We start from the raw sequence: 55,841 nt of genomic DNA on the forward strand, positions 1-55,841 counted from the left end.
GTGTTCAGCGCCTCCGCCAACACGGTGAAGATCCCGTCCAAGACCGGTGTCGTCTACTACGTCAACGGCGTCCGCAAGGGCACCGGCACCCAGACCTACACCGGTGCAGTCACGATCACAACCACGGCCTCCAGCGGCTCCTACAAACTCGCCGGAACACTACGTTGGACCGCCCGCTTGTGACCACTGACGTGCATTAGCCCGCTCTCGGTAATCCCGGCGCCTAACGAACGTCCGGGAACGTCCCGGTGGGAGGTTCAACGTAGGGCAGCGCGTCGCCTCCCCGGTTTTCGTCCTCAGACGGTGCGAAGGGTCCGTCGGGGTCCATGAGGACGCGCATCTGCGGGTCCGCGTGCTGCAGCCACCAAACGGACATTCCGATGGTTCCCTCAAGGCGCAGGTGTTCCCACGACCGCCAGAGGGATTCGAGCCGGGAGATGGCCTCGGCGCTGCGCCACCATTCGGCGGCCCACCGGTGTTGGCCCTGCGGCCCAACCTTGCGCCGGTACACGTGGACCAGATGCTCGCGGACGAACTCGTTGACGGAACCGAAGAAGAGTTTAGGTTCCGCGGATTCGCCTTCTTGGGGGCCGGGCTCCTGTTGGGGATCCTGACCAAAGTCCCAGTCATCGGCCACGGTCCGCCCCGCCCGTCGTGTCGGTGCTGGCGAGTTGGGTCAGGGTGTTTTCGGCCATGGGGTCGTGGTTCTTGATGGATGTCTTCACGGCGTCGGCTTGTTTGCCGGCCATCCACGGGAGGTCTTGACCAGTGCAGGCGGTGCGCCGGAGGCGATGACGAGGGCGCGGCCGCGGGGCATGGCCCCGCGTTGGGAGACGTCCACGATCCTGTCGCGCTGGAGTTGCCGGGACACCGATCGGTGGCCCTTGCCGTGGTTGGTGGAGGAGCTGAGCCGGTCGTAGTCGCCGATGAGTTGTTCGAGCTCCTTCAGGAAGTCGGCCTCCTTGACGCCTCCCCCGTAGACGGCGACGTTGGACGCGGACCAGAGCTTGCGCATCCCGTCGCGTCCCTAGGCCTCCACGCCCTGGGACCAGGACTGCAGGTTCGTCATCCGGACGATTCCGCGGGAGCCGTAGTGCGAGTAGAGGTTGGGTAGTTCCCGCCACCGGCAGACGTTCGCGGACTCGTCCAGCACCCCCACCAGCGGGACGGGCAGGCGCCCTCCGGCGGAGCGGGCCGCGAGTTCCTCACCGGCCTCGACCACGGCCACCGTCAAGGCGGTCACGAGCGGGCCGGCGGTTCCCTTGCCCTCGCGGGAGAGGGAGTAGAGGGTTCCGCCGCGGGCGACGAAACGGGCCGGGTCGAACCGCGGGCGGGATTCGATGCCGCCGCCTGGGTTGACCCACGCGGCGATGGAGCGGTTGGTGAGGCAAGAGGCCATCTGCTGCGCGGTGCCGTAGATGCCGCCGCGCTGCTTGTCGGAGGCGTTGAGGATCCCGGTGACCTGGTCGGCGGTAAGCCGGTATCCGTGTTCGTAGAGGATCTCGGCGGGCTCCGGGTTGGTGGGCCGGGTCAGCCAGGTGTAGACATCGGTGATGGGACGTCCGTCCAAGGCGGCCGCCAGGAGGAAGCCGGCCAGCAGGTCCTGCCCGGAGGAGTCGAAATAGGCGTCACCCTTGGATCCGGCCTCGCGGCTTCCCGAGGCGAAGTGTTCGGCCAGCCTCGCGGCCCTGACTTCGTCCGTAACGTAGTCGAGCGGGTTCCACCACCAGGTGGGTTCCTCGCGGGCCACGAATTGGGGGTCGAACACCCACACCGGCCCGTTGCCGGCGCGCACGTCGCGTCCACGATGTCGCGCTTGTTGGAGGTCACCAGCACCGCCCCTGGGGCGGCGAGCATCACCGGGATCGCGCGGGAGGTCGTCTTGCCGGTTCGGGGTCCCCAAATGTCGATGTGCATGTCCTCCCAGGAGCCGTAAAGCATCCGCCCGTCGCCCACGGCGCGGCCGATGGGCACGCCGGGTGAACCGGCGACGCCCAGGCGGGCCGCCGTCTTGGCTGCTCCCTTTCCGCTCAGGTGCGCCAGGTCGCGGCCGCGGGCCATGTGCCGGGCGGAGCCGTCCACGCGGGAGCGCGTGGCGCGGAACCTATGCCGCACCACGAGCGCAGCGACGAACAGGGCGAGGACCAGGACGCCGGACCTACTGGCCCATGAGGATGAACCGTCGCTCGCCGAATTCGCGCACATCCGTCTGACGCGGCGGGCCAAAGGTGCGCTTCCTTGCGCGCTCCGCTGAGAGGCATATCCTTGCCGTATCGCCCGGGCACGAGCGCTTGGGCCTGGACTGGAGGCTGAGCACCATGACCACCACCGTGCGAACCTGCGCCACCACCGCCTGCTCCTTCAACAACGACCACGACTGCAGCGCCCTGGCCATCACGATCGCCGGCACCGAGTCCCACGCCTCCTGCGGCACGTTCGTGCAGCTCGACGCCCGCCGGCCCGTCAACGCCGACGCCGGCAGTGTGGGCGCGTGCCATCGCCTGGAATGCTCCTACAACGCCGATCTGTTGTGCACCGCGGAGGGCATCGAGGTCACCGACACCGCCACCTGCGCCACCTACACCGTCACCTGATCCGGCCCAGGCGCGCTGGCGCCTCGGGATTGACCCGGCACGGAGGCCCGTCCGGAAATCGGCCCGTGGCGGACACGTCGCGCCACCGGCGCGGCGGCACCCGCCACTAACCCGCGCTCAGTGCGTCGGCGCGGTTATGCGCACTGCGGGCAGGGACGCGAGGAGATGGCGCCAGGCGGCGGTCCCGTCCTGTTCCGGCGAGGCATGGTGCGGCGACGGCAACGGCACCTGCACGACCCAGCCCTGATCTGCGCCGAAGCGGGCCAGGGTCACGTGGCGGTGGTCCACGTCCACGCAGTGCGCCGGCCCGGCGGTGAAATCCGCGGGATTGGGCACATCGAGGCGCTCCGCCCACCCGGGAAGCCCGCCGTCCAGCACGGCGTCGGCGACGGCGGCCAAAGTCTCCCCGGCGGTGGACAGGACGGCGTCGTTCAGCGCGTCCGTCGAGGAGTTCGCGGTGGCCGCCTCGGCCACAATCGCGGGGCCGTGGGCGGTGACGCCGGAGCTGTCGTGCAAGAGGATCCGGTCGGTGGAGACCACGCCCACGCGCACGCGCTGTCCCAGGTCGTGGACGAGGTCCGCGAGGGGCCCCTGCAGGCCCAGCGCGTCGACCTCTTCCGTGTGCCGGCACCAGCGCAGCGTGCCCAACAGGTGCAGGGACGCCAGGCGCAGGCCGAGGGCGTGGTCGGCGGAGTCCTTGAGGATGTCCGCGCGCACCTCGATGTCCCCGGCGGTGTGGAACGCGCCGAGCGAGTGGAAGAGGTTGGGGATGTCCGCGACCACCAGCTGCCCGGAGCGGGAGACGCCGTGGACCGCGGACGAGAGTGTCTCCCCGGCCCGGTACGCGGTGAGTTCGACCGCACCCTCGCCGGCCAACATGCGGCGCGTGAGCGACCGGGCGTGGTCGGCGCGCGGTTCGGTGGCGGACGACGGGCTTGCCGGCGCGGTGCGGGGGGTCGAACTCATGGGTGTCCTTCCAGTAGGTCGACTTCCAGTAAGGCACGCCTAAGCCTAATAGGCAAAACTTTTGGTCCGTTGATGACGGATCTCGCGCCGGGCGGTGAGGCTGGTCTCGGTGCCGGCGCGACGGATTTCGGGGGGCGACGGCGCGCGGCACGGCTACCCGGTCCGCGTTGACAAGATGTGGAGGGTGTCGCGGGAGAGTGTCTTGCCCAGCGCAGTTGTCCCATGCAGCCGCAACACCCGGTTTGGTGGGCGGACATCAGGCTCCGTGGGAACGGCGGGATCGCCCGGTGCCCGCGGGCCGGACCTGATGGCCCCGGATGGAAAATATCCAACACATTGTAGGGTTTAAGCCTGAGATCCATTCCCGACATGGAACGCCGCCAGATGGACGGGCCCCGCAACGCCGCCCGTTCGGGCGCCTCCAACGAGATCCCGGAAAAGGACCCACCCATGCCGATACGCTCCCGTTTCCGCCTTCCCGCCGCCGCGGCGGGCCTGCTGCTGGTGGCCGGATGCTCGGCCCCGGCCGGTCCGGCGCAGCCACCCTCGTCCGCGCCCGCCGCAACGGCGGAACCCACTCCCTCTGCGACGGCGGAACCCACTCCCTCCGCGTCCGCGACGTCGGAGGCCCCCGCGGATTCGTTGCTCAAGGACCACGCAGTGTCCGCGGCGCATCCCGCCGCCGTCGAGGCCGGCATGGGGATCCTGGACGCGGGGGGCAACGCCGCGGACGCGGCGGTGGCCACCGCCTTCGCCGTCGCCGTCGTGGAGCCGTTCGCCTCGGGCATCGGCGGCGGCGGGTCCGCGGTGCTCGCCGCGGCCGGCGGCGAGCCGGTGGCCTACGACTACCGCGAGGTCGTGGCCCAGGACGGCGTGATCCCGGAGTCGGGGACGGGCATTCCGGGCTTCGTCGCCGGGCTCGCGCGGATCCACGAGGAGCAAGGCGAGCTCGAGTGGGCCGAACTGCTGCAGCCGGCCATCGGCCTGGCCGAGAACGGCTTCGAGATCACCGCGTTCCTGGCCCACCGCATGGACAGCGATGCCGGACCCGCAGCGCTGGGGGACCTGCCGCAGTTCAACTCCTGGGGCGGGGTCTTCCCACTGGGCGAGGGCGACGAACTGGTCCAGCAGGACCTGGCCGACACGATGCGGGTCCTCGCCGACGAGGGCCCCGAGGCCTTCTACACCGGCAGCCTCGTGAAGGACCTGTCCCGCGTGGACGGGATCGATGCCCGGTCCCTCGCCGCCTACCGGCCCGAGAGGCTCGAGCCGGCGCGCGGCGCGTTCGGCGAGTACGACGTCGTCTCGGCCGCCCCCGCGCTCCCCGGGGCGGCACTGGTACAGATGCTGCAGATCGCCGAGGAACTGGGCGCCGGGTCCGCGGAGCCCGGGTCCGCGGACTACGTCGACCGGATCTCCCGGGCCTGGACGGTCGCCGACGCCAGCGTCACCGAGGAGTTCGGGGATCCGCGCTTCGTCGACGTGCCAGTGGACCGGCTCACGGACGCCGAGGCCAATGCCCGGCTGGCGCGGGAGTCGGCGACCGCCGCGGGCGCGGCGGCCGACCGGCCCTTGGCCTCCGCTGCCCGGGCCATCGTGCCGGGGAACACCACGCATCTGACCGTCGTGGATTCCGACGGCCTGACCGTGTCGATGACCAACACCATCACGAACTTCTGGGGCGGGGGCGCGGCGGAGAGCGTCGGGGGGTTCTTCCTGAACAACCAGCTCTCGCGGTTCGCCTCCCTGGACACCCCGAACAACCAGCCCGCACCCGGGCGCAAGTCCGTCAGCTGGGCCGCGCCAAGCCTGGTGCTGGACGGCGAGGGCCGCGCCGTCCTGGGCCTGGGATCCCCCGGGGGGCACCAGATCCCGAACATCCTGACCGGGGTCCTCGTCCCGTGGGCCCTGCAGGGAGCCTCGCTGCAGGAGGCGGTGGACGCGCCGAGGCACCACCTCCAGGACGGCGTCATCGCCCTGGAGCGGGAACCGGGGGAGTCCCTGGGCGGGTTCATCCGGTCACGGGGATGGGAACAGCAGGTGACCACCCGGCAGGACGCCGTCTTCGGTTCCGTGCAGGCCCTGGAGATCGACTACGACTCCGGAACGATCACCGGGGCCACCGACTCGCGCCGCGAGGCCGCCTTCAAGGTCGCCCAGCCCTAGCGCGCGAAGCTTCAGGACGGGCACCGGGAAAGGAACCATCCCGAAGGAGTTCACATGTGCGCATTCATGCACATAGTATGGGGTGTCCCGGTTCCCCACGAACGGCCGCCACCATGCCTTCTGTCCTGCGCCACACCGCGTACCGGAACCTGTTCACCGCCCAGGTCGTCGCCCTGCTCGGAACGGGCCTGTTGACGGTGGCCTTGGGCCTGCTGGCCTTCGACCTCGCCGGAGGACGGGCCGGCGCAGTGCTGGGAACCGCGCTGACGATCAAGATGGTCGCCTACGTGTTCGTCGCTCCCGTGATGGCCGCGCTCGTCGAGCGCCTGCCGCGCAAGGGCGTCCTCGTCGGCGCTGACCTGATGCGCGCGGGCATCGCGCTGAGCCTGCCGTTCATCGACCAGGTGTGGCAGATCTACGTCCTGGTCTTCGTGTTGCAGTCCGCGTCCGCGACTTTCACGCCGGCGTTCCAGGCCCTGATCCCCGTGGTGTTGCCCGAGGAAAGGGACTACACGAAGGCCCTGTCCCTCTCGCGCCTGGCCTACGACTTGGAATCCCTCGTCAGCCCGCTGCTTGCCGCGGCGCTGCTGGCCGTGATGTCGTACTCGAACCTGTTCGTCGGCACCATGGCCGGGTTCCTGGTCTCCGCGCTCATGGTCCTCTCCACGCGGCTGCCGGCGATTCCGTCCGGCGTGAACCCGGGCTCGCTGCTGCACCGCACCACGCTCGGGACCCGGATCTTCCTGCGCGAGCCGGCCCTGCGCGGACTCATGTCCCTGAACCTGGTGGTGGCGGCCGCGACGGCCCTGGTCCTGGTCAACACCATCGTCTACGTCCGCGACCTCTTCGGTGGGACGAACACCGACGTCGCGATCGCGCTGGCCTTCTACGGGGCCGGATCCATGCTCGTGGCATTCATCGCCCCGAAGGTCCTCGAGCGGGCGCCGGACCGGTCGTTCATGCTGGTTGGCGCGACCATCCTGCCCCTCGGCATCGCCGGGGCGGCACTGGTCGCCCAAGGAGGAAGCCCGTGGTGGTCCTTCCTGGGCCTGTGGGTGGTCCTGGGCATCGGCACCTCCATGATCAGCACCCCCTCATCGAGGCTGCTGCGCCGCGCCGCGACCGACAGCACCAGGACCTACCTCTTCACCGCCCAGTTCTCGCTCTCCCACGCCTGCTTCATGCTCACCTACCCGATCGCCGGATGGGTCGGAGCCGCGGCGGGGCAGCCCGCGGCGGCCCTGGTCCTGGGTGCCATCGCCTTGGCCGGGACCATCGCGGCGCTCACCTTCTGGCCCGCTGGCCGCAGGACGCCGGCCGGCAGCAGGGCCTGAGCGTCCACAGGCCGGTAGCGTGGGGGAACACGACGACAGGGACGGGGGAAACGGCATCAGCGAACACAGCACCGCGGGGCATGGCGCCCCGCGCGACGGCCACGACGGAGCGCCGAGCCTCTTCCATCCCCGCGAGCCGGACGCCCCGCGGCTGGAGGCCGGTTCCGCGACCTTCCGGATGCTCGCGGACCCCACGCGCCTGCACATCCTGTGGCTCCTCACGCAGGGCCCGGCCGACGTGGGCACCCTCGTGGCGCGGACGGGCGCGAGCCGCACCGCGGTGAGCCAGCATCTGGCCAAACTCCGGCACTCCGGTCTCGTGTCGACCCGCAGGGAGGCCCGTCGCGTCGTCTACAGCATCATCGACGGGCACCTCGCCCGATTGATCCTTGAGGGCATGAGCCACGCGGACCACCGCGTCACCGGCGAACCCGTCCACGAGTAGGACCGACAGGCGCCCCGGTGCGGGCAACGGCCGCCGTCGCCGCAACCGTGGCTACCGCCGCGGTCGCCCGGATCAGGTGGCTGAAGGACGACGATTCAGCGCATCGCGCAGGAGTGGCAGAAGCTCGTCCCCGTCAACGCCGCGCAGGATCGGCACTCCGTCGGTTGCGCCGGATCCCTCCTCCCGGCCTGTCCTGGCCGGTGCGGTCGGCCGGACGTGGCGCAACGCGATGGCCGCCACGCGGTCCGGGTGGGCCTCCGCCAGGTCGCCGTAGAGGTGGGGGTCGTGTTCGCCGTCGTCCCCGACGAGCACCCAGGTGACCTGGGGCAGGTCCTCCATCAGGCGGGCGAGGGAGGACGACTTGTGTTTCCGGCCGTCGCGGAACCAGCGGTGCGGGGTGATGCCCCAGTCGGTCATCAGGACCGCCCCGGCCGGGAAACCGTGCCGTTCGAGGAACCGCGTGACCGGGCCCACGAAGTTCCACGGCCCGTTGCTCAGGTACACCACCCCGGGATGGTCCTGACCCTCGACGGCGGTCCGCAACAGGCGCGCCATGCCCGGCACCGACCGCCTGGTCGAGCTGGAGCCGCGCAGGGTGCGCCAGGCCGCCCGGAGCGGATGGGCGATGCCGGTGACCCAGACGGTGTCGTCGATGTCGCAGACGACGCCGCGCGCCGGGTCCGGGCTGATCGCGTGCACGTTCGCGGGAACGGGGTCACGGCCGTCTGTCCGCAGCAGAGCGGTGGCGGTGCCCGGCTCCAGTGGGCTGTCCAGCGGCAGCCGTGCGTCGATGATGCCGGCGGAGTCGCTCGTGGCCGTGGTCGTGGTGCCGCCGAGTTCGATTTCCACGTCGGTTCCGGGGCTCTCGAGGGTGAGCAGGCGCCGCCATCCGGAGATGCCGCGGCGGGCGGCGGGATCGACCGAGGCCGGGGCGAGGACAACGCGCCCGAGCACGCGGGCGTGGTCCGCGCCGGCGTAGCCGGAGTAGGGAATGACCGCCGGTGTCCACCCGCGTTCGGCTGCGCGTCGGGCCAGCCGGTCCCGGATGCCCGTTTCCATGCGGTAGGCGGCGGTGACCGCTGCTTGGCGGAATCGGCTCAGTTCGGTTTCGGGGAGGCGCATCAGTCCACGCTACCCGTAAGGGGCGGGCCGGCCGGGCCGGTACCGGTTGAGGCGGATCCCGGCCCGGGGGGCACGCCGCGGAGCCGGGATCCCACCCGGAATCCCGTGCCCGCGGTGGCTCACCGCGTCAGGCGCTCGTGGCGTCCTGCACCTCGCCGACGAGTTCCTCGATGATGTCCTCCAGGAACAGCACGCCCGTCGTGGTGCCGTCGGCGTCGAAGACGCGCGCGACGTGCGCGCCGCTGCGCCGCATTCTGGCCAGCGCGTCCTCGAGTTCGCTGCCGCGGAACGCCGAGGCCAGGCGCCGGATGCGCTTGGCGGGCACGGGCAGCGCGAAGGTCTCGCGCGCGGTCAGGTCCATGACGTCCTTGAGGTGCAGGTAGCCCGTGGGGTCCCCGTCGTCGTTGGTCAGGATGTACCGCGAGTAGCCGTGCTCGGAGACGGCGCGCTGGATGTCCGCGGGTGTGGCGGAGACCGGCAGGAGCACCATCTCGGCGATCGGGACCTCGACGTCGGCCACGGTCTTGGTCGTGAACTCGAACGCGGCCGTCAGCGTCCCGCTCGCGTCCGTCAGGGTGCCGGTGCGCGTGGACTGCTCCACGATGGTGGCGACCTCGTCCAGGGTGTAGGCGCTGGTCGCCTCGTCCTTGGGCTCCACCTTGAACAGGCGCAGGACGCCGTTGGCGATGGAGTTCAGCGTCCAGATGACCGGGTTGAAGATCCGGGCGACCACGACGAGGGGCGGGGCGAGGATGAGCGCGGCACGGGTGGGCACGGAGAAGGAGATGTTCTTGGGGACCATCTCGCCGATGACCACGTGCAGGAACGTGACCAGCAGGAGGGCGGTGATGAACGCGATGACCCCGATGGCCTCGGCCGACAGCGAGGTCAGGCCCAGCGGGATCTCGAGCAGGTGGTGGATCGCCGGCTCGGAGACGTTGAGGATGACCAGCGAGCAGACGGTGATGCCGAGCTGGCTGGTCGCCAGCATCAGTGTCGCGTGCTCCATGGCCCAGAGCGTGGTCTTCGCGGCCTTGCTCCCGGCCTCCGCCTTCGGCTCGATCTGCGAGCGTCGGGCGGAGATCACGGCGAACTCGGCACCGACGAAGAAGGCGTTGACGATCAGGAGCACCACGAGCCAGATGATGCCAGGGAGGTATTCACTCATGGGTCAGTTCCTTGGTCAGGTTGTCGACGATCCGGTCATGGGCGCTCATCGGCGCCCCATCGGTGTCCGCGGGCATGAAGCGCAGGCGCTCCACGTGTGTTCCGGCCACGCGCTCCACGCGGAGCACGCCGCCATCCAGGGCCACCTCGTCGCCGAGTTCGGGGATGCGGTCCAGCCGGTCGGTGACGAATCCCGCGATGGTGTCGTACTCCTCGCCGTCCGGCACGGCGACGCCGGTCCGGTCCAGCAGCTCGTCGGGCCGCAGCGCGGCGTCGAAGGTGAGCGAGCGCCCGGTCCGCACGACGCCGACACGCGCGCGGTCGTGCTCGTCCTCCAGTTCCCCGACGATCTCCTCCACGAGATCCTCGAGCGTCACGATGCCCGCGGTCCCGCCGTGTTCGTCGGCGACGATGGCCACCTGCAGGCCCTGCCGGCGCAGTACGCCCAGCAGCGAATCCACGCCCATGGATTCGGGCACCCGCAGGGGCTCCACCATGAGATCGAAGGCCCGGACGCGGGCGCGGTCGTCCAGCGGGAGGGCGAAGGCCTGCTTGACGTGCAGGACGCCGTGGACGTCGTCCCGATCCCGGCCGATCACGGGGAAGCGCGAGTAGCCGGTCGCGGTCGCCGTCGCGATGACGTGCTCGGCGGTGTCGTCCAGGGCCACGGCCGTCATCCGCACGCGCGGGGTCATGACGTCGGCGGCACAGTGGTCCGAGAAGCGCAGCGTCCGGTGCAGGAGGGCGGCGTGGTCGAGGTCCAGGACGCCCTCGAGCGCGGACCGGCGCACCAGGGAGCTGAGCTCTTCGGCGCTCCGCGCGCCCGAGAGCTCCTCCTTCGGCTCGATGCCGAAGGAGCGGATGATCGCGTTGGCCGTGTTGTTGAAGAGCAGGATCACGGGCTTGAACACCGCCGTGAAGGCGGCCTGGAACGGCACGACGACCTTGGCCGTGGCCAGCGGCAGCGCCAGGGCGAAGTTCTTCGGGACGAGTTCGCCGATGACCATCGAGAAGACGGTCGCGATGAAGATGCCGACGACGGCGCCGACACCGGGCACCACGGACTCGGGGACGCCCAGACCGATCAGCGGGTCGCGCAGCAGCGAGCTGATCGCGGGCTCGAACGTGTAGCCGGTCAGCAGCGTGGTGAGCGTGATGCCCAACTGGGCGCTGGAAAGGTGCGTCGAGGTGATCTTCAGCGCCTTGATGGTCGGCATCAGGCGCTTCTCGCCGCGGGCCTGGCGCGCCTCGACGTCGTTCCGGTCCAGGTTGACGAGGGCGAATTCGGAGGCCACGAAGAGGCCGGTGCCGACGGTCAGGATCAGGCCGATCCCGATCATGATCCACTCATTCATGGGGGCGCCCCTTTCCCGTGGTGGCCGGACTTCCGGTCAGGACTTCGAGGGGCGAGGGCAAGTGCGAGGGAGGGTCGTCCATAGTGCGTCCCACGCTACGGGCGCCACATGAGGGGAACATGAGAACGCGGTCAGGGGGCGGGGCGTCCGTCCCGCCGCGCGGCGGTCACCGCCGTTCGGCAGCGTCCGGCGCCGCCTTGGGCGGCGGCCACCGCAGCAGGGCCTCCAGCGGGCCGTACCGGAAGCGGCGGGTCCACAGGGCGGCGAAGAGGACGGCGGCGAGCGAGATGGCCGCCGAGATGAGGATGCCCTGGGGCAGGGTGTGCGGCTCGGGGCGGACCAGCATCGCCAGGAGCAGCAGGTGGCCCACGTAGATCGTGAGCGAGAGCCGGCCCACCGAGACCAGGGGGCCGAGGCGGCGGGACATGGCGTCGCCGCCCAAGAGGAAGAGCGCCAGCACCAGCGCGGCGCTGCCGGTTCCCGACAGGAGCCAGAGCGGCATCTGCGAGTGGTTGACTCCCGAGACGAGCCGGTCGAAGCCGATGCTTTCCCCCGGCTCGCCGACGAGGGCGACGAGCAGGCGGTAGAGCAGGTAGCCGCCGACCATGGCGGCTCCGCCCCAGACCGCGAGCCGCTTCTGCACGGACCGTTCCCCCAGGTCGGCGCGGCCCAGGGCCATGCCGACCAGGAACGGCACCGCCCACACGAGGGCGGGGTACGGTCCCGACAGGACGATGCCGTGCAGGATCTCCGCCGGGCCGTCGGCCAGCGTCGGCGGAACGAACCGGTACGTCTCGCCGCCCGCCACCTGCGCCGCGATCCAGAGGACGGGTCCGACGGCGAACAGCACCGCCGCGGCGGAGGCGAGGACCGCCGCGGGGGCCTTCAGCAGGGGGAGGCAGAGGAGGAACAGGAGGCCGTACGTCGGCAGGATCACGCTGACGTCGTGGCCCATGAGCTGCAGGGCCAGCCCGCCGACGGTCAGCAGCGCCGCGCGCCACACGATGGTCCGCCACGGGACGGCCCCGCCGGGCCGCCGGGCGGAACGGGTGAGCAGGGACATGCCCACGCCCGCGAGCAGCATAAAGAGCAGGGAGGATCGGCCCAGCGGGATCTGGTAGAGGTGCCCGGCCCAGCCCCCGCCGTTCCGCGGGCCCACGTTGACGGCGATCATGCCGATGATGGCGACGGCGCGCGCGGCGTCCAGCGCCATCAGGCGCCCCGACGGGGCCGGCGGCATCGTGCCGTCGGGGGAGCTGGTCGGGGCGGCGGCGTGCGTCATGGCCGGCATCGTGTCCTGTAGGCCGCGGGAAAGACTCTGACAAGGCCATGGTACGGCGCTTCCGGGAGGCCTCCCAGAGGTGGCCGGGCCCGGCGGCGGCTCGTCCTACCAGCGGATGTCGTCCAGGTCCGCCAACGGCTGCCTTTCCCCGGGCGCCCGGCTGATGGCGGCCGCCGGGACATCCGCGGCGTGGAGGGCTTCGGAGAACCGGAGCCCGGTGCGCTCCTCGAGCTCGGGAACCGTGATCTGGTAGACCCGGAACTCGTCCAGGTCCGGCAGGGCCTGCAGCTGGACGAGGTCCTGGGCCAGGAGGAAGGCCCGCGCGCGCAGCGCCCCGTCCTCCACGAAAACCACGAGCTTCCAGTATTCGCGGGGGAGCTGGACGCCGCGGTAGACGCGGTCGTCGTCCTGGAAGACGGGGCCGCCGAACACGCTGGCGCGCAGGTCCTCGACGTCGACGCCCTCGAACAAGGCGTCCTCGAGACGCCCCCACAGCCCGTTCCGGCTGCTCTGGTTGAAGTCGTCGATCTGCGGGGCGATGTTCGTGTAGTGGAACGAGTCCCGGTTGGCCCGCTGGGCCTCCTCGGGGCCACCCCAGAGCAGGTCCGCGCGGCGCGCCAGGTGGCCGCGGTCCAGCCGGTTCCCGGAGTAGAGCTCGTTGCCGGTCTGGACGTCCTCGGGTAGCCGCGGATCCGTGGCGAAGGCGATGTCGGAGCGGCTGAGCTTCAGGAGGCCGGCCCCGTCGATGTTCCAGCCGACCCACCGCGCGAGCCGGCGCGACCGGCTGAGCGCCAGCGAGAAGTGGGTGTAGGGGATGGCGTCGCCGCCCTCCCAGGTCACGGCGTCGTCCCGGAGCGGCCCGTCCAGGACGGGAAGGTCGACACGGACGCCGAGGAAGTCGACGCCGAACCCGCCGCGCACCGCGGGCAGATCGGCACCGGGCCGGTTGTCTTCGTCCACGCGCACCCCGTCCTCGAGTTGAGCGCCATCCTACCCCCGCCCCCCGCCCAGCGCCCCGACGTCCGCGCCCAGTTCCTCCGCGCGAGCACGCCTCGGCACCCCAGAGCAGCCCCGGCGCCCGCGACATTTCTGTTGACACGGGCAACCATCTGGAGGTTGACTGAACGAGTCACTCGAACGACTTTTCCAGAGGAGCACCACATGCGTCAGTCACGCACCCATCTGACCCGCCGAACCGTCTCCCTGGCCGCCGTCGTCGCCCTGACCTGCGGGCTCGCGGCGGCGCCTCCCGCGTTGGCCGTCGGCGAGGGGCCGGGCTACGGGGGGAACGAGACCGTCAACACCTCGATCCTGCGCACCTACGACGAGCTCGTGGCCGAGCTGAAGACGCAGGACGCCAAACAGCAGGCCATGGAGCTCGAGGTCATCGGCCAGTCGGTGAAGGGCCGCGACCTCTACCTGGCGAAGTACATCTCCGACCCGGACAACCCCACGATCCTGTTCCTGACCCAGCAGCACGGCAACGAGCAGCTCACCACCGAGGGCGCCGTGGAGTTCATCAAGCACCTCGGGACCGGCAAGACGAAGGGCGTCCTGGACGGCGTCAACGTCCTGGTTGTCCCGATGCTGAACCCCGACGGCGCCATGGGCGACGTGGACTTCCCGCTGGACGATTACATCGCCGACGGCGGGCGTCACCTGACCCGCTACAACGCGAACGAGATCGACCTCAACCGCGACCACGTGACCAAGATCCAGCCGGAGACCCGGGCGCTGCACGAGAACGTGATGTCCGCCTACGACATCGACTACATGATCGACCTCCACCACCAGGGCGCGCGCAGCGAGCGCGACGGCGAGCTGGTGTCCGGATCGATCCTCTACCCGACCACGCCGAACGTCGACCCGGACGTGTTGGAGGGCTCGAAGCGCCTCGGCGCCGTGGTCTTCGACGCCGTCGACCCGACCGGCTGGGGCCACCTGGGCAAATACGTCGGCGGCACCGCCGAGACGATCAGCCGCAACGGCATCGCCGTCGAATACGGCATCTCCACGCTCCTGTTCGAGATGCGCGGGATGAGCGACCACTTCAACGAGGACTACGTGCTGGGGCAGAAGAGCAACGGGTACCTCATCAAGCAGACCGTCACCACGCTGGACGCCACCACCCGCGCGATCTCCGACGGGTCGATCTCCGGCGCCGACACGTCCTTCTGGGACACGCTCGCCGAGCAAAACGTCCGCGGGGAGTAGTCCGGACCCGCGTCCCGCCGCGCGCCCCCGGCCCGTCCCGGTCGGCGGCGCGCGGCGCGCGGGGAACGCTGTGCATAGACTGGCCTCCGGCGATACCCAACGACGAGGAGCGCGCAGTGGCAGAGAAGACCCCGCACCAGAACACGACGTTCGATTCCCACGGCACCGAGGCGCACGGCTACCTCGCCCTCCCGCCCGCCGGGCGTGGACCCGGCGTCATCGTGATCCAGGAGTGGTGGGGCCTGACCGACCACATCCGCGACGTCGCCGACCGCCTGGCGGCCGAGGGATTCGTCGCGCTGGCCCCCGATCTCTACGGAGGATGGATCACCCACGACGGCGACGAGGCAGGCCAGATGATGTCCCGGCTGCCGGCCGAGGAGGGCGCCCGCCTGCTGGGCGGCGCCGTCGACCACCTGCTGTCCCTCGACGAGACCACCGGGGACGCCGTGGGCGCGATCGGCTTCTGCATGGGCGGGGGCTTCGTGCTGGCCCTGGCGGCGCAGCAGGGGGACAAGGTCGCCGCCGCGGTGCCGTTCTACGGCGTCGGGCAGGCCGTCCCGGACTCGTACACGGGCGTCACGGCCGCGATCCAGGGCCACTACGGGGAACTGGACGACTTCTACCCGGCCGACAGGGCCCGCGAGCAGGAGGAGCAGATCCGCCGCGAGTCCGGGGCCGACGTCGTCTTCCACTACTACGACGCGCCGCACGCCTTCCACAACGACGACAACCCGCAGGGCAACTACCGCCCGGAGGCCGCGAAGCTGGCCTGGGAGCGGTCCGTGGCGTTCCTGCGCGAGCGCCTGGGCTAGAGCGGCACCCCCACCCACCGCGGACGCCGCCGGCGGACGCACTCCAGAGGAGGAACCACCATGTCAGGAACAGTCATCGTCGGGGTCGACGGCAGCGACACGTCGTTCAAGGCGGCGGCCCGCGCCGCGACCATCGCCGCGGGCCTGGGGGCGTCGCTGTCCGTCGTGACCGCCCACGCCAAGGACAACACCGAGGTCGTGCGCATCGGCAGCGACACCTGGATTCTGGACGATGCCGAGCAGGCCAAGAAGCTCGCGGAGAAGACCGCCGTGAAGCTGCGCGAGCTGGTCCCCGGCGCGGCCATCGATTCCGTCGCCGTCAAGGGCAAGCCCCAGGACGCGCTGGTCGGGGAGGCGTCGCGCACGGGCGCGCAGCTGATCGTCGTCGGCAACGTCGGCATGAGCGGCCTCGGCCGGGTGCTCGGCAGCGTGGCCAGCAGCGTGGCCCACTCCGCGCCCTGCGACGTGTACATCGTCAAGACCGCCTGAGTCCGCGCGCGAACAGGCCCGCCCGTCCCGCGGTCTGCGGGGCGGACGGGCCCGGGTGGCTGCGGCGCGGTCCTAGCCCTCGCGGGCGGCCTTCGCCGCCTTGTCGGCCTTGGCGGCCTTCTCCTCGGCGGCCTCGCGGACGCGCTTCTCCTCGGCGCGGACGGCGGCCATGTTGGACCGCTCCTCCTGGAGCCACGTCGGACGGTCGGCCAGGAGGGTCTCGATCTCGGCCGTGGTCAGGGCGTCGGTGATGCCTCCCCGGGAAAGCCCGGAGATCGAGACGTTCAGCTTCTGCGCGACGACGGGGCGCGGGTGGGGGCCGTTCTGGCGGAGGTCGACGAGCCACTGCGGCGGCTCGTTCATGAGCTCGTTGAGGGCGTCCCGGGTCACCGGGTTCTCCTGGAACTCCGCAGGCGCCGCCGGAAGGTAGATGCCGAGTTTCTTCGCGGCGGTCGCCGGCTTCATGGTCTGCGGGGTCTTGTGGCTCATCCCCCCAGAGTACCGGTAACGACTAGGCTGGGGCGGTGGCTGGATTGAAGATCGCGTACGTGCCCGGGGTGACCCCCGGCAAGTGGCTGGACCGCTGGCAGGACCGGTATCCCGACGCGCCCGTCGACGCGTTCCTGTACGACGCCGGCGACCCGCTCGCGCTGCTGGCCCAGGGGCGCGCGGACATGGTGTTCGTGCGCTTCCCGGACGGGGCCTCCCCCGCGGGTCCCGCGACGCACGTCATCCCGCTCTACGACGAGCTGCCCGTGGTTTGCGCGCCCCGCGACCACGACGTCGAACTCTACGACGACGAGGTCCCGCTCGCCGACGTCGCGGACGCCCGCTTCCTGGATCTCGCGGACTACCCGCCCGAGGCCGGCGGGGCCGCGATGGCCGTGGAGGTCGTCGGCACCGGGGCGGGATTGCTGGTGCTTCCGATGTCGGTGGCCAAGCTCTACCGCCGGAAGGACGTGGTCCACCGCGTGCTCTCCGGGGCGCCGGTGACCCGGATCGGCCTCGCCTGGAACCGGCCCGCGGGCGACGACCCGGAGAACCCCCTCATCGTGGAGTTCGTGGGCATCGTGCGCGGGCGGGCGGCCAACTCGTCCCGGCAGCCCTCGGTTCAGGAGCGCCAGCAGGAGGAGGCCGCGAAGGCGCTCAAGAAGCGGCAGTCCGGCGCTGCCAAGGCGGCGGGCGCCGCGGCCAAGTCCGGCGGCAAGTCCGGCGCCAAGGGCGGTCCGCGCGGCACGGCCCGCTCCGGGCGGACCGGAGGTCCGCGCAAGTCCGGCGGCGGCGGGCGCGGACGCCGCTAGCCGAGGTTTTCGCGGTCCGCCCGCCACGGATAAGGTGCCCGCTACGGACAAGGTGCCCGCCCCCGAGGGGGCGGGCACCTTGTCCGCGGAGCGTTCCGGCCGGGGGGGCGGAGTTAGCCGATCGAGGCCAGCGCGAAGATCGCGGCGGCCAGGCCGAAGCCGACGAAGCCGATGAGCGTCTCCAGCACGGTCCAGGTCTTCAGCGTGGTCTTGACGTCCATGTTGAAGAAGCGGCCGACGAGCCAGAAGCCGGAGTCGTTGACGTGCGAGGCGATGACGGAGCCGGCGGCGACGGCGATGACCATGGTGGCCAGCTGCACCTCGCTGAGCCCGGCGGCGGCGACGGCGGGGGCGAGCAGCCCCGCGGCGGTGGTCAGGGCCACGGTCGCCGAGCCCTGGGCGATGCGCAGCACGCCGGCGATGATGAACCCGGCCAGGATCAGCGGGACGCCGAGGTCGCCGAGCACGTCGGCCAGGGCGTCGCCGATGCCGGAGGCGCGCAGCACGCCGCCGAACATGCCGCCGGCGCCGGTGATCAGGATGACCGAGCAGACGGGCCCGAGGGCCTGTTCCATGACCTGCTCGATCGCCGACTTGTCCATGCCGCGGCGCATGCCGAGGGCGACGGCGGCGACGAGCAGCGAGATGAGCAGGGCGACGGGGGTCTCGCCGATGGTGCGCAGGATCTGGTACCAGGCGGCGTCCTCGGAGCCCTCCGGGAGTGCGCCGGCCGCGTTGAGCGTGTTCAGCCCGGTGTTGAGGAAGATCAGGACCAGCGGCAGGAGCAGGACGCCCACGACGGTGCCGAAGCGGGGCGGGTTGGCCTCGTGCGCGGCGTCGGCCTGGCCCAGGATGTTCGGGATCGGGAGGTTCCACTTCTTGCCGGCCCACTTACCGAAGAGGTAGCTGGTGACGTACCAGGTGGGCAGCGCCACGACGAGGCCGATCAGCAGCACGTAGCCGACGTTCGCCTCGAAGAATTCGCTCGCGGCCACGGGGCCCGGGTGCGGCGGCACGAAGATGTGCATCACGGAGAAGGCGCCCGCGGCCGGCAGGCCGTAGAGCAGGACCGATCCGCCCAGGCGGCGGCCGACGGCGAAGACCACGGGCAGCATGACGATGAGCCCGGCGTCGAAGAAGATCGGGAAGCCGAAGATCAGCGAGGCGACGCCGAGGGCGAAGGGCGCGCGCTTCTCGCCGAAGGCCCGGATCAGGTGGTCGGCGAGGACCTTGGCGCCGCCCGAGACCTCGACGATGCGTCCCAGCATCGCGCCGAGGCCGACCAGCAGTGCGACGGCGGCGAGGGTCGACCCGAAGCCCTGGGTCAGGACGGACACGACCGAGTCGGCGGGGATGCCCGTGGCGAAGGCGGTGAGCAGGGAGACCAGGATCAGCGCGACGAACGCGTGCATCCGCAGCTTGATGATGAGGAACAGGAGCGCGAGGATCGCGACGGCGGCGATGCCGAGCAGCGGTCCGGCGCCCAGGGTTTGGGTCCAGCCTTCGATGGTCATGTGTTCTCCGTAGGGCGGTCGGGGTCGGTCAGCGCAGGCCGAGCGCCGCGAGGGCCCGGTCCGCGAGGTCTTCGGGGGTGGAGTCGTTGGCCAGCGTCAGCCCGTCCTCGCCGGCGCCGAGCGGCTCGAGCGCCTGGAGCTGGCTGGGCAGGAGGGTCTCGGGCATGAAGTGCCCGGACCGGTGCCGCATGCGCTCGGCGACGAGCGCCGGGTCGCCCGTGACGTGCACGAAGCGCACGACGCCGGAGGCCTCGCGCAGGAGGTCGCGGTAGCTGCGCTTGAGTGCCGAGCAGGTGACGATGCTGCCGCGGCCGGACGCGGCGTTGTCCGTCATCCAGTCGCGGATCGCGCCCAGCCAGGGCCAGCGGTCCTCGTCGGTCAGGGGCGTGCCGGAGGCCATCTTGGCGATGTTGGCGGCGGGGTGGAACTCGTCGGCCTCGGCCACGGGGCAGTCCAGGCGCTGTCCCAGCAGCGCGGCCAGCGTGGTCTTGCCGGATCCGGAGACGCCCATCACCACCAGATGGACGGGGGCGGGCGCCGGGTTCGATGGTGCCATGGCAGATCTCCTGAAAGGACGTCGTTGGCCTGGAGGCGGGGTGGCGCATCCGGTACGGAAAAGATAACACCTTTAACGGCGCAAAGGTAGTACCTTTTTGGTCCGCAGCGCGGGCGCGCTGGCTAGGATGAAGGCATGCAAATGCCCGCCGGCGCCGAGGTGCTCCAGGAACCCATCGTCGAGGCGCTCGGCCGGGAAATCGTCGACGGGGTGCTCGCCCCCGGGGACCGGCTCACGCTGGAGAGCCTGCAGGCCCGCTTCGGCGTTTCCCGCACGGTCATGCGCGACTGCATGCGGGTGTTGGAGTCCCTGCGGCTGGTCTACCCCAAGCGCCGCCTGGGCCTGGTGGTGCAGGAGCCCCGGTTCTGGGCGCCGTACGATCCGCGGGTCATCCGCTGGAAGCTCGCCGGGCCGGGCCGCGAGCGCCAGTACGCCGAGCTGACCGAGCTGCGCATCGCCGTCGAGCCGCTCGCCGCGGCCGGCGCCGCGCGCCGGGCGGACGCCGCGGCGCGGGAGCACGTCCTGCGGCTCGCCGCGGACCTGCGCCGCTGGGGCGAGGCGGGGGACCTGGAGGCGTTCCTGAAGGTGGACATCGAGTTCCACCGCCTCCTGCTGACCTCCAGCGGCAACTCGATGTTCGCGGCGCTCGGCGGGGTCGTGGAGGAGGTCCTCACGGGCCGGACGCGGCAGGGGCTGATGCCGTTCAACCCCCGCCGCGAGGCCCTCGAGGAGCACGAGGCCGTGGCGCGGTCCGTCGCCGCGGGCGACTCCGCCGGCGCCGAGCGGCACATGCAGCACCTCGTCGACGAGGTGCGCGCTGCGCTCGAGGCCGATCTGGGCGACGCCTAACCCGCTACTGGAACAGCTGGGCGACGCGCGCGAGCGTCTGGGTCACCCCGTAGGCCAGCGGGACGCCGACCAGCAGCCAGCCGAGCGCCAGCCGGCCGGCCGCCGTGTTGGTGGGGACGTCGTGGCGGTCGGGGCCGGCGTGGGCCGCGGATCCCGGGGATGCGGCCATGTCAGGCCTCCTTTGCGAACTCGGGGACGGGGGTCTTCTCCGGCTCGTGGAACTTCCGGTCCACGGGCTTGATGAGCAGGTTGGCGGCGAATCCGACGACGAGCAGCGCCACCATGGTCAGCAGCACCGGCTGGTAGTTCTCGGCGCTGAGGGTGCCGGGCTTGCCCTGGGCGTCCAGCATGCCGTTGACGATCATCGGCCCGGCGATGCCCGCGGCGGACCAGGCCGTGAGCAGGCGCCCGTGGATCGCGCCGACCTGGAACGTGCCGAAGAGGTCCTTCAGGTAGGCCGGAGCGGTGGCGAAGCCGCCGCCGTAGAAGCTGATGATGACGAACGCCAGCAGGATGAACAGGAACCGGTTGGTCCCCCCGATCAGGGCCAGGCCCACGTAGAGCAGGGCGCCGACGCCGAGGTAGACCATGTAGATGTTCTTCCGGCCGATGAGGTCGGAGGTGCTGGACCAGGCGAAGCGGCCCGCCATGTTGCCGATCGACAGCAGGCCCACGAAGCCGCCGGCGACCGCCGCGCTGACCGCGGAGACGCCGTCGTCCGCGCGGAAGAAGTCCTGGATCATCGGGGAGGCCTGCTCGAGGATGCCGATGCCCGCCGTGACGTTCAGGAAGAGCACGGTCCACAGCAGCCAGAACTGCCGGGTCTTGATGGCGTTCGACGCCGAGACGTTGTTCCGCGTGACCAGTCCGGAACGCTTGGCCATCGACGGGTCCCAGCCGTTGGGGCGCCACCCCTCGGCGGGGACGCGGATGCTGAAGACCCCGTACATCATGACCACGAAGTAGACGATGCCCAGCGTGAGGAAGAGTTTCGCGACGGAATCGCCGCTGGCCACCCAGCCCTGCGCGCCGGACTCCGGGTCGAAGCCGCGCAGCAGCTGCGTGGACATCGGGGACGCGATCATGGCGCCGCCGCCGAAGCCCATGATGGCCATGCCGGTGGCCATGCCCGGCCGGTCGGGGAACCACTTGATGAGCGTGGAGACCGGGGAGATGTAGCCGATGCCAAGGCCGATGCCGCCGAGGAAGCCGTAGCCGACGTAGACCAGCCACAACTGCCCGGTGGAGATCCCCAGCGAGCCGACCAGGAAGCCGGCCGCCCAGAAGCACGCCGCCGCGAACATGGCCTTGCGCGGTCCGCTGCGCTCCACCCAGGTGCCCATGATGGCGGCCGACAGGCCCAGCATCACGATCGCGATGGAGAAGATGACCCCGATGGCCGTCTGGCTGGTCTGGAAGTGCTCCACGAGCGACGTCTTGTAGACGCTGGTGGCGTAGGCCTGCCCGATGCACAGGTGCACGGCCAGCGCGGCCGGCGGGATGAGCCAGCGGTTGAAGCCCGGAGGGGCGACGGAATGTGAACGGTCAAGCCAGCCCAAGGGGGCCTCCTCGTGGTCGGGGTGGTCGGTCGCGGCGCCGGCCCCGCCCGCGGGGCCTGGGATCGTTGCCTCCAGCAAGTGTGGTGCCTCTCACAGTACATGCGGACGCGGATGGCGCGCTCGGGTCCGCCCGCCGAGGCGTCGCGGCCGCGGTGCCGATAGGTTAGATGCCATGCGCATTCCCGACTCCCAGCCCTTCGTCCCCGTCATCCTGGGCGGCGACATCGGCACGTACTCGCTGGCCCGCGAGTTCCACGAGGCCTACGGCGCCGTCTGCGCCGCCGTGCCCGCCGGGTCCAACGGCGTGCTCGAGCACTCGGTGGCGATCGACGTCCGGCCCGCCGGGACCATGGTGGACGAGGACGCCGTCGTCGCGCACCTGCTGGAGCTGGCGCGCGAGCTGACCGCGGACGGCGCGAACCCCCGCCCGCTGCTGCTCTGCGGCTCGCTCGACCTGCAGGTCATGCTGATCACGCGCCACCGGGCGGCGCTGGAGCCGTGGTACACCATCCCGTACGTGCCGTTGGCGACCATGGAGCGGGCCGCCCTGAAGCAGAACTTCTACGCGCTGTGCGACGAGCTCGGCGTCCCGCACCCGCGCACCCTCGCCTACCGGACGGACGCCCACCCGCAGCCGCTCCCGGACGACCTGCCCTTCCCGCTGATCGGCAAGCCCGCGGACAGCTCCGCGTGGGTCCGCGCGAAGTTCGCCGGCAAGCAGAAGATCCACACCATCGCCGACCGCACGGAGCTTGGGGACCTGCTGGACCGGATCGCCGCCTCCGGCTACGGCGAGCCGTTCATCCTGCAGGAGCTCGTTCCCGGCGGGGACACCAACATGCGCCTGTGCACCTACTTCTCCGACCGCTCCGGCACGGTGCGGTTCGCCGGCTACGGCGAGGTCGTCGTCGAGGAGCACGCCCCGATCGTGCTGGGGAACTCCGCGGGCATCGTCACGGCCGTGAACGAGGAGGTCATCGAGCAGGGGCGGCGCGTCCTCGAGCACCTCGGCTGGACGGGCTTCGCGATGTTCGACGCCAAGCTGGACCCGCGCGACGGCGTCGTCAAGTTCTTCGAGCTCAACCCGCGGCTGGGCCGCAACCACTTCTACCTGACCGCCGCGGGGCACAACGCGGCCCGCTTCTACGTCCGCGAGTACCTGGGCGAGGGGTACGACGCCGGCGCGCGCCCGGGGAAGGCCGCCGCCGGTGCCGCCGCCGTCCCCCCGGCGGGCGCCGGCGCGGGAACCAACGCGGGCACGATCGCCGGCACCACGGTGGCGGGCGCGGGCACCGGCCCGGAGATCCTGCGCGAGGAGGTCCTCTACACCGTGCTGCCGCTGGCGCTGCTGCGCCGGCACCTGCGCGGCCCGGTGGGGGAGAAGGCCGCCCGGCTGATGCGGGCCGGACGGGTCGCGAACCCGTTGCGCTACCGCGCCGAGCGGCACCCGCGGCGGCTGCTGTACATCGCGCTGAGCTCGCTGAACCAGTTCCGGAAGTTCCGCCAGTACCCGCCGCGCGAGGCGTAGCCCCGGCGGGTCCGCCGCCGCTCTGGCATGCTGGAGCCCACACGACGTCGAAGGAGCACACCATGGACTGGGGAACGTACACAACGCTGGCGGTCGAGGCCGACGGGCCCGCCCTGGTGGTGACGGTCGACCGGCCGCAGGCGATGAACGCGCTCGCCGGCCAGGTCGTCGACGACCTGCTCGCGCTCACCGGCGTCCTGGCGGGGATCGGCAGGGACGGCGACTGGCCCGTCCGCGGGATGATCCTGACGGGCGCCGGCGCCAAGGCGTTCGTCGCGGGGGCCGACATCCGCGAGATGTCCGCCATGGGTGCCGATGAGGCCGAGGCGTACGCGCGGCGCATGCACCAGGTCACCCTCCGGCTCGAGGCCCTGCCCGTGCCCGTGGTCGCCGCGGTGAACGGCTTCGCGCTGGGCGGCGGCTGCGAGCTGGCGATGGCCTGCGACTTCATCTACGCCTCGGCCAACGCGAGCTTCGGCCAGCCGGAGGTGAACCTCGGGCTGGTGCCGGGCTTCGGCGGCTCCGTCCGGCTGCAGCAGCGGGTCGGCGTGGGCCAGGCGCGGGAGCTGATCTACACCGGGCGGCGCGTCCCGGCGGACGAGGCGCTGCGCATCGGGCTGGCCAACGCCGTGTTCCCCGACGCCGAGGCCCTGATGGCCGCGGCGAAGGCCACGGTTGCGGAGATCGCCACCAAGGCGCCGACCGCCGTCGCCAACGCCAAGTCCGCCCTGAACGGGATCTACGGGCTCGACGTCGAGGCCGGCCTGGAGCTCGAGGCGCGCAGCTTCCACGAGGCGTTCACCACCGAGGACTCCGTGGCCGGCCGCGCGGCGTTCCTGGCCAAGGAGACGCCCGTCTTCCCGGGGCGGTAGCCCGTGACCGCCCCCGCGGCGCCGCCCGGCACGCACCGCTACGGCCCCGCCCCCAGCCAGTACGCCGAGCTCTACCTGCCGGCCGCGCGCACCCGTCCCGGCACGGCGGTCCTCGTCCACGGCGGCTACTGGCGCGCCCGGTACGACGCCGGGCTCGGGCGGCCGCTGGCCGCGGACCTGGCCGCCCGCGGCTGGGTGGCCTGGAACCTGGAGTACCGGCGCACCGGCGGCCCGGAGGGCGACCGCGGCGGGTGGCCGGAGACGTTCGAGGACGTGGCGGCCGGGATCGACCTGCTGGCCCCCGTCCTCGGGTCCCTGGGGCTGGAGCCGGGACCCGTCGTCGTGGTGGGCCACTCGGCCGGCGGCCACCTCGGCGCCTGGGCGGCGGGGCGGCACACCCTGCCCGCCGGCGCCCCCGGTTCCGGCCCCGCCGTGCGGCCGGCGGGCGTGGTCAGCCAGGCGGGCGTGCTGGACCTCGCCGAGGCCGGGCGCCTCGGCCTGAGCGACGGGGCGGCGCGGGAGCTGATGGGAGCCGACCCGGAGCGCGACCCGGAGCGCTGGGCGCTCGCGGACCCGGCGCGGATGCTGCCCATCGGCGTGCCCGTCGTGGCGCTCCACGGCGACGCCGACGACGCCGTCCCGGACGCGCTGTCCCGGGGATACGCGCGGGCCGCCCGGGCGGCGGGCGACCCCGCCCGCTTCGCCTGGATGCCGGGGGACCACTTCGCGCCGATCACCCCGGGCACCGCGGCCTGGGAGGCCTGCGTGGACGCCCTCTCCGAGCTCACCGGCGCGCGCCGGGACCGGCCGGGCGCTGCGCCGGGACGGCCCCGCGGCCGCGGCGGCGCCGCCCGACCGGTATATTGAGTTCACCGCGTCAACACCGAGGGTGAGGTTGAGTTGTGCTGACAGTCATTGGTGAGGCCCTGGTAGACGTCCTGTCCGGCGGCATGTCCGCCCCGGAGAGCTACGTCGGCGGTAGCCCCATGAACGTTGCCGTCGGGCTGGCCCGGCTCGGCCATCCCGTCACGTTCGTCGGCCGCTACGGCGACGACGGCTACGGCCGCATGATCCACGAGCACCTGCGGGCCAACGACGTGCAGGAGGTGCTGCCGCCGGACGGCCTGCCCACCAGCACGGCCCGCGGCGTGCTGGATCCCGTCGGCGCCGCCACCTACGACTTCGACCTGGTCTGGGACCTGTCCGGCTTCGAGGCCGTCGCCCCGCGCGCCCTCGACGACGCGCAGCTGCTGCACACCGGCTCCATCGCCACCATCCTGGAGCCGGGCGCCACCACGGTGCTGGAGGCGGTCCGCCGCGCGCGCCCGCACGCGACCATCTCCTTCGACCCGAACGTTCGCCCCAGCTTCATGGAGGACCACGGCGAGGCGGTGGCCCAGGTCGAGCGCTTCGTGGAGCTCAGCGACGTGGTTCGCGCCAGCGACAGCGACCTCGAGTGGCTCTACCCGCACCGCAGCGTCGAGGAGACGTGCCAGACCTGGCTCGAGCTGGGCCCGGCGATGGTCGTCGCCACCTACGGCTCCCGCGGTCCCTGGGGCCTCGTGGCCGGGGGCCCGGCCCGCGCCGAGGCGCCCGTGGTCGACGTCGTTGACAGCGTCGGGGCCGGCGACTCCTTCATGGCGGCCCTGCTGTCGGCCCTGGTGGACCGCGAGCTGGTGGGTTCCGCACACCGCGGGGACCTGCACGCCCTGACGCCGGGCCAGCTGGGCGAGATCCTCTCCTACGCCGCGCGCGCCGCGGCCGTGACCGTGTCGCGTGCCGGCGCGAATCCGCCGTACCGCCACGAGATCCCGTAGCCGGGCAGCCCGGAGAACCCATGCGCCTGATCGCGAGCGACCTCGACGGCACCATCCTGCACCCCGACGAAACGATCTCCGCGCGGACCGTGCGCGCGTTCCACGCGGCGCGCGACGCCGGCGTGGAGATCGTGTTCGTCACCGGCCGGCCGTTCCGCTGGCTCGGGCCGGTGCGCCGGGCGTTCGGGCACCTCGGCACGGTCATCTGCTCCAACGGGGCGCTCGTGTACGACCTCGAGGCCGAGCTGGTGCTCGACGCCAAGACGCTCGGGACCGGTGCCGTCCGCGACGCGCGGTCCCTGATCCTCGGGCTCGAGCCCGGGGCGCGCTTCGCCGCGGAGACCACCCGCGGCCTGTACCTGGAACCGGACTTCGTCGACGACGTCGGGCACCACCTGCTGGAGGGCGTCGTCCCGGCCCGCTTCCCGATGCGGCGCCTCGGCGAGGAGGGCGTGGTCAAGTTCATGGCCAAGTCCCTGCGCTACACGGCCGACGAGTTCCTCGAGGCGGTCCACCCGGCCGTGGGACACCTGGTGGCGGTCACGCACTCCGCCCCCGGCGTCGCGATGCTGGAGATGGCGCGCCCCGGCGTGAACAAGGCCGTCGCGCTGGAGGTCTACGCCGCGGGGCGCGGCATCGCCGCCGAGGACGTCGTGGCGTTCGGCGACATGCCGAACGACGTCGAGATGCTCGGCTGGGCCGGGCACGGCTACGCCATGGGCTCCGGACACGCGCTGGCCAAGGCGGCCGCGGGGCGCGTCGCCGGGAGCCTCGCGGACGACGGCGTCGCGCGCGTCCTCGAGGACCTCCTCGGGGCACGCGCCGCCCGGCGGCCCTAGCGGCGCGTCCACGCGGGGAAGGCGGTATCATCTGCCCCGTGAGATCCCATCGCGCCGCGGACGTCCCCTTCCTGCGGCAACCGCTCACGGACCCGCCAGCCCCGGCTCCGGGACCCGGCTCCGTTCCGGCGCCCTGGCCGCTGGCCTTCGCGCACCGCGGCTTCGCGCCGCGGGGCGAGGAGAACACCATGGCGGCGTTCCGCGCCGCCGTCGGGCTGGGCTTCCGCTACCTCGAGCTGGATGTGCGCGCCAGCCGCGACGGACGGCTCATGGTGTTCCACGACGAGACCCTGGACCGGGTGACGGACGGGTCCGGCCGGCTGGGCGACCACGCGTTCGGCGAGCTGCGGCGGCTGCGCGTCGCCGGCAGGGAGCCGATTCCCGCCTTCGAGGAGCTCTTGGCCGAGTGGCCGGATGTGCGGCTCAACGTGGACGTCAAGGACGCGCGCTCGGCCGCGCTGCTGGCCCGCGCGGTGGCCCTCCACGGGGCGCAGGACCGGGTGCTGGTCGCGTCCTTCGCCGACTCCAGGAGGCGGCGGCTGCTGCGCGAGCTCGGCGTGCCGATCGCGACCAGCGGCGGCGCGCCGACGATCGCCCTGGCGACGTTCCTCGGCCCGCTCGGGCTGATGCCCGTCCTGCGGCCGCTGCTGCGCGGCGTCGCGGCCCTGCAGGTCCCGGTGCGCCACGGGTCGGTGACGGTGGTGACCCCGGGGTTCGTGCGCCGCGCCCACGCGGCCGGGCTGCATGTGCACGTGTGGGTGGTGGACCGGCCCGACGAGATGCACCGCCTGCTGGACCTCGGCGTCGACGGGCTGATGTCGGACCGCGCCGACGTGTTGGCGGCGGTGATGGCCGAGCGCGGCTGCTGGCCGCAGCGCCCCCTCGACCGCGGCGCCGACCGGTCCGGCGCGCCCTGACCGGGGGTGCTCAGCCCAGGACCGGCCGCGTCAGCTCCGCCAGCGGACGCAGGGCGCGCGGCGCGTACCGGGCGACGTCGGCGTCCGCGGCGCCGGCCAGGATGCGCATCCACGTGCCGTGCTCCCGCAGCCGGCCCAGGCGCAGGGCCGGTTCCACGTAGGGCCGCAGCTCGTCCACGGTGCCGTACTCGCCCCACCGCTCCAGGTAGGCCGCGACGACCCGTGCGACGCGCGGGTCCGCGGGCGTGGTGCGCAGCTCCGCGCACATCTCGCGGACGGGGACGCCGAGCGAGGAGAACGGGTGGGCCCAGTACGCGCCGCGCAGGCCGGTGAAGCGCAACGGCTCGCCCGCGGCGGTCGGCACCAGCGCGGCGCCGCGGCGCAGGTCGTGGTGGTCCAGGCTCAGCGGGACGGGCCCCGCGGCCAGCAGGCCGCACATGCGCCGGACCTCGGACATGCCGGAGCGCAGCCCCGCCGCGTCGTCCTCGGCGAGGCGGAGCGGATGTCCCGGGGGCAGGGAGGCGTGCAGCGCCACCTGGTCCTCGACGTGGGCCGGCAGCCACGCGGGATCCAGCTGCAGCAGGCCGGCGTCGAACAGCTCGTCACCGAAGGGCAGGAGGTCCAGCTGCACGCGCGCGAAGTCGCGGACCAGGCGGGTCCAGGACCGTTCGTCGGCCGCCGGCAGCGGCCGCAGGGCCTGCCCGTAGTCGGGGGAAAGCATCCACCCCCTCGGGGCGTCGACGGCCAGCGGCATGACCAGCTGCGCGGGGGCCAAGGCGGCGGCCGCGGAAGCCACGGAGGCCTCGGCGAGCTGCCCGGGGCAGTTGGCCCTGAAGACCAGCGGGCCGTGGTCTGTGGGGACCCCGATCTCGGTGGACCACAGGTGCGTCCCGCGGGGCTCGTAGGGCCCCGCCGGCCCCAGCCCGTAGGAGGCGAGCACGCCGGAGATCCACTCGTGGGCCGCGGCCCTCCAGCGTTCGGTTTCCCACTCGTCGTTCCACGCGGCCATCCGGCCATCCTAGCGTCCGGGCCGGGCGGGACCCCGGCGCCGCTAGCCGAGCTTGCTCGGCTGCGTGCCCTCGTCCTCCGGCGCGTCGGTCGGCTCGGTGCCGCGGACCCGCGCGATCGAGGTCATCGCGTGGAAGATCACCAGGGTCGCGGCCGTGCCCAGCGCGATCCCCCCGAACTGCATCCCGCCGACCGCCAGCGTCGGGTTGGAGATCGCGATGATGAGGCCCGTGCCGGCGGTCATCAGGTTGATCGGGTTGGAGAAGTTCACCCGGTTCTGCACCCACAGGCGTGCGCCGATGATGCCGATCATGCCGTACAGCACGATCCCGGCGCCGCCGCTGACCCCGGCCGGGATGGTGTTGATCAGCGCGCCGAACTTGGGCAGGAAGGCGACGAGGATGGCCACGGTGCCGGCCACCCAGTAGGCGGCGGTCGAGTAGACGCGGGACGAGGCCATGACGCCGATGTTCTCGGCGTAGGTGGTGGTGCCGGAGCCGCCGCCGAAGCCGGCGAGGACCGTCGCGGCGCCGTCGGCCATGAGCGCGCGGCCGTTGACGTCGTCGAGCGGGCGGTTGGTCATGAGGGCCACGGTCTTGACGTGGCCGATGTTCTCGGCGACCAGCACGAACACGACCGGGATGAACAGCGCCAGCACGTCGAGGTGGAACTCGGGGAACGCGAACGGCGGCAGGCCGACCCAGCCGGCCTCGCCCACGGAGTCGAACCGGACCTGGCCCTGGGCCAGCGCCACCAGGTAGCCGACGACGATGCCGACCAGGATGGACAGGCGCCCCAGCAGGCCCCGGAACAGCACCGCGGACAGGACGATCGCCCCGACCGTGGCGAAGGTGGTCAGCGGCACCTCCTCGATGGCCGCCGTCGTGGTCGTGGCCAGGTTCAGCCCGATGAGCGCGACGATGGTGCCCATGACGACCGGCGGCATCAGGGCGTGGATCCATCCCGTGCCGGCCTTCTGGACCACCAGGCCGACGAGGAACAGGGCGACGCCGGAGGCCACGATCCCGCCGAGGGCGCCGGCCATCCCGTGGGCGCTCATCGAGGCCATGACGGGCGCGATGAACGCGAACGACGAGCCCAGGTAGCTGGGGACGCGGCCGGCCGTGATGATCAGGAACAGCAGCGTGCCGATGCCGGAGAACAGCAGCGTGGTGGTCACGGGGAACCCCGTGATGGTCGGGACCAGGACGGTCGCCCCGAACATCGCCATCACGTGCTGGACGCCGATGCCCGTGGTCTGGAACCAGTTCAACCGTTCGTCGGGCGCGACGACGGTGCCCGGGCGGATGGTCTTGCCGTCGCCGTGCAGGGTCCAGCCGAAGCCGAGGGGGTTGCTCATGGGGGCCTTCCGGGAGGGGTGCTGGGCAGGGGCGGCGGCGCGGCGCCGCGGTGGCGGCCCGTCCGGAACCCTCACGGAATCCTACTCCGCCCGCGCCACGGCCCACCGCGGTGACCCGAAGGCCGCCCCGGAGCCTCCGGGGTCGCCATCGGCTTCGGTCTGCGCGAAGAACAGCAGCTCGTGCCGCGCGGACTCGACGAAGGCCCGGCGCATGTCCGCGACCTCGTCCTCGCGCGCACGCAGCGCCACTTTCTGGACGACGGCGACGGCTTCGCGCGTCGCCCGGTCGAATTCGACGGAGGAGTAGGCCGCGAGCCAGTCCGCGTACGGGTGCCCGTCCCGGTGGGCGGCGGCGAGCCGGGAGCCCGTGTCCTGGTACAGCCAGAAGCACGGCAGGATCGCCGCGACGAGCACCGGGTACGTCCGCCCGGAGGCCGTGAGGTGGTTCAAATAGGCGGCCGTGGTGGCGCTCGGTTCGGGCGGCGGGCCGGAGCCGAGCCGCGTGCGGTGCAGCTGCAGCTCCTCCTCGAGGCAGCCGGCGGCCGCGGAGGCCCAGAACCGCTGCTGTCCGGCGTCCGGCGCCAGCGCCGAGGCGCGGGACAGGGCCTGCGCGTAGGTGCGCAGGTACAGGGCGTCCTGCCGGAGGTAGTGCTCGAAGTCCGCGCGGGCCAGCGTCCCGTCCTTGAGCCCCCGGACGAACGCCAGCGCGTCGATGTCCTCCCTCACGCCGGCGATCGCGTCCCACCACGTGTCGACCAAAGCCGCCGGGGACGGCGGCCGCTCCCCGGCCCAGAGGCCCGCGAAGTGGTGGACCGGCCCGTGGCCCGCGTCCGAGCCGACGTCGAGCGCGTCCGCGTCCGCCAGGGCCCGGCCGAGCCACGCCTTGCCCAGCCGCAGGGCATCCGGCCAGCTTCCCGTCCGCGCGTACAGCGTCGCGAGCGCGGAGGACAACGAGCAGCCGGTCCCGTGGGTGTTCCGGGTGTTCGCCCAGTCGGCCACGACCTCCAGCACGACGCCGCGGGAGTCCACGAGCGCGTCGGGGCAACCGCCGCGGCGGTCGGCGAGGTGGCCGCCCTTCGCCAGCACCAGGACCCCGTACTCGGCGGCCACGGCCCGCGCCTGCGTCAGGGCCCGCTCCCACGACGGGGCGGTCGGTTCGCCGGCCAGCACGGCGAGTTCGGCGAGGTTGGGAGTCACGACGTCGACCATGCGGAGCAGCGCGCGCAGGGCGGCGTCGGCGTCGGCGGCCAGCAGCCGGTCCCCGCTGGTGGCGACCATCACGGGATCCAGCACCACCGGGACCCGGGGGAGGGTCCGGAGCCAGCCGGTCACCGCGCGGATGGCCCCCGCGGTGCCGAGCATGCCGATCTTGACCGCGTCGACGCGGACGTCCTCGGAGATGGCCGCCAGCTGGGCGGACAGGAATTCCGCCGGCGGGATGTGCACGCCGGTTACGCCGCGCGTGTTCTGCGCCGTGAGCGCGGTGATGGCGGCCATGCCATAGCCGCCGCACGCCGCGATCGACTTGAGGTCCGCCTGGATGCCGGCGCCGCCGGAGGGGTCCGAGCCGGCGATGGACAGGATGTTGGGGACGGCGCTCACGCGCGGGTCCCCAGCCGGAGCGCGGCCGACGCCGCGTCCCACTCCGCACGCAGGGAACGGGCGGCGGCCGCGGGGTCGTCGGCCGCGCAGATCGCGCGGACCACGGCCATGCCGGCGGCCCCGGCGTCCGCCACGGCCGCGGCGTCGCCGTGCCCCAGCCCGCCGATGGCCACGCACGGCAGGGGAGCGGCGGCGGCGAACTCCGCCAGTCCGACGAAGCCGAGGGTATCGGGGTGGTCCGGCTTCGTGGGAGTGGGCCGCACCGCGCCGGTCCCCAGGTAGGAGACCGTCCCGGCCGGCATCGCCGCGAGCGCGGCGAGCTCGGCGGGCGTGCCGGCGCTGAGGCCCAGGATGGCGCCGGGCCCCAGCAGCCGCCGCACCAGCGGCGCGGGGAGGTCCGACTGCCCGATGTGTACGCCGTCCACGCGCACCCCGGCGGCGCGCGCGGCCAGGTACACGTCGACACGGTCGTTGACGACGAGGGCGGCGCGCCCGGCGGTGTACGCGGCGCAGGCGGCGACGTCGTCCAGGAACGCCCGCGCGGGGGCGTCCTTGCGGCGCAGCTGGACGAAGGTCGCTCCGCCCTCGACCGCCGCCGCGACGATCTCCGCCAGCGGTCGACCGTTCGCGCTGTCCCCGTCGGCCACCAGGTAGAGCCCCAGGTCGAAGGCGTGGTGACCGAAGCGGGGCCGCCCCGGCCCGTCCCGGCGGGAGGCGTCCGCGGCGCTCACCGCAGCACCGCCCGCCCGGCGAGCTCGTCCGGCGTCGTGCCGGACAGCGCGTCCAGGAACGCGACGGCGAAGCTGCCCGGCCCGGAGGAGGCCGCGTCCGCGGTCTCGGACGCGACGGCGTAGAAGGCGTGTGCCGCGACCGTGCCGGCGAACGGGTCGCGGGACACCGCGCAGAAGGCCGCGACGAGCGCGCCCAGCGCGCAGCCGCCGCCCGTGACGCGGGTCAGCGCCGCGCTGCCGCCGTGGACGCGGACCACGCTGCCGCCGTCGGTGATCAGGTCCACGGCCCCGGAGACCGCCACAACGCCGCCCGTTCGGCGGGCCAAGGCCGTGGCCGCCTCGCCGGCCGCCTCGACGCCGTCGGTCGCGTCGACCCCACGGCCTCCGGCGCCGCATCCCGCGAGGGCCATGACCTCCGAGGCGTTTCCGCGCACGACGCCGGGACGCAGCTCGACCAGCAGGCGGGCGAAGTCGGTGCGCAGCCCCAGGGCGCCGACCGCGACGGGGTCGAGGACCCACGCGGTGCCGGCCTCGTGAGCCGCCCGGGCGGCCTCCACCATGCCCTCGCGCTGCGCGCGGTGCGGCGTGCCGAGGTTCACGAGGACGCCGGAGGCGATGCGCGCGAACCCCCCGGCCTCGCCGGGGACGTCGACCATGGCCGGCGAGGCCCCCGCGGCGAGCAGCACGTTGGCCGTGAAGTTCGCGACCACGGTGTTGGTCAGGCACTGGACGAGTGGCGCCGTGGCGCGGACCCGCGCCAGGCTCTCCGCGGCCAGCGCGGGGGAGACGGGTGGTGGAACAAGGTGTGAAGGCGCACGGGAATCCATGGGCGACATCCCTCCGCTAGTGCTAGCTAGATCAGGTGAGTACGGGTGTTATCTCAGTCCTGGCCGGCGGCCGGGACACCCCGAGTCGATGTGAGGGAGCCTAGCGGCAGAGGGTCGCCCTCGGCGAATGTTGCGTCCCCGTCAGGGGATCAGGGAGTCGATGAACTCCAGCTTGTCCAGCACGGCGTCCGGGATCGCGAAGGGGTAGAGGTCGTTGGCCCCCATGCTGCGGTTCACCTCGTTCAGGGCGACCGACAGCGGGAGCCACGCGTCCAGGACGACGTCGCGGAAGGAGGCGCTCCCGTCCGCGGCCCCCGCGGCCGGGGCGCCCGGGGCCAGCCCGTGCTCGCGCGCGGTGTCCAGCGTGTCGCGGATATGGAGGTAGTGCGCGAACGTCTCCGCGAAGTCCTCGTAGGGGTGCATGGTGGCGTAGCGCGAGATGTGGCGCTCGGGCCAGCCCTCCGGGGCGCCCTCCGCGTAGTGCCGGTCGATCTCCGCCTGGTAGTCCTTGGTGTCGTCGCCGAAGAGGGCGCGCGCGGCGCGCGTCCGCTCCCCGTCGGCGAACACGAGCACGGTCTCGAAGTAGTGCCCGACCTCGTGGCGGAAGTGGCCGAGCATGGTGCGGTAGGGCTCGTCGAGCTGCGCGCGCATCCGCTCGCGGTACGCGTCCTCCGTCTCGGCGAGGTCGATGGTGATGACGCCGTCGGCGTGGCCGATGACCACGTTCGCGTCCGCGCTGGAGAGCAGGTCGAACGCCAGGCCCCCCTGGGGATCCTCCGACCGCGTGACGATCGGCAGCCCCAGCGCGTCCAGCTCGGCGATCAGCCGGCGCTTGGCGCGCTCGCCGTCCACGAACTGGGACAGGCCCGCGGCGTCGGCGTCGTTCGGCCGGGTGCGGGTCAGGCCGCAGCCGAAGCACTGGCCTCCCTCCCGGTCCGCCAGCCACGTGCAGCCGGAGAGCCCGAGGTTCCGGCAGACGTGCCAGGACTTTCCGTCCCGGTCGACGTACGCCCCGCTCGCGTCCAGCGGAACGATGGCGCGCTCCTTCCGGGAATACCGGAGGTCGGACCCGCAGCCCGCGCAGCGGGAGTTCTCGAAAAACAGGGCGGAGCGGCAGTTCCTGCAGGCATGTTTCTTCACCCCCAGAGCCTACCGGGGTTCCCGTGCCGTGCCGGTTCCGTCCGGTGCCCTGCCGGAGCCCTGCCGGAGCCCTGCCGGTCCCGTCCGGCGCCGCCGCATGGCGGCGGCAACCGGGCGCGGCTACTGTCGATGTATGGGTATCTTCTCCGGCCGCAGGGCCCCCGCCGCGCCGGCCGCGCCCGCCGTCCCGTCCGCCGAGGAAACCGCCGTCCCGTCCACCGACGCGGCCGCCGCGGGAGCCCCCGGGCCGCGGGTCAACGAGACCGTCGGCCGGCTGCGCGACTCCGCCGACTCCCGGCTGGCGCATCCCCGCCGGTTCCGGGCGGCCCAGCTGCGGGCGCTGGAGCGGCTGCTGGAGGAGCACGCGCAGGACGTCCTCGACGCCCTCGCCGCGGACCTCGGCAAGCCCGAGGTCGAGGCCCGCCTGTCCGAGCTGGACCTGGTCCGCGCCGAGATCGACCACGCGCAGCTCCACCTGACGGAGTGGATGGAGGCCCGGCACGTCCGCGTGCCGGTGGCGTTCCAGCCCGCGTCGGCGAAGGTGGAGGCGCAGCCGCTGGGACTGGTGCTGATCATCGGCCCGTGGAACTACCCCGTCCAGCTCGTCCTCTCCCCGCTGGTCGCCGCGCTGGCGGCCGGCAACTGCGCGGTGCTCAAGCCCTCCGAGGCGGCCCCCGCGAGTTCCGCGCTCCTCGCCCGCCTGGTGCCCCAGTACCTGGACGCGCGGGCGGTGGCGGTCGTCGAGGGCGGCGCGGAAACCAGCCAGGCGCTGCTCGCGCAGCGCTGGGACCACATCTTCTACACCGGCGGGGACCGCGTGGGCCGCATCGTGGCCGAGGCGGCGGCGCGCCAGCTCACGCCCGTGACCCTCGAGCTGGGGGGCAAGAGCCCCGCCGTCGTGGTGGACGGCAGCTACGCGGCGATCGCGCGGCGGCTGGCGTACGGGAAGTTCCTGAACGCGGGCCAGACCTGCGTGGCGCCGGACTACGTCCTGGCCGTCGGGCCGGCCGCCGCGGAGCTGGAGAAGCACCTGCCCCGCGCCATCAACGCTTTCTACGGCAAGGACCCGGCCAAGAGCCGCGACTACGGGCGGATCGTCAACCGCGGCCACTTCGACCGCCTGGCCGGCTTCCTGGACGCCGCCGCGCAGGGGCCCGGGACGCTGGTCTCCGGGGGCGGGCGCGACGCCGAGGCGCTGTACATCGAGCCGACCGTGCTGGCGGGCGTCGACGTGGAGTCGCCGCTGATGCGCGAGGAGATCTTCGGCCCGATCCTGCCGATCATCCGCGTGGAGTCCTTCGACGCCGCGGTGCGCTTCGTCAACGCGCGCCCCGCGCCGCTGGCGGCGTACCTGTTCAGCGAGAAGCCGCGGCTGCAGTCCGTGTTCGAGGACCGGGTCCGCGCCGGCGGCATCGGGCACAACGTGTGCAACGCCCACCTGGCCGTGCCGGGGCTGCCCTTCGGCGGCGTGGGGCCCTCGGGCATGGGCAACTACCACGGCAAGTACGGCTTCGAGACGTTCAGCCAGCTGCGGCCGGTGCTGTCCAAGACGGCCATGTTGGACACCCTGAAGGCCGTCTACCCGCCGTACGGCTGGGCCAAGACGAAGGTGCTGCGCAAGCTGATGTAGGTGTGTCCAGCCTCACGGGCGGGACGGGAACATTCCGTGGATGCATGCGGTTGAATCTATTGAAAGATCAACGGTGCTGTTCGCCGCATCCCCCATGCCAAGGAGTTCCCCCATGACCACCACGGTTCTCACCCTCGTCGGATCCCTCCGCAGCGGTTCCACCAACATGCAGCTCGCCGAGGCCACGGCCGCGAACGCCCCCGAGGGCGTCGACGTCAACGTCTTCCCCGGCCTCGCGGACCTGCCCTTCTACAACGAGGACGTCGACGTCGAGGGCCGCGTCCCCGCCTCCGTCACCGCCCTGCGCGAGGCCGCCGGCTCCGCCGACGCGCTGCTGCTGGTCTCCCCGGAGTACAACGGCACCATGCCCGCGGTGCTGAAGAACGCCATCGACTGGCTGTCCCGCCCGTTCGGCGCCGGCGCCGTGTCCGGCAAGCCGGCCGCCGTCATTGGCACGGCCTTCGGCCAGTTCGGCGGCGTGTGGGCGCAGGACGAGGCCCGCAAGGCCGTTGGCATCGCCGGCGCGAACGTCCTCGAGGACGTCAAGCTGTCCATCCCGAACTCCCTGGTGCGCTTCGCCGAGACCCACCCGAAGGACGACGCCGAGGTCGCCGGCCAGGTCGCCGAGGTGCTCGCCGGCATCCGCGCCGCCGCCGAGAAGAACTAGGCGCCGGCGGCCGGCGCCGGAACCCGGCGCCACCGGGCCGCGACGGCCCGGCGCAGCACGAGGGACCCCGTCCGCGGGGTCCCTCGTTCCGTCTGCCGCCCGGGAGAGCGTCAGCCAATGACTGAGTCGACCAGCGCCTTCGCCTCGGCCTGCACCTGGGCCAGGTGCGCGGCCCCCTTGAACGACTCGGCGTAGATCTTGTACACGTCCTCCGTGCCGGAGGGGCGGGCGGCGAACCACGCGCTTTCGGTGGTGACCTTCAGCCCGCCGATGGCGGCGCCGTTGCCCGGCGCCTCCGTCAGCTTGGCGGTGATGGTTTCGCCGGCCAGCTGCGTGGCCGTCACGTCCCCGGCGGAGAGCTTGGCCAGCGCCGCCTTCTGCCGACGGTTGGCCGCCGCGTCGATCCGGGCGTAGGCCGGGGCGCCGAACTCAGCGGCCAGGTCGGCGTACCGGCGGCTCGGCGAGGCGCCGGTGACGGCCTGGATCTCCGAGGCGAGCAGCGCCAGCAGGATCCCGTCCTTGTCCGTGGTCCAGGCCGAGCCGTCGAACCGGACGAAGCTGGCGCCCGCGGACTCCTCGCCGCCGAACACCCCGGTGCCGTCCAGCAGGCCCGGGACGAACCACTTGAAGCCCACCGGCACCTCGACCAGCTTGCGGCCCAGCGACTGCGCCACGCGGTCGATCATCGACGAGCTGACCAGCGTCTTGCCGACGCCGGCGTCGGCCGGCCACAGCGGGCGGTGCCGGTAGAGGTAGTCGATCGCCACCGCCAGGTAGTGGTTCGGGTTCATCAGCCCGGCGTCCGGGGTGACGATGCCGTGCCGGTCGGCGTCGGCGTCGTTTCCCGTGGCGATGTCGTAGGCGTCGCCGCCGTCGCGCACCGTGGCGATCAGCGACGCCATCGCCGACGGCGAGGAGCAGTCCATGCGGATCTTCTCGTCCCAGTCCAGCGTCATGAAGGCCCAGCGCGGGTCCACGGTCGGGTTGACGACCGTCAGGTCCAGCCGGTGCCGCTCGCCGATCGCCCCCCAGTAGTCCACGGACGCCCCGCCCATCGGGTCGGCGCCGATGCGCACGCCCGCGCCGCGGATGGCGTCGATGTCCAGCACGGACGGCAGGTCGTCGACGTATGCGGACAGGAAGTCGTAGGAGCCCACGGTATCCGCCGCCTTGGCCTGGGCCAGCGGCACGCGCTTCACGCCCGCCAGGCCCGCCTCGAGCAGTTCGTTCGCGCGGTCGGCGATCCAGCCCGTGGCGTCGGAGTCGGCGGGGCCGCCGTGCGGCGGGTTGTACTTGAAGCCGCCGTCCGAGGGCGGGTTGTGCGAGGGTGTGATGACGATGCCGTCCGCCTGCGCGCCGGAGCCGCCGCGGTTGTGGGCGAGGATCGCGTGGCTGACGGCCGGGGTCGGCGTCCACGCGCCGCGTGCGTCCAGCAGCACGTGGACGCCGTTCGCCGCGAGGACTTCCAGGGCGGTGTCCTGCGCCGGGTCGGAGAGCGCGTGGGTGTCCTTGCCGACGAAGAGCGGCCCGGTGATGCCCTGCCCGGCGCGGTATTCGACGATCGCCTGCGTGATCGCGGCGATGTGGTTCTCGTTGAAGGAGCCGTTCAGCGACTTGCCGCGGTGCCCGGAGGTCCCGAACGCCACCCGCTGGTCGGGATCCGCCGGATCGGGGGCTAGGTCGAAGTACGCGCTCAGCACGGCGTCGACGTCGATGAGGTCCTGGGGTAGGGCGCGGGTGCCCGCTCGGTTCTCGGCCATGGGTACAGCTTCGCAGATCGGGCCGCGCTTGGCGCCGCCGCGTGCAACATTTCCTCGCCCTAGACTGGAGGAAAACGACGCCGCGGTGCGGAAGGAGCAACATGGGCAGCGAGCAGGACCGGCCGTTCAACGACCCGAAGCACCCGTCCTGGTCCACCGTGCCCGGTCCGGAGCCGACGAATCCCCCGGCCGGGTACCCCGCCGTGGGCCATCCGGCGGCCGGCCATCCGGCGCCCGGCTATCCGGCTGCCGGCTATCCGGCGGCCCCGCCGAAGACGCTCAGCATCGTCGCCCTGGTGTTCGGCGTGGTCGCCGTCGCGACGGGGGGCTTCCTCTTGGTCCCGCAGCTCGGGGCCGTGGTGCTGGGGCACATCGCCCTCCGCCGGGAGCCGGAGGGCCGCGCGATGGCGATCGCCGGGCTGGTCATGGGCTACCTGGTGATCGGGCTCTGGCTCCTGTTCATCCTCGTTGTGGGCCTGTTCCTCGGCGGGATCGCCTCCACCAACTGGAACGCCGCCAACTAGGCCCGGGTGCCACGCCCACGGCTGCTGCGACCGTTGCCCGTCCCGCCGCCCGTCCCGCCGACACGGCCGAGGCCGGGTGCGGCGCGCCGGTGGACGCGCCGCACCCGGCCTCGCCGGACCGATTGCTCGGTGGTTCCTACTTCACGCCGCCCATGAGGCGCTTGAGCGCCGGGGCGGACAGCGCCAGTGCGACGCCCAGCGCGATCGAGGTGGCGCCGAGCGCGACGAAGTACGGGACCTCGTTGCCCTCGGTGTAGTAGCCGGCGAGGATGCCCGCCAGCGTGGTGCCGAGCGAGACCGACAGGAAGAACAGCGCCACCATCTGGGTGGTGAACGCGGCCGGGGCCAGCTTGGTCGCGACGGACAGCCCGATGGGGCTCAGCAGCAGCTCCGCCCAAGTGCACAGCAGCAGGATCCCGACGAGGGCGAGCAGCGGGGTGGTTTCCAGCGACTCGAGGGGGATGAAGATCAGGTACGCGATGCCGATGATGACCAGCGCGCCGCCGAACTTCAGGGCCGTCGAGGGCTGGCGGGTGCCCATCCGGGTCCACAGGGCCGCGAAGACCGCCGCGAAGACGATGATGAACACCGGGTTGATCGACTGGACCCACGACGCCGGCATCTCCCAGCCGAAGAGGTTGCGGTCCAGCCGCTCCTCCGAATAGACCGCGATGAACGTGAACTGCTGCTGGAACAGGGCCCAGAACGCGGCGGAGGCGACGTAGAGCGGGATGAAGGCGGTGACGCGCTTGCGCTCGATCCCGCTGACCTTCCGCGAACCGAGGATGACGACGAAGTAGGCGATCGACGCGGCGATCACCACGTAGGCGATGGTCATGGCCAGGTTCTCGGTGGTCACGACGCCGGTGGCGAACAGCGCCGCGACGACGGCCAGCGCGGCCGCGGCGGCGAGTGCGTAGCGCGAGCGCAGGTTCGCCGGCAACGGGTTGGCCACGTGCTGCGTGGCCTCGGGCAGCCGGCGCCGGCCGGCGGCGTAGACCGCGAGCCCGATGGCCATGCCCACGGCCGCGGCGCCGAAGCCGACGTGGAAGCCCAGCTCCTGCTGCAGCAGGCCGGTGAGCAGCGGGCCGAGCAGCGCGCCCGCGTTCACGCCCATGTAGAAGATGGAGAAGCCGGCGTCGCGGCGCGGGTCCTTCTCCTCGTAGAGGCTGCCCACGAGCGAGGACGCCGTGGCCTTGAGGCCGCCGGACCCCACGGCCACGAGGATCAGGCCGATCGCCAGGCCCGTTCCGCCGGGGATCAGCGCCAGGGCGATGTGGCCGGACATGATCATGATGGCCGTGTAGAACAGCACCCGCTCCGGGCCGAGCACGCGGTCGGCGATCCAGGCTCCGAAGATGGTGCTGAGGTACACGCCGCCGCCGTACGCGCCGACGAGGCTCAGGGCCAGTCCCTGGTCCATGCCGAGGCCGCCCTCGGCCACGGAGAAGTACATGTAGTAGGCCAGGATGGCCTGCATGCCGTAGAAGGAGAAACGCTCCCACATTTCGACGTTGAAGAGCGTGGACAGCATTCGGGGGTGCCCGAAGAACGTCTTTTCGGCTCGTGGCCGAGTCTGGGTGGTGGTGGTCATTTACACGATTTTCCCGTCAAGGACGAGAGAATGCCCACTTAAGTGATCCCGCTCACGCCCCCCCGAGCTGCGCCGCGAGCGCCAGCAGCCCCGCCTCGGAGCCGCGGCGTCCGATGAGCTGGACCCCCATGGACAGCCCCTCGGGCGTCGTGTGGGTGGGCAGGACGATGGCGGGGACCCCGGCGACGTTGACCACGGACGTGAAGGGCGTGTATTGGCACTGGAGCCGGTAGTCGTCGTCGGCACCATGCGACGTGTAGTAGCCGATTTCGCGCGGGGTCTGCGCCAGGGCGGGGGTCAGCACGGCGTCGTAGCGCCCCCACTGCGCCCGGCAGTCCTCGGCGATCCTGCGCAGGATCGCCGCGGCCGCCAGCTTGTCCGCGGGGGGCCGGCGCAGCGCGCGGTCACGGAACTCGCGCGTGATGCGGGTCAGCCGCGGCTCGCCGGCGGCCGGGATCGCCGCGTCCGCCAGGCCGGCCGTCCAGATGGTCTGGAACGCCGACGCGTAGCGGTTGTCGTAGCGCACCGCGGCATCCTCCACCCGGTGGCCCGCGGCCTCGAGGAGGGCGACGCCGGCGTCCAGCGCCGCGCGCGCCGCGGGCTCGAGGGCCAGGTCGTAGCGGGTCTCGAACGGGGAGCGGAGGCTCACCCCGATGCACAGCGGGCGCCCGCCGGCCGGGGACGCGGCCCGCGCGGCCGCGAGGTACGCGCCCCCGGTGCCGCCCACGAGCGAGTCCATCAGCAGCGCCGCGTCCGTGGCGTCACGGGCCAGCGGCCCGGAGACGACCAGGCGCGGGGCGCCCCACGCGTCGCGGACGCCGTTGCCGAGGTCGGTGGGCACCGTTCCAAGCCCCGGCTTCAGCCCCACCAGTCCGCAGGCGGCGGCGGGGATGCGGACCGAGCCGCCGCCGTCGTTCCCCGGCGCGAAGGGGAGCATGCCTGCCGCCACGGCCGCGGCGCTGCCGCCGGAGGATCCGCCGGGGGAGAGGCGCGGATCCAGCGGGTTGCGGGCGGGGGCCGCGATGCGGTTCTCCGAGTAGCAGTTCAGCCCGAACTCCGGGACCTGGGTCTTGCCGAGGCTCAGGGCGCCGTCGGCGTGCACGCGGGCGACCAGCGGATGGTCCGCGTCGGCCCGGACGTGCTCCAGGGCGGCCGTGCCGTAAGTGGTGCGGACGCCGGCGACCTCCCAGAGGTCCTTCCAGGCCAGCGGCATCCCGTGCAGCGGCGCGGGTGGGCGGTCGGCGCGGCGGGCGGCGATGAGGGCCTCGTCCGCCCGGGCGGCGTCCTCGAGCGCGGTGTCGGCGGTGACCGTCACGAAGGCCCCCAACAGCGGGTTCAGCCCCTCGATGCGGCCCAGGTAGTGCCCCGCCACCTCCCGGGCGGACACCTCGCCGGCCGCGAGCAGGTCGCGCAGCCCGACCGCGGTGGTCTCGTGCAACTCCACGCGGAACCCCCTGCGTCGTCGTTGGGCGCCTCGGTTCGGCCGCTGAACGACGCCGAATTAATGTTGGGGCCCGGTTGTTGAACCCACTATAGGCTGGGGTGGTTGGGCCGGATTCCACCGAGAGGATGAACATGAGCGAGTTCGAGACCGTCGAGGTCAACGAGGTTCCCGCGGGGGCCGAGGTGCTGGACGTGCGCGAAGACTACGAGTGGAACGAGGGCCACGCCGCCGGGGCCCGGCACATCCCGATGAGCGAGATCCCGCTCCGCCTCGGCGAGCTGGACCCGGACGAGGACACCTACGTGATTTGCCGCACCGGCGGCCGTTCGGCGCAGGTCGCCGCATTCCTCGTGGGCCAGGGCTACACCGCCTTCAACGTGGCGGGCGGCAGCGGGGCCTGGCTCGAGGCCGGCCTGCCGATGGAGAGCGAGAACGGCCAGGAGCCGACCGTCCGATGATCTACACCTACCTGGGGCCCTCCGGAACCTTCACCGAATCGGCGCTGCTCCAGGTCCCCGGGGCCGCGGACGCCCGCCGCGTTCCCGCCGCCAGCGTCAACGCGGCGCTGGAGAACGTGCGCTCGGGCGCCGCGGACGCGGCCATGGTGCCCATCGAGAACTCCGTCGAGGGCGGCGTCTCGGCGACCCTGGACGCGATCGCCACGGGCGGGTCCCTGCAGATCGTGGGCGAGTACCTGGTGCCCATCACCTTCGTGCTGGTCGCGCGCCCCGGCGTCGACACGCTGGAGTCGGTGCGCACCGTCGCGACCCACGGCCACGCGTGGGCGCAGTGCCGGGGCTGGGCCGAGGCCAACATCCCCGCCGCCGAGTTCGTCCCGGCGTCCTCCACGGCCGCCGGGGCGCTGGCGCTGCTGGAGCCGGACAACGCCTACGACGCCGCCATCTGCTCGCCCCTCGTCGCCGAGCGGCACCCGCTGACCGTCCTGCGGGCGGGCATCGAGGACAACGCCGGGGCCGTGACGCGCTTCGTGCTCGTCCGCCGCCCGGGCCAGCTGCCGCCCTCGTCCGGTTCGGACAAGACGACCGTCGTCATCCCGCTCCCCGAGGACCACCCCGGGGCGCTCATGGGGATCCTGGAGCAGTTCGCGGCCCGCGGGGTGAACCTGAGCCGGATCGAGTCCCGGCCCACGGGCCAGGGGCTCGGCTCCTACTTCTTCTCCGTCGACGCGGACGGCCACATCGACGAGGCGCGCATGGCCGACGCGCTCGCCGGGCTCCACCGCATCAGCCCGGACATCCGGTTCCTGGGCTCCTACCCGAGCGCGCGCATCTCCGACGCGTCGCGCCCGTCGGTGGCGCGGCACAACACCGACGAGGCGTTCGCCGCCGCGGCGGCCTGGGTCCGGCGGCTGCGTTCCCACCGGGCCTGAGCCGGGCGGGAACGCCCCTACAGGCGGGCGGGGACGCGGAGGCGCAGGGCCTGCGGCAGGATCTGCACCGTCATCGCCACGACGTCGCCGGTGGTGTCGCCGTCGAGCTGCGAGCTGATGGGTTCGGGCACGGACATGCGCACCTTGCGCGCCTGGTAGTAGTCGATGACCGGGATGGCGCCGCGGTGGCGCAGCGCGGTCTTCGCCGCGATCCACGCCCACCCGGCCACGGATTGCGGGCTCATCACCACGATGTCGAGCTTGCCGTCGTCGAGCACGGCGTCGGGCACCAGGTCGAACCCGCCCTGCAGCCGGCCGCAGTTGGCGAAGATCACCGAGCGGATCTTGCGCTGCTGCTCCGGTCCGTCGTCGAGCGAGAGCGTCACCGTGCGGCGCCGGCCGGGCAGGTGGCGCATGCCGGCCTCGGCGTAGGCCAGCGGACCGAGCCTGGCCTTGAGGTCCTCGTTGGTGTCGTTCATCATGTCGGCGTCGAATCCGATGCCGGCCATCACGAGGAACACGTGGTCCTCGGTGGTCCCGTCGGCCCGCTCGAGCACGATCTTCGCGGCGTCGATCGAGCGGATCCTGCCGTGCAGCGCCGTGTGCACCGCGGCCTCGATGTCGTCGACGTTGAAGTCCAGGTTCCTCGCCAGCAGGTTGCCGGTGCCCAGCGGGAGGACGCCCATGATGGCGTCGGTGTCGGCGAGGACCTCCGCCGCCTCGCGGAGCGTGCCGTCCCCCCCGGCGACGACGACGATGTCGCACTTCTGTTCCAGGGCCTCCACGGCCATGGAGTGGCCGGGGTCCTCCACGGTGGTCTCGTAGATCAGCGGGTCCCCGAAGCCGGCCTCCACGCAGGCGGCGCGGACGGCCGCCATCGCCGCCTCGGCACCCGCCTTGGACGGATTGACGATCAGCGCGACCTTCTTGGCGGCCTCGAGGGACCGCGCGACGACGGGCGCCTCCTCGATGACCACGAGCCGGGTCTTGAGCTTGCGCACGGAGTAGAGGCTGACACCGGCGATGACTAGGGCGGCGGCGACGAGGATGAGGGCGAGGATCTCTAGGGGCATGGTGCTCTTACGATAGCCGCCATTCGGTAACCTGTAGGTGTGATCGACGTAAAAGAACTCGCAGAGCACCCCGACAAGTTCCGCGCCTCGCAGCGCTTCCGCGGCGCCGACGAATCGGTGGTGGACCGGATCGTGTCCGCGGACGCCCGGCGGCGCGAAGCGATCACGAGCTACGAGAACCTGCGCGCCGAGCAGAACGCCTTCGGCAAGCGGGTCGCGCGGGCCGCGGGCGGGGAGAAGCAGGCGCTGCTCGCCGAGGTCAAGGAGCTCGCCGGGCGGGTCAAGGCGGCGCAGGCCGCGGCCGACGCCGCGCAGGAGGAGCTGACCGCGCTGCAGCGCTCGGTTCCGAACCTCATCCAGGACGGCGCCCCGGCCGGCGGGGAGGACGACTTCACGGTCGTGAAGACCGTGGGCACGCCCCGCGACTTCGCCGCGGACGGCTTCGAGCCGCGCGACCACCTGGAGCTCGGCGAGCTGCTCGGCGCCATCGACATGGAGCGCGGCGCGAAGGTGTCCGGCGCGCGGTTCTACTTCCTCCGCGGCGTGGGCGCGCGCCTGGAGATCGCGCTGATGAACATGGCGCTGGACCTGGCGGTGGCCAACGGCTTCGTCCCGATGATCACGCCCACGCTCGTGCGCCCCGAGACCATGCAGGGGACCGGGTTCGACGTCGAGCACGACGACGAGATCTACCGGCTCGAGCGCGACGGCCTATACCTCACCGGCACCTCCGAGGTGGCGCTGGCCGGCTACCACGCCGACGAGATCCTGGACCTCTCCGCCGGCCCGGCCCGCTACGCGGGGTGGAGCTCCTGCTACCGCCGCGAGGCCGGCTCCGCGGGCAAGGACACCCGCGGCATCATCCGGGTCCACCAGTTCAACAAACTGGAGATGTTCGTCTACTGCCCCGTGGAGGACGCGGCGGCGGAGCACCAGCGGCTCCTCGCCTGGGAAGAGGAGATGCTCGCGAAGGTCGAGCTGCCGTACCGCGTCATCGACACCGCCGCGGGGGACCTCGGCATGAGCGCCGCCCGGAAGTTCGACTGCGAGGCCTGGGTCCCGACGCAGGGCGCCTACCGCGAGCTGACCTCCACGTCGAACTGCACCACGTTCCAGGCGCGGCGCCTAAACATCCGCGAGCGCGTGCCCGGCGCCGACGGCAAGCCGGGCAAGAGCACCCGGGCCGTCGCGACGCTGAACGGGACGCTGGCCACGACGCGCTGGATCGTCGCGATCCTCGAGCACCACCAGAACGCCGACGGGTCGGTCACCGTGCCCGCCGCGCTACGCCCGTACCTCGGCGGCATGGACGTCTTCCCCGTCGTCGCCTGAGCCGGCCCACCGCCCGCGCGGTTCCTCGTCGACCGGTTGCCCGTCGACCGGTTGCCGGCCCGGCCGGGGAACCGCGGGCCCGCGTGGGGCAACCCACAGTGTGGACGGGCTGTGGATATTTACGGAATGTTCACCGCGCGGTGACCGGCGCCATGTCCGCCGGGCGGGCCGGGGTGATTCACTAGATGCATGACAATCACCAGTAATCCCGGCACCGAAGACCGGACGAACAATTCCACCGCCACCGCCACCGCCACCGCCACCGCGACCCGCCCGGCGGCGCGCCAGATGGTCTGCCTCGACGTCGACGGCACCCTGGTCAACCACGAGGGGCACATGAGCCCCGCCGTGAAGGAGGCCGCCCGCGCCGTCGTCGAGGCCGGCCACGAGATCGTCGTCTCCACGGGGCGCTCCCTCGGCGCCACCCTGCCGATCGTCGAACTGCTGGGCATCGAGCGCGGCTACGCCGTCTGCTGCAACGGCGGCGTGACCGTGCGGCTGGACGTCTCGCTCCCCGACGGCTACGAGGTCGTCGACCGCAACACGTTCGATCCCGCCCCCGCGCTGCGGGCCCTGCGGCACGCCCTGCCGACCGCCAAGTACGCGCTGGAGGACGACGAGGGCAACTTCCTGTCCACCGAACGCTTCCAGGACGCCAGCTTCGGCGTCGAGGCCACCGGCGTCACGTTCGAGGCGATGGCCAACGCCACCGCGGTGCGGCTCGTCGTGTTCTCGACGGACGACACCGCCGAGGACTTCGGGGAGGCCGTCCGCGCGATCGGCCTGCACGGGGTCACGTACTCGGTCGGCTGGACGGCGTGGCTGGACATCGCGGCCGAGGGCATCTCCAAGGCCAGTGGCCTCGAGCTGGTCCGCGAGCGGCTCGGCATCGGGACGGAGCACACGGTCGCCGTCGGCGACGGGCGCAACGACGTCGAGATGCTCCAGTGGGCGCGCCGCGGCGTCGCCATGGGCCAGGCGCCCGACGAGGTCAAGGACGTCGCCGACGAGGTCGCGGACGGCGTCGACGACGACGGCCTCGCGACGGTGCTGCGCAGCCTGCTCTAGGGGCCGGTCCCGCCGGGCTTCCGCCCGGGCGCGGCCCCGAGCAGGGCGGGCAGCTCCGCCATCGAGCGGAAGGCCCGCGCGCCCGCCGCGGCGAGCGCCGGCCCCCCGGCCAGCCCGCCGGCGAAGCCGTGGACGTCCATGCCGGCGGCGACCCCCGCGAGGACCCCGTTGACGCTGTCCTCGACTACGGCGCAGTCGCCCGGCGCGTGCCCCCCGGCCGCCGCGGCGTGCAGGAAGACGTCGGGCCACGGCTTGCCGCGCCCGACGTCGTCCGCCGAGTGGATCCGCCCCTCCAGGCGCGCGTACAGCCCGGTCGCCCCCAGCGTGGTGCGCATCCGGCGGTGCGACCCGGAGGACGCGACGCGGTAGGGGACGCCCGCGTCGTCGAGCGCGTCGAGGACGCCCACGACGCCGGGCACGGGTTCGAGCACGGTCTCGAAGGCGAGCAGGCTCTCCGCCGACGCCCGCTCGTCGAACTCGGCCGCGAGCGGCCCGCCCATCATCCGCGTCAGGATGCCGAGGGCGTCGGCGTCGGTGAGGCCCATGAACTTCGCGACGACCTCGTCCCGGGTGTGCGGAAAACCCATCTCCGTCAGCAGCCGCGCCTCGATCGCCGTGCAGAGGCGCTCGCTGTCCACGAGCACCCCGTCGCAGTCGAAGACCACCAGGGAGTACGGCACCGCGCTTAACCCGCCGCGGCGTGGGCCGCCGGGGGCAGGGCCGCGGGGCCGCGGACCAGGTCCAGGAGGCGGGCCGCGGCGGGGCGGCAGGCCCACTCCTCGTTCCAGTGGGAGCGCACCACGGCCTTGGACACGGCCTGCGTCGTGATGCCGAGCTCGTCGGCGATGGCGCGCTGCTGGCCCCGGACGCCCGGGACCATGAGGTCCAGGACCGACCACTCGGCGTCGGTCCGGGTCGCCACGATCTGGCCGACGAGCCGCAGCACGGCCTGGGCCTCCGCGGCGACGTCCGCGTCGGGCCCGGACACGGCCAGGGGAACGCGCTCGCCCGTCTTCTGCGCCCTGTTGACGGCGCGGCGCGCGTAGACCAGGCCGAAGCCCTCGGCGTCGGCGATGCGCTCCGGGAGCGGCACGTGGAGCGATCCGACGCCGATGCCCACGTGCCAGCGCCGGGCGCGGAGCGCGATCATCGCCGCGTCGACGGCGGTGCGCGCCTCGGTGACCACGCCGATCGCCTCGTCGCCGAAGGAGCGCTGGAAGGGGATCGCGGCGGGGAGTCGGCCGAGCGCCGCGACCAGCTCCTCGACGCGGTCCCCGGACTCGCGGGAGTCCCGCTGGTTGATGGTGAGCACGTACATGCCACCAGTATGCCCGTCGATCAACCGCATGCGGTTGATTTACGCGTCGTTCAGGGCGCCGTCCCGCCGGGGTTCCCCGCGGGCACCGGGGCCCCCGGCCCGCCGTCGGTCGGGGCGACGCAGGCCGCGGGCAGGTCGACCACGGTCCAGCGCAGGAAGAACTGCGTCAGCGGCCCGATCAGCAGGGCGTAGGCGACCGTGCCGATGCCCACGATGCCGCCGAGGAACCAGCCGAGAACCAGGACCGTGAGCTCCAGGGCCGTGCGCACGAGGCGCAGGCTCAGCCCGGTGCGGCGGTGCAGCCCGGTCATCAGCCCGTCGCGCGGTCCGGGACCCAGTTGGCTTCCGATGTACAGGGCGCCGCCCAGGCCGTTGAGCACGAGCGCCGCCCAGAACAGCCCCCACTGGGCCGGGGGATTCGGCATGGGGGGGATCAGCGCCAGCCCGACGTCGGTCGCCACGCCGATCCAGACGACGTTGGCGACCGTGCCGAGGCCGGGCCACTGGCGCAGCGGGATCCACAGGATCAGGACCAGCGCGCCGACCAGCACGACGACGGTGCCCAGGCTGAGGCCGACGCGGCCGGCCACTCCGAAGTGGAATACGTCCCACGGGTCCAGCCCCAACCCGGCCCGCACGAAGGAGGCCATCGCGAGGCCGTAGAGGGTGAGCCCGGCGAAGAGGCGGGCGACGCGCAAGGGGAGGCGCCCGGCGCGCAGCTGGGCGCGGGGGGAGAGGGACAGGAGGCCGGGGGTCGGGGTGGGTGCCATGGCCCCATCCTCCCCCTCAATGGCTATGGATTACAGAGCCAATTGGGAGACAATGGCCCTATGACGCATCCCACCCGCCGCCTCTCGGCCGGCCGCCTCACCACCATGCTGGGTAGCCCCGACCCCGACCGGCCGGCCTACGCGTGGCTCGCGGACGGCGTCCGCGGCCTGGTGGCGAACGGCCGGGTCCTGCACGGGACCGCGCTGCCGAGCGAACGCGACCTCGTCGGCGCGATCGGCCTGAGCCGCACCACCGTTTCGCGGGCGTACTCGGAGCTCCGCGACCGCGGGTACGCGACGGCCCGCGTCGGCGCGGGGACCGTCGTCCAGGTGCCCGGCGGGCCGGCGGCCGGCGGCGGCGAGCCGCTGCCCCTGGGAGGTTTCGGTCCCGCCGAGGGCGCCACCGCCGTCGACCTGACCTGCGCCGCTCCCGCCGCGCCCCTGGGCCTGGCCGCCGTCTACGAGGAGGCCATGGACCAGCTGCCCGCGTACATCGGCGGCATGGGCTACTTCCCGCTGGGGCTGCCCGTGCTGCGCCAGGCCATCGCGCGGACCTACGAGCGCCGCGGACTCGCGACGGATCCGTCCCAGATCGTCGTCACCGCCGGCGCGCTCGCCGGCGTCGCGGCCGTCGCCCGCGCCGTCCTCGCCCCGGGCGCGCGGGCGCTGGCCGAAAGCCCGTCCTACCCGAACAGCGTCATCTCGCTGCGCCACCATGGCGTCCGCGTCGCCCCGGTGCCGATCGGCGCCGAGGGGACGGACCTGGACGCGGTCTCCGGGGCGCTGCGGTCGGTGGCGCCGGCGGCCATGCTGTGCCTGCCCGACTTCCACAACCCCACCGGCACGCTACTGGGCAACGCGGGCAGGGAGCGCTGGGCGCGCGAGCTGGACCGGCACGGGGCCGTGGGGATCGTCGACGAGACCTCGGCCGCCCTGTGGCTGGACGCCGAGCCCGACGTGGTGCCGATGGCGGCGTTCTCGGATCGCATCGTCACGATCGGCAGCGCCAGCAAGTCGCACTGGGGCGGGCTGCGCCTGGGCTGGATCCGCGCCCCGCGCCCGCTGGCCGCGGGCCTGGCCCGGGTGCGCATGAGCCTGGACCTCGGCGCCCCCGTGCTGGAGCAGCTCGTCCTGGCCCGGCTGCTGGAGACCGGCGCCGGGCTGTCCGCGGAGACCCGCGGCGGGCTCCGCGGCAACCGCGACTGGCTCCTGGCCGAGCTCGGTGCCCGGCTTCCCGGATGGGAGGCTCGGCGGCCGGAGGGCGGGCTCTCGCTGTGGTGGAACCTCCCCGCGCCGCGGTCCACGGCGCTGGCGGACGAGGCGGCGCGCGGCGGGGTCCTGCTCGCGCCCGGCTCGACGTTCGCCGTCGGCGACCACGGGCTCGAGCGCTGGATCCGCACGCCCTACGCGCTGGGCCGCGAATCGCTCGAGGCCGCGGTGCCGGTCATCGCCCGGGCGTGGGACCGGGTGCACGGAAAGGCCCCCCGGACCGGGGGACCCGGCACCCCATAGGGCGCCGGGGTCCCCGACCCGGGGGGCCGGCGGCGGCGCTAGCGGCCCTGCGGCTCGTCCGCGCCGGACGGGGCCGGGGCCTCGGTGTCCACGTTGCGGCCCTGCGGCTCGTCCTCCTCGGACTCCTCGCCATGCCGCGCGAAGCGCTCGACCGAGCGGGCCAGCTCGGCCTCGGCGGCCTCGCGGCCCTCCCAGCCGTCGGCCTTGACCCACTTGCCCGGCTCAAGGTCCTTGTAGCGCAGGAAGAAGTGCTCGATCTCCTTGATCAGCCAGCCGTCGACGTCCTCGAGTTCCCGGAGGTGGTCGAAGCGCTTGTCGGTCGGCACGCAGATCAGCTTGGCGTCGCCGCCGCCGTCGTCGGTCATGTTGAACACGCCCAGCGGGCGGGACTCCACCAGCACCCCCGGGACCAGGTCGACGCCGGGGATCCAGACGAGCGCGTCCAGCGGGTCGCCGTCCTCGCCCAGGGTGTCCTCGAAATAGCCGTAGTGCGTGGGGTACTGCATGGACGTGAACAGGACGCGGTCCAGGCGCAGGCGGTGCGTCTCGTGGTCGATCTCGTACTTGACGCGGGATCCCGCCGGGATCTCGATGGTGACGTCGTGGCTCATGGGAGTCTCCTCGAATTTCGGTGGCTGGGGGCGGGCCGGACCCGGGTGGAGTCCGCGCTCCGTCTACTCTTGAAGCTGCTGCGCCCAGCGTATATTGCGGCGCGGCGCAACGACTATTTCGGAGGTGCGCATGAACCGCTGGATGCGCGCCCTGACCTCGACCCTGCTGGTGCTGGTGCTCGCCGGGCTGCTGGGCCTGGCCGCCCTGCAGGCGGTCCCGGGCCTCCCGGACGCGTTCCGCCCCGCCCCGCCGGCCGCGCCGTCCCCCACGCACGACGCCGGAAGCGAGCCCGCGTTGCGCCCGGCCAGCGCCACCGCCCTGCCACCCCTGCCGGGGGACGCCGCGCGGCCGGAGGCGGCGGCGCTGCGCCGGGCGCTGGACAAGGCGTTCGACGGCCGCGGCGGCGTCTTCCACGCGTCCGTGGTCGACGTGTCCACGGGGGATCCGCTCTACGACCGCGACGCGTCCGCCCCGGCCGTGCCGGCCTCGAGCCTGAAGGTCGCGACGGCGGCGGCCGCCCTGTCCGTGCTGGGCGCGGACTCGACGCTGCGCACCGCCGTCGTGCGCGCCTCGGAGGACTCCGTGGTGCTGGTCGGCGGCGGGGACGTCCTCCTCGGCGCCGGCCGTTCGGGGGAGAGCGTGGTGGGCCGCGCGGGCCTGCGGACCCTGGCCGCCTCGACGGCCGCGGCCCTGCTGGAGGACGCGGACGGCGCCGCGCCGCCCGCGGATGGGGAGAAGCGCCGCGCGCTGCGGGTGCTGCTGGACGACTCGCTGTTCACCGGGGCCGCGCTCAGCCCGGTGTGGGACGAGTCGCTGGTGGCCACATCGAACATCGCCGCGGTGCAACCGGTCGCGTTGTACGGCGCGCGCAAGGACTCCGCGCCCGGGAGTCCGCGCGTGGGGGACCCCGCGCTCACGGCCGCCCGGACCTTCCGCACCCTCCTGGCGGCGGAGCTGGCCGAGCGGCAGGGGGGCGCCGGCGGGCCGGCTGGCGGGCTGAGGGTCGCGCGCGGGGTCGAACGCGGGCCGGCCGGCGAGGGGGCGCCCGAGCTGGCCTCCGTGGAGTCGGCGCCGGTGCGCGACCAGCTGCGCCACATGTCCGAGGCGTCGGACAACTACGTCGCCGAGGCCATGGGTCGCCTGGTGGCGCTCGGCGTCGGCAAGCCGGCGTCGTTCGGCGGCGCCGCGGAGGCCGTGAAGGAGGCGGTGGCGCGGATGGGCGTGGACACCTCCGGCATGGCGCTCGCGGACGCCTCGGGACTGGCCCGGGCGAGCCGGATCTCCCCGGCGCAGCTCGCCGGCGTCCTGCGCGCCGCCGCCACGTCCCCGGACGCGGACCTGCGCGAGCTCACCTACCTCCTGCCCATCGCGGGCGCGACCGGCACCCTGGAGTCCCGGCTCGACGGGGACGCCACGCGCGGCCTGGTCCGGGCCAAGACCGGCACCCTGGCCGGCGTCGCGACGCTCACCGGGAGCGTGGTCACCGCGGACGGGCGCCTGCTCGCGTTCTCCTTCTTCGCCCACGACGTCCCCGGATCGCTCAAGCCGGCGCGGGCCGCGCTGGACCGCGCCGCGACCGTCCTGGCCGGGTGCGGCTGCCGGTAGGGCCGCGGGGGAATTCACCCTCGACGAAAACCCGGCGTTCCGTCGGCGATCCGTGGTGAGATGGTGCCATGGACCCTTCCAGCAGCCCCGTCCGACTCATCAACTGGGACCTCGCCGGCGACACCGCGGCGCGGCTGGCGGGCCCGGGCCCCCGGCTCTCGTCCCGGGAGGTCGACGCCGTCGTCGCGGACCTGCGCGCCCACGCCGACGCCTCCGTGGCGCACGTCCACCGGATCACCGGCCTCGAGGCGGCCCGCGACCTCCGGGATTCCAGCGTCCTGATCGTGGACCGGGCGAGCTGGTCCCGGGCCAACGTCCAGAGCTTCGAGGCCCTGCTCGGGCCGGCCCTGGGCCGCCTCGCGGCCTCGAAGGGGGACGCTTTCGGACCCAATGCGGCGCTGTTCGGCAGCGCCGTCACGGGCGCGGAGATGGGCACGATCCTGGCGTTCCTCTCCTCCAAGGTCCTCGGGCAGTACGATCCCTTCTCGAGCCTCGCGCGCGGCGGCGTGCCCGCCGGCGGGCGCCTGCTGCTCGTCGCGCCGAACATCGTCGAGATCGAGCGCGAGCTGGGCGTGGACCCGGCCGACTTCCGCCTCTGGGTGTGCCTCCACGAGCAGACGCACCGCGTGCAGTTCGCGGCGGCCCCCTGGCTGCGCGACCACCTGCGCGAGAACATCGGCCGGCTGACGGAGGGTCTCGTCGAGACGACGGACAACTTCGGCGACCGGCTCGTGGCGGCCGCCCGCGGGGCCGTCGCCGCGCGTTCCCGGCGGGACGGGGCGGGATCGGCCGCCGCGGCGCCGGAGTCCGGGCCCGATTCCCGGCCCGGGCTGCTCTCGGCGATCCAGGATCCCGAGGAGCGCGCGATCATGAGCCACCTGACGGCCGTGATGAGCCTGCTGGAGGGCCACGCGAACGTGGTCATGGATGCCGTGGACGCCTCGATCGTCCCGACCGTCAAGACCATCCGCCAGCGCTTCAACCGCCGCGGGGCCCACCGGGGACCGGTGGAGACCTGGATCCGCCGCTTCCTGGGACTCGAGGCGAAGATGCGGCAGTACGCCGACGGACAGCGGTTCGTCTCCGCCGTCGTCCGCGAGATCGGCATGGAGGGCTTCAACGCCGTGTGGGAGCGCCCGGAGAACCTGCCGACCGAGCGGGAACTGCACCACCCCCGGGAGTGGATCCGGCGCGTGTCCGGCGCCGGGCCCACCGCCGGATAGGCGTGGGCGGACACCTTCCCCCCGTCGTCGCCGCCGCCCGCAACGCCGTCCGGGCCGCCGTGCGCGGGGCGGGAACCACCCCGCGGTGCCTGGTCGCGTGCAGCGGCGGGGCCGACTCGCTGGCGTTGGCCGCGGCCGCCGCCTTCCTGGCGGGCCGGGGCGAGCTCCGGGCCGGCGCGGTCGTCGTCGACCACGGGCTGCAGGCCGGCAGCCGGGCCGCCGCGGAACGGGCCGCCGCCCAGCTCCGCGGTCTCGGGCTGGACCCGGTGCTGGTCCGCCGCGTGGAGGTCGGCGGGACGGGCTCGGAGGCGGACGCGCGCGCGGCGCGCTACGCCGCGCTCGAGGAGGCGGCCGCCGCGGCCGGTGCCTCCGCCGTCCTGCTCGGGCACACGCTCGACGACCAGGCCGAACAGGTGTTCCTCGGGCTCGCCCGGGGCTCCGGCATCCGCTCGCTGTCCGGCATGCCGGCGGCCCGCGGCCTGTTCCTGCGCCCCTTCCTCGCCCTGCGCCGCGCGGACACGGAGGCGGTCTGCGCCCACGAGGGACTGGCGTTCTGGACCGACCCCACCAACGCCGGGCGCCACGCCCTGCGCAACCGCGTGCGGCTGGACGTGCTGCCGGTCGTGGAGGCGGCCCTGGGCCCCGGCACCGCGGAGGCCCTCGCGCGCACGGCCGACCTGTCGCGCGCCGACGCGGACTACCTGGACCGGGCCGCGGCATCGGCGCTGGACGCGCTCGTGCGCGGCGACCGGCCGGGCGAGCTGCGCCTGGACCTGCCGGGCCTCCGCGCGCTGGATCCCGCGCTGGCGGGCCGCGCGCTGCGCGCCGCCGTCGTGCGGGCCGGCGGCGAGCCCCCGACGTTCGAACGGAGCGCGGCCCTGGCCCGCCTCGTCACCGGGTCCGCGTCCGCCGGCCCGCTCCAGCTCGCGGGGCACGTGGAGGCGCGCCGCGTCCGCGGCGCCGCCGGGCGGGGCCCGCTCCTGGTGCTGCGGCGCGTCCCGGGACCGGCCCGCCCGGACGCCTGAGGCCGGGGCCGCGGTTCCCCGGATCGGGCCGGGCTGTGGCACGCTATAACCCCGTAGCGCACTCCCTTAACGCCCGAGCGCAGGCATCATCGATCACAGGAGCCATTCGTGGATTCGAACGACGTCACCGCAGACCTCCAGCACGTCCTCTACACCCGGGAACAGATCCAGGACAAGATCAACGAGCTGGCGGCGCAGATCGACCAGGACTACGAGGGGCGCGACCTGCTGGTCGTCGGCGTGCTCAAGGGGGCGGTGATGGTCATGGCCGACCTGGTCCGCGCCCTGCACTCGCACGTGGCCATGGACTGGATGGCGGTGTCCTCCTACGGCTCCGGCACGCAGTCCTCGGGCGTCGTGCGGATCCTCAAGGACCTCGACACCGACCTCATGGGCAAGCACGTGCTGATCGTCGAGGACATCATCGACTCCGGCCTGACGCTGTCCTGGCTCAAGGCGAACCTCATCTCCCGCGGGCCGGCCTCGGTGGAGATCTGCACCCTCCTGCGCAAGCCGGAGGCCGCCAAGGTCGAGATCGACGTGAAGTACGTGGGCATGGAGATCCCCAACGAGTTCGTGGTCGGCTATGGCCTGGACTTCTCCGAGAAGTACCGCAACCTGGACTTCATCGGCACGCTCGCGCCGCACATCTACGAGTAGCCCGCGTCGGGCGTCCGCCCCGTGGCCCCTTACGCCTTCAGGGGAACTAGCGGGCGATCCCGTGCGTGGAAAGAGCTGGAACGTGTACCTATAGAGGTGACCATTCGGTGCCGGACGCCTTCGCGTCCGCGATCAGGAGGGACGGGGGACGGGACCCCCACAGCATGAAAGCCAAGAAGATCCTCAACAGCTGGGCCATTTGGGTCCTGATCGGCGTCGTGGCGCTGGTCGTTTTCCTTCCGACGCTGAGCTCGGGCAACACCGG

Annotated in this window: 55 protein-coding genes and 1 pseudogene (1 of these 56 running past the window's edge); 29 read left to right on the forward strand and 27 right to left on the reverse strand. The window is 72.9% G+C overall.

Annotated features, from left to right (window positions below; all coding sequences use genetic code 11):
* Positions 1-183: hypothetical protein (locus tag ACETWP_RS16320; protein WP_373973333.1), on the forward strand; the 183-nt coding region annotated here is incomplete at its 5' end.
* A gap of 40 nt (positions 184-223) precedes the next feature.
* On the opposite strand, the gene ACETWP_RS16325 is transcribed toward ACETWP_RS16320, so the two are convergent.
* Together ACETWP_RS16325 and ACETWP_RS16330 are read right to left on the reverse strand one after the other, a co-directional pair.
* Positions 224-637, reverse strand: a complete 414-nt coding sequence (locus tag ACETWP_RS16325; RefSeq protein ID WP_373973334.1) for a DUF4913 domain-containing protein — start codon at positions 635-637, stop codon at positions 224-226.
* An 84-nt stretch (positions 638-721) separates the two neighbouring features.
* Positions 722-1,399 (reverse strand): annotated as a pseudogene (locus ACETWP_RS16330) (type IV secretory system conjugative DNA transfer family protein).
* A gap of 919 nt (positions 1,400-2,318) precedes the next feature.
* Between ACETWP_RS16330 and ACETWP_RS16335 the strand changes: the two are divergent.
* Positions 2,319-2,594 (forward strand): DUF1540 domain-containing protein, encoded by a 276-nt coding sequence (locus ACETWP_RS16335; protein ID WP_373973335.1) that lies wholly within the window; start codon positions 2,319-2,321, stop codon positions 2,592-2,594.
* 117 nt (positions 2,595-2,711) lie between these two features.
* Here the strand turns inward: ACETWP_RS16335 and ACETWP_RS16340 are convergent, their stop codons facing one another.
* The gene (locus ACETWP_RS16340) at positions 2,712-3,560 is read right to left on the reverse strand and encodes a hypothetical protein (RefSeq protein WP_373973336.1); all 849 of its coding nucleotides are present in this window, start codon (positions 3,558-3,560) and stop codon (positions 2,712-2,714) included.
* A 450-nt stretch (positions 3,561-4,010) separates the two neighbouring features.
* Between ACETWP_RS16340 and ACETWP_RS16345 the strand changes: the two genes are divergently transcribed.
* The 3 genes from ACETWP_RS16345 (at position 4,011) to ACETWP_RS16355 (ending at position 7,505) form a co-directional block, all read left to right on the forward strand.
* Complete coding sequence (locus ACETWP_RS16345; RefSeq protein WP_373973337.1) at positions 4,011-5,726, forward strand: gamma-glutamyltransferase; 1,716 nt, start codon at positions 4,011-4,013, stop codon at positions 5,724-5,726.
* Positions 5,727-5,839: 113 nt separating this feature from the next.
* Positions 5,840-7,060, forward strand: a complete 1,221-nt coding sequence (locus tag ACETWP_RS16350; RefSeq protein ID WP_373973338.1) for an MFS transporter — start codon at positions 5,840-5,842, stop codon at positions 7,058-7,060.
* Positions 7,061-7,079: 19 nt separating this feature from the next.
* A complete protein-coding gene (locus ACETWP_RS16355) occupies positions 7,080-7,505 on the forward strand; it encodes an ArsR/SmtB family transcription factor (RefSeq protein ID WP_445012768.1) in 426 nt (141 codons plus the stop codon).
* A 72-nt stretch (positions 7,506-7,577) separates the two neighbouring features.
* Here ACETWP_RS16355 and ACETWP_RS16360 read toward each other — a convergent pair whose 3' ends face one another.
* The 5 genes from ACETWP_RS16360 to ACETWP_RS16380 form a co-directional block, all read right to left on the reverse strand.
* Positions 7,578-8,627, reverse strand: a complete 1,050-nt coding sequence (locus tag ACETWP_RS16360; protein WP_373973339.1) for an App1 family protein phosphatidate phosphatase — start codon at positions 8,625-8,627, stop codon at positions 7,578-7,580.
* A 127-nt stretch (positions 8,628-8,754) separates the two neighbouring features.
* Entirely contained in the window at positions 8,755-9,795 is a 1,041-nt protein-coding gene (locus tag ACETWP_RS16365) for a hemolysin family protein (RefSeq protein WP_373973340.1), read from the reverse strand.
* On the reverse strand, positions 9,788-11,149 hold the full coding sequence (locus tag ACETWP_RS16370) for a hemolysin family protein (RefSeq protein WP_373973341.1): 1,362 nt from the start codon (positions 11,147-11,149) through the stop codon (positions 9,788-9,790). The genes ACETWP_RS16365 and ACETWP_RS16370 overlap by 8 nt, the downstream gene beginning before the upstream one ends.
* 166 nt (positions 11,150-11,315) lie before the next feature.
* Positions 11,316-12,431 (reverse strand): DUF418 domain-containing protein, encoded by a 1,116-nt coding sequence (locus tag ACETWP_RS16375; RefSeq protein ID WP_373973342.1) that lies wholly within the window; start codon positions 12,429-12,431, stop codon positions 11,316-11,318.
* Between the two features lie 105 nt (positions 12,432-12,536).
* Entirely contained in the window at positions 12,537-13,391 is an 855-nt protein-coding gene (locus ACETWP_RS16380) for a DNA/RNA non-specific endonuclease (RefSeq protein WP_373973343.1), read from the reverse strand.
* Positions 13,392-13,592: 201 nt separating this feature from the next.
* On the opposite strand from ACETWP_RS16380, the gene ACETWP_RS16385 reads away from it, so the two are divergent.
* The 3 genes from ACETWP_RS16385 (at position 13,593) to ACETWP_RS16395 (ending at position 15,949) form a co-directional block, all read left to right on the forward strand.
* Positions 13,593-14,645, forward strand: coding sequence for a M14 family zinc carboxypeptidase (locus ACETWP_RS16385; protein WP_373973344.1), 1,053 nt, complete (start codon positions 13,593-13,595; stop codon positions 14,643-14,645).
* Positions 14,646-14,761: 116 nt separating this feature from the next.
* On the forward strand, positions 14,762-15,460 hold the full coding sequence (locus ACETWP_RS16390; RefSeq protein WP_373973345.1) for a dienelactone hydrolase family protein: 699 nt from the start codon (positions 14,762-14,764) through the stop codon (positions 15,458-15,460).
* A 60-nt stretch (positions 15,461-15,520) separates the two neighbouring features.
* Positions 15,521-15,949 (forward strand): universal stress protein, encoded by a 429-nt coding sequence (locus ACETWP_RS16395; protein WP_373973346.1) that lies wholly within the window; start codon positions 15,521-15,523, stop codon positions 15,947-15,949.
* 72 nt (positions 15,950-16,021) lie between these two features.
* On the opposite strand, the gene ACETWP_RS16400 is transcribed toward ACETWP_RS16395, so the two are convergent.
* Entirely contained in the window at positions 16,022-16,438 is a 417-nt protein-coding gene (locus ACETWP_RS16400; protein WP_373973347.1) for a DUF5997 family protein, read from the reverse strand.
* Between the two features lie 35 nt (positions 16,439-16,473).
* On the opposite strand from ACETWP_RS16400, the gene ACETWP_RS16405 reads away from it, so the two are divergent.
* Positions 16,474-17,250: a substrate-binding domain-containing protein gene (locus ACETWP_RS16405; RefSeq protein ID WP_373973348.1), complete on the forward strand. Its 777-nt coding sequence runs from the start codon at positions 16,474-16,476 to the stop codon at positions 17,248-17,250.
* Positions 17,251-17,363: 113 nt separating this feature from the next.
* On the opposite strand, the gene ACETWP_RS16410 is transcribed toward ACETWP_RS16405, so the two are convergent.
* Entirely contained in the window at positions 17,364-18,764 is a 1,401-nt protein-coding gene (locus ACETWP_RS16410; RefSeq protein ID WP_373973349.1) for a GntP family permease, read from the reverse strand.
* A gap of 28 nt (positions 18,765-18,792) precedes the next feature.
* Positions 18,793-19,320 carry a gluconokinase gene (locus ACETWP_RS16415; protein ID WP_373973350.1) on the reverse strand — a complete coding sequence of 176 codons (528 nt, stop codon included), beginning with the start codon at positions 19,318-19,320 and terminating at the stop codon, positions 18,793-18,795.
* 135 nt (positions 19,321-19,455) lie between these two features.
* On the opposite strand from ACETWP_RS16415, the gene ACETWP_RS16420 reads away from it, so the two are divergent.
* Entirely contained in the window at positions 19,456-20,169 is a 714-nt protein-coding gene (locus ACETWP_RS16420) for a FadR/GntR family transcriptional regulator (protein WP_373973351.1), read from the forward strand.
* A 4-nt stretch (positions 20,170-20,173) separates the two neighbouring features.
* Here ACETWP_RS16420 and ACETWP_RS16425 read toward each other — a convergent pair whose 3' ends face one another.
* On the reverse strand, positions 20,174-20,338 hold the full coding sequence (locus ACETWP_RS16425) for an MFS transporter small subunit (protein WP_373973352.1): 165 nt from the start codon (positions 20,336-20,338) through the stop codon (positions 20,174-20,176).
* 1 nt (position 20,339) lies between these two features.
* Entirely contained in the window at positions 20,340-21,728 is a 1,389-nt protein-coding gene (locus ACETWP_RS16430) for an OFA family MFS transporter (protein WP_373973397.1), read from the reverse strand.
* Between the two features lie 172 nt (positions 21,729-21,900).
* Between ACETWP_RS16430 and ACETWP_RS16435 the strand changes: the two genes are divergently transcribed.
* The 6 genes from ACETWP_RS16435 (at position 21,901) to ACETWP_RS16460 (ending at position 27,701) form a co-directional block, all read left to right on the forward strand.
* The gene (locus ACETWP_RS16435; protein ID WP_373973353.1) at positions 21,901-23,256 is read left to right on the forward strand and encodes a carboxylate--amine ligase; all 1,356 of its coding nucleotides are present in this window, start codon (positions 21,901-21,903) and stop codon (positions 23,254-23,256) included.
* Between the two features lie 62 nt (positions 23,257-23,318).
* Positions 23,319-24,128, forward strand: a complete 810-nt coding sequence (locus tag ACETWP_RS16440) for an enoyl-CoA hydratase/isomerase family protein (RefSeq protein ID WP_373973354.1) — start codon at positions 23,319-23,321, stop codon at positions 24,126-24,128.
* Positions 24,129-24,131: 3 nt separating this feature from the next.
* On the forward strand, positions 24,132-24,995 hold the full coding sequence (locus ACETWP_RS16445) for an alpha/beta hydrolase family protein (protein ID WP_373973355.1): 864 nt from the start codon (positions 24,132-24,134) through the stop codon (positions 24,993-24,995).
* Between the two features lie 35 nt (positions 24,996-25,030).
* The gene (locus ACETWP_RS16450) at positions 25,031-25,945 is read left to right on the forward strand and encodes a carbohydrate kinase family protein (RefSeq protein ID WP_373973356.1); all 915 of its coding nucleotides are present in this window, start codon (positions 25,031-25,033) and stop codon (positions 25,943-25,945) included.
* Between the two features lie 20 nt (positions 25,946-25,965).
* Positions 25,966-26,784: an HAD family hydrolase gene (locus ACETWP_RS16455; protein ID WP_373973357.1), complete on the forward strand. Its 819-nt coding sequence runs from the start codon at positions 25,966-25,968 to the stop codon at positions 26,782-26,784.
* Between the two features lie 38 nt (positions 26,785-26,822).
* Positions 26,823-27,701, forward strand: coding sequence for a glycerophosphodiester phosphodiesterase family protein (locus ACETWP_RS16460; RefSeq protein WP_373973358.1), 879 nt, complete (start codon positions 26,823-26,825; stop codon positions 27,699-27,701).
* Between the two features lie 10 nt (positions 27,702-27,711).
* Here ACETWP_RS16460 and ACETWP_RS16465 read toward each other — a convergent pair whose 3' ends face one another.
* From ACETWP_RS16465 to ACETWP_RS16490, 6 genes are all read right to left on the reverse strand, one after another.
* On the reverse strand, positions 27,712-28,710 hold the full coding sequence (locus tag ACETWP_RS16465; protein ID WP_373973359.1) for a hypothetical protein: 999 nt from the start codon (positions 28,708-28,710) through the stop codon (positions 27,712-27,714).
* Between the two features lie 42 nt (positions 28,711-28,752).
* Positions 28,753-30,069, reverse strand: coding sequence for a uracil-xanthine permease family protein (locus ACETWP_RS16470; RefSeq protein WP_373973360.1), 1,317 nt, complete (start codon positions 30,067-30,069; stop codon positions 28,753-28,755).
* An 81-nt stretch (positions 30,070-30,150) separates the two neighbouring features.
* The gene (thiD, locus tag ACETWP_RS16475) at positions 30,151-31,671 is read right to left on the reverse strand and encodes a bifunctional hydroxymethylpyrimidine kinase/phosphomethylpyrimidine kinase (RefSeq protein ID WP_373973361.1); all 1,521 of its coding nucleotides are present in this window, start codon (positions 31,669-31,671) and stop codon (positions 30,151-30,153) included.
* Entirely contained in the window at positions 31,668-32,402 is a 735-nt protein-coding gene (gene thiE, locus ACETWP_RS16480) for a thiamine phosphate synthase (protein ID WP_373973362.1), read from the reverse strand. The genes thiD and thiE overlap by 4 nt, the downstream gene beginning before the upstream one ends.
* Positions 32,399-33,229: a hydroxyethylthiazole kinase gene (thiM, locus tag ACETWP_RS16485; RefSeq protein WP_373973363.1), complete on the reverse strand. Its 831-nt coding sequence runs from the start codon at positions 33,227-33,229 to the stop codon at positions 32,399-32,401. Before thiM ends, thiE begins: the two co-directional genes overlap by 4 nt.
* Before the next feature lie 141 nt (positions 33,230-33,370).
* Positions 33,371-34,369 carry a zinc-binding metallopeptidase family protein gene (locus ACETWP_RS16490; RefSeq protein WP_373973364.1) on the reverse strand — a complete coding sequence of 333 codons (999 nt, stop codon included), beginning with the start codon at positions 34,367-34,369 and terminating at the stop codon, positions 33,371-33,373.
* A gap of 133 nt (positions 34,370-34,502) precedes the next feature.
* Here ACETWP_RS16490 and ACETWP_RS16495 point away from each other — a divergent pair, with 133 nt between their 5' ends.
* Positions 34,503-35,999, forward strand: coding sequence for an aldehyde dehydrogenase family protein (locus ACETWP_RS16495; protein ID WP_373973365.1), 1,497 nt, complete (start codon positions 34,503-34,505; stop codon positions 35,997-35,999).
* A gap of 112 nt (positions 36,000-36,111) precedes the next feature.
* Complete coding sequence (locus tag ACETWP_RS16500) at positions 36,112-36,666, forward strand: NADPH-dependent FMN reductase (RefSeq protein ID WP_373973366.1); 555 nt, start codon at positions 36,112-36,114, stop codon at positions 36,664-36,666.
* Between the two features lie 110 nt (positions 36,667-36,776).
* On the opposite strand, the gene pgm is transcribed toward ACETWP_RS16500, so the two are convergent.
* Positions 36,777-38,426: a phosphoglucomutase (alpha-D-glucose-1,6-bisphosphate-dependent) gene (gene pgm / locus ACETWP_RS16505; RefSeq protein ID WP_373973367.1), complete on the reverse strand. Its 1,650-nt coding sequence runs from the start codon at positions 38,424-38,426 to the stop codon at positions 36,777-36,779.
* A gap of 101 nt (positions 38,427-38,527) precedes the next feature.
* On the opposite strand from pgm, the gene ACETWP_RS16510 reads away from it, so the two are divergent.
* Positions 38,528-38,950, forward strand: coding sequence for a DUF4190 domain-containing protein (locus ACETWP_RS16510; protein ID WP_373973368.1), 423 nt, complete (start codon positions 38,528-38,530; stop codon positions 38,948-38,950).
* A gap of 136 nt (positions 38,951-39,086) precedes the next feature.
* Here ACETWP_RS16510 and ACETWP_RS16515 read toward each other — a convergent pair whose 3' ends face one another.
* Together ACETWP_RS16515 and ACETWP_RS16520 are read right to left on the reverse strand one after the other, a co-directional pair.
* Positions 39,087-40,544, reverse strand: coding sequence for a peptide MFS transporter (locus tag ACETWP_RS16515; RefSeq protein ID WP_373973369.1), 1,458 nt, complete (start codon positions 40,542-40,544; stop codon positions 39,087-39,089).
* 52 nt (positions 40,545-40,596) lie between these two features.
* Positions 40,597-41,988, reverse strand: a complete 1,392-nt coding sequence (locus tag ACETWP_RS16520) for an amidase (protein WP_373973370.1) — start codon at positions 41,986-41,988, stop codon at positions 40,597-40,599.
* Between the two features lie 131 nt (positions 41,989-42,119).
* On the opposite strand from ACETWP_RS16520, the gene ACETWP_RS16525 reads away from it, so the two are divergent.
* A complete protein-coding gene (locus tag ACETWP_RS16525) occupies positions 42,120-42,446 on the forward strand; it encodes a rhodanese-like domain-containing protein (protein WP_373973371.1) in 327 nt (108 codons plus the stop codon).
* Positions 42,443-43,378 (forward strand): prephenate dehydratase, encoded by a 936-nt coding sequence (gene pheA / locus ACETWP_RS16530; RefSeq protein ID WP_373973372.1) that lies wholly within the window; start codon positions 42,443-42,445, stop codon positions 43,376-43,378. Before ACETWP_RS16525 ends, pheA begins: the two co-directional genes overlap by 4 nt.
* A 17-nt stretch (positions 43,379-43,395) precedes the next feature.
* Here the strand turns inward: pheA and ACETWP_RS16535 are convergent, their stop codons facing one another.
* Positions 43,396-44,451: a diacylglycerol/lipid kinase family protein gene (locus ACETWP_RS16535; RefSeq protein WP_373973373.1), complete on the reverse strand. Its 1,056-nt coding sequence runs from the start codon at positions 44,449-44,451 to the stop codon at positions 43,396-43,398.
* Positions 44,452-44,490: 39 nt separating this feature from the next.
* On the opposite strand from ACETWP_RS16535, the gene serS reads away from it, so the two are divergent.
* Together serS and ACETWP_RS16545 are read left to right on the forward strand one after the other, a co-directional pair.
* Positions 44,491-45,783 (forward strand): serine--tRNA ligase, encoded by a 1,293-nt coding sequence (gene serS / locus ACETWP_RS16540; RefSeq protein WP_373973374.1) that lies wholly within the window; start codon positions 44,491-44,493, stop codon positions 45,781-45,783.
* Between the two features lie 189 nt (positions 45,784-45,972).
* Entirely contained in the window at positions 45,973-46,851 is an 879-nt protein-coding gene (locus ACETWP_RS16545; protein WP_373973375.1) for an HAD family hydrolase, read from the forward strand.
* Here the strand turns inward: ACETWP_RS16545 and ACETWP_RS16550 are convergent.
* The 3 genes from ACETWP_RS16550 to yczE are packed head-to-tail and all read right to left on the reverse strand — an operon-like array spanning position 46,848 to position 48,939.
* Complete coding sequence (locus ACETWP_RS16550; RefSeq protein WP_373973376.1) at positions 46,848-47,531, reverse strand: HAD family hydrolase; 684 nt, start codon at positions 47,529-47,531, stop codon at positions 46,848-46,850. The genes ACETWP_RS16545 and ACETWP_RS16550 overlap by 4 nt on opposite strands.
* A gap of 5 nt (positions 47,532-47,536) precedes the next feature.
* On the reverse strand, positions 47,537-48,169 hold the full coding sequence (locus tag ACETWP_RS16555) for a hypothetical protein (RefSeq protein WP_373973398.1): 633 nt from the start codon (positions 48,167-48,169) through the stop codon (positions 47,537-47,539).
* 50 nt (positions 48,170-48,219) lie between these two features.
* A complete protein-coding gene (yczE, locus tag ACETWP_RS16560) occupies positions 48,220-48,939 on the reverse strand; it encodes a membrane protein YczE (RefSeq protein WP_373973377.1) in 720 nt (239 codons plus the stop codon).
* Between the two features lie 60 nt (positions 48,940-48,999).
* On the opposite strand from yczE, the gene yczR reads away from it, so the two are divergent.
* Positions 49,000-50,451 carry a MocR-like transcription factor YczR gene (yczR, locus tag ACETWP_RS16565; protein WP_373973378.1) on the forward strand — a complete coding sequence of 484 codons (1,452 nt, stop codon included), beginning with the start codon at positions 49,000-49,002 and terminating at the stop codon, positions 50,449-50,451.
* Positions 50,452-50,489: 38 nt separating this feature from the next.
* On the opposite strand, the gene ACETWP_RS16570 is transcribed toward yczR, so the two are convergent.
* Positions 50,490-51,062 (reverse strand): inorganic diphosphatase, encoded by a 573-nt coding sequence (locus tag ACETWP_RS16570; protein ID WP_373973379.1) that lies wholly within the window; start codon positions 51,060-51,062, stop codon positions 50,490-50,492.
* A gap of 130 nt (positions 51,063-51,192) precedes the next feature.
* Here ACETWP_RS16570 and dacB point away from each other — a divergent pair, with 130 nt between their 5' ends.
* From dacB to ftsH, 5 genes are all read left to right on the forward strand, one after another.
* Positions 51,193-52,668 (forward strand): D-alanyl-D-alanine carboxypeptidase/D-alanyl-D-alanine endopeptidase, encoded by a 1,476-nt coding sequence (dacB, locus tag ACETWP_RS16575; RefSeq protein ID WP_373973380.1) that lies wholly within the window; start codon positions 51,193-51,195, stop codon positions 52,666-52,668.
* A 68-nt stretch (positions 52,669-52,736) separates the two neighbouring features.
* Complete coding sequence (locus ACETWP_RS16580; protein WP_373973381.1) at positions 52,737-53,891, forward strand: Rv3626c family coenzyme F420 biosynthesis-associated protein; 1,155 nt, start codon at positions 52,737-52,739, stop codon at positions 53,889-53,891.
* A gap of 2 nt (positions 53,892-53,893) precedes the next feature.
* The gene (gene tilS / locus ACETWP_RS16585) at positions 53,894-54,916 is read left to right on the forward strand and encodes a tRNA lysidine(34) synthetase TilS (protein ID WP_373973382.1); all 1,023 of its coding nucleotides are present in this window, start codon (positions 53,894-53,896) and stop codon (positions 54,914-54,916) included.
* A 108-nt stretch (positions 54,917-55,024) separates the two neighbouring features.
* A complete protein-coding gene (gene hpt / locus ACETWP_RS16590) occupies positions 55,025-55,576 on the forward strand; it encodes a hypoxanthine phosphoribosyltransferase (RefSeq protein WP_373973383.1) in 552 nt (183 codons plus the stop codon).
* A gap of 164 nt (positions 55,577-55,740) precedes the next feature.
* A protein-coding gene (gene ftsH / locus ACETWP_RS16595; protein ID WP_373973384.1) for an ATP-dependent zinc metalloprotease FtsH crosses the window boundary here: on the forward strand, positions 55,741-55,841 show its start. 1,990 nt of this gene lie beyond the right edge of the window; the window shows 101 of its 2,091 coding nt (coding positions 1-101); its start codon is at positions 55,741-55,743; its stop codon lies beyond the right edge, outside the window.

This window comes from Arthrobacter halodurans, from assembly GCF_041877255.1.
In the GTDB taxonomy this organism is placed as follows: Bacteria; Actinomycetota; Actinomycetes; order Actinomycetales; family Micrococcaceae; genus Arthrobacter_N; species Arthrobacter_N halodurans.

Excerpts from the sequence above, each read along its gene's own strand:
- ACETWP_RS16455 (WP_373973357.1), top strand. The coding sequence starts at position 25,966 with ATGCGCCTGATCGCGAGCGACCTCGACGGCACCATCCTGCACCCCGAC.
- ACETWP_RS16580 (WP_373973381.1), top strand. The coding sequence starts at position 52,737 with ATGGACCCTTCCAGCAGCCCCGTCCGACTCATCAACTGGGACCTCGCC.
- ACETWP_RS16440 (WP_373973354.1), top strand. The coding sequence starts at position 23,319 with ATGGACTGGGGAACGTACACAACGCTGGCGGTCGAGGCCGACGGGCCC.
- ACETWP_RS16420 (WP_373973351.1), top strand. The coding sequence starts at position 19,456 with ATGCAAATGCCCGCCGGCGCCGAGGTGCTCCAGGAACCCATCGTCGAG.
- pgm (WP_373973367.1), bottom strand. The coding sequence starts at position 38,426 with ATGGCCGAGAACCGAGCGGGCACCCGCGCCCTACCCCAGGACCTCATC.
- ACETWP_RS16370 (WP_373973341.1), bottom strand. The coding sequence starts at position 11,149 with ATGAATGAGTGGATCATGATCGGGATCGGCCTGATCCTGACCGTCGGC.
- ACETWP_RS16470 (WP_373973360.1), bottom strand. The coding sequence starts at position 30,069 with ATGAGCAACCCCCTCGGCTTCGGCTGGACCCTGCACGGCGACGGCAAG.
- dacB (WP_373973380.1), top strand. The coding sequence starts at position 51,193 with ATGAACCGCTGGATGCGCGCCCTGACCTCGACCCTGCTGGTGCTGGTG.
- ACETWP_RS16400 (WP_373973347.1), bottom strand. The coding sequence starts at position 16,438 with ATGAGCCACAAGACCCCGCAGACCATGAAGCCGGCGACCGCCGCGAAG.
- ACETWP_RS16500 (WP_373973366.1), top strand. The coding sequence starts at position 36,112 with ATGACCACCACGGTTCTCACCCTCGTCGGATCCCTCCGCAGCGGTTCC.
- ACETWP_RS16425 (WP_373973352.1), bottom strand. The coding sequence starts at position 20,338 with ATGGCCGCATCCCCGGGATCCGCGGCCCACGCCGGCCCCGACCGCCAC.
- ACETWP_RS16510 (WP_373973368.1), top strand. The coding sequence starts at position 38,528 with ATGGGCAGCGAGCAGGACCGGCCGTTCAACGACCCGAAGCACCCGTCC.
- ACETWP_RS16525 (WP_373973371.1), top strand. The coding sequence starts at position 42,120 with ATGAGCGAGTTCGAGACCGTCGAGGTCAACGAGGTTCCCGCGGGGGCC.
- ACETWP_RS16515 (WP_373973369.1), bottom strand. The coding sequence starts at position 40,544 with ATGACCACCACCACCCAGACTCGGCCACGAGCCGAAAAGACGTTCTTC.
- ACETWP_RS16385 (WP_373973344.1), top strand. The coding sequence starts at position 13,593 with ATGCGTCAGTCACGCACCCATCTGACCCGCCGAACCGTCTCCCTGGCC.
- ACETWP_RS16360 (WP_373973339.1), bottom strand. The coding sequence starts at position 8,627 with ATGCGCCTCCCCGAAACCGAACTGAGCCGATTCCGCCAAGCAGCGGTC.
- ACETWP_RS16555 (WP_373973398.1), bottom strand. The coding sequence starts at position 48,169 with ATGTACGTGCTCACCATCAACCAGCGGGACTCCCGCGAGTCCGGGGAC.
- ACETWP_RS16365 (WP_373973340.1), bottom strand. The coding sequence starts at position 9,795 with ATGAGTGAATACCTCCCTGGCATCATCTGGCTCGTGGTGCTCCTGATC.
- ACETWP_RS16545 (WP_373973375.1), top strand. The coding sequence starts at position 45,973 with ATGACAATCACCAGTAATCCCGGCACCGAAGACCGGACGAACAATTCC.
- ACETWP_RS16335 (WP_373973335.1), top strand. The coding sequence starts at position 2,319 with ATGACCACCACCGTGCGAACCTGCGCCACCACCGCCTGCTCCTTCAAC.
- ACETWP_RS16350 (WP_373973338.1), top strand. The coding sequence starts at position 5,840 with ATGCCTTCTGTCCTGCGCCACACCGCGTACCGGAACCTGTTCACCGCC.
- ACETWP_RS16495 (WP_373973365.1), top strand. The coding sequence starts at position 34,503 with ATGGGTATCTTCTCCGGCCGCAGGGCCCCCGCCGCGCCGGCCGCGCCC.
- ACETWP_RS16410 (WP_373973349.1), bottom strand. The coding sequence starts at position 18,764 with ATGACCATCGAAGGCTGGACCCAAACCCTGGGCGCCGGACCGCTGCTC.
- pheA (WP_373973372.1), top strand. The coding sequence starts at position 42,443 with ATGATCTACACCTACCTGGGGCCCTCCGGAACCTTCACCGAATCGGCG.
- ACETWP_RS16345 (WP_373973337.1), top strand. The coding sequence starts at position 4,011 with ATGCCGATACGCTCCCGTTTCCGCCTTCCCGCCGCCGCGGCGGGCCTG.
- ACETWP_RS16465 (WP_373973359.1), bottom strand. The coding sequence starts at position 28,710 with ATGGCCGCGTGGAACGACGAGTGGGAAACCGAACGCTGGAGGGCCGCG.
- ACETWP_RS16570 (WP_373973379.1), bottom strand. The coding sequence starts at position 51,062 with ATGAGCCACGACGTCACCATCGAGATCCCGGCGGGATCCCGCGTCAAG.
- ACETWP_RS16375 (WP_373973342.1), bottom strand. The coding sequence starts at position 12,431 with ATGACGCACGCCGCCGCCCCGACCAGCTCCCCCGACGGCACGATGCCG.
- thiM (WP_373973363.1), bottom strand. The coding sequence starts at position 33,229 with ATGGATTCCCGTGCGCCTTCACACCTTGTTCCACCACCCGTCTCCCCC.
- ACETWP_RS16435 (WP_373973353.1), top strand. The coding sequence starts at position 21,901 with ATGCGCATTCCCGACTCCCAGCCCTTCGTCCCCGTCATCCTGGGCGGC.
- yczR (WP_373973378.1), top strand. The coding sequence starts at position 49,000 with ATGACGCATCCCACCCGCCGCCTCTCGGCCGGCCGCCTCACCACCATG.
- ACETWP_RS16415 (WP_373973350.1), bottom strand. The coding sequence starts at position 19,320 with ATGGCACCATCGAACCCGGCGCCCGCCCCCGTCCATCTGGTGGTGATG.
- ACETWP_RS16340 (WP_373973336.1), bottom strand. The coding sequence starts at position 3,560 with ATGAGTTCGACCCCCCGCACCGCGCCGGCAAGCCCGTCGTCCGCCACC.
- yczE (WP_373973377.1), bottom strand. The coding sequence starts at position 48,939 with ATGGCACCCACCCCGACCCCCGGCCTCCTGTCCCTCTCCCCCCGCGCC.
- ACETWP_RS16535 (WP_373973373.1), bottom strand. The coding sequence starts at position 44,451 with ATGCCCCTAGAGATCCTCGCCCTCATCCTCGTCGCCGCCGCCCTAGTC.
- ACETWP_RS16395 (WP_373973346.1), top strand. The coding sequence starts at position 15,521 with ATGTCAGGAACAGTCATCGTCGGGGTCGACGGCAGCGACACGTCGTTC.